51 protein-coding genes (2 of these 51 running past the window's edge) are annotated in these 57,671 nt (G+C 63.2%); 12 read left to right on the forward strand and 39 right to left on the reverse strand.

Features of this window, described 5'->3' with window-relative positions; all coding sequences use genetic code 11:
- Positions 1 to 687, forward strand: partial view of a DUF3097 domain-containing protein gene (locus PV760_RS05875; protein ID WP_018777706.1) — the 3' portion only. Its footprint begins 165 nt before the window's first position; 687 of the gene's 852 nt are visible here — the last part of the coding sequence; the start codon falls outside the window, past its left edge; it ends in the stop codon at positions 685 to 687.
- Between the two features lie 129 nt (positions 688 to 816).
- A complete protein-coding gene (locus PV760_RS05880) occupies positions 817 to 1,230 on the forward strand; it encodes a DUF4870 domain-containing protein (RefSeq protein ID WP_018777707.1) in 414 nt (137 codons plus the stop codon).
- Between the two features lie 61 nt (positions 1,231 to 1,291).
- Here PV760_RS05880 and hemW read toward each other — a convergent pair whose 3' ends face one another.
- Both hemW and lepA read right to left on the reverse strand, forming a co-directional pair.
- On the reverse strand, positions 1,292 to 2,521 hold the full coding sequence (gene hemW, locus PV760_RS05885; protein WP_079581403.1) for a radical SAM family heme chaperone HemW: 1,230 nt from the start codon (positions 2,519 to 2,521) through the stop codon (positions 1,292 to 1,294).
- Positions 2,522 to 4,375: a translation elongation factor 4 gene (gene lepA, locus PV760_RS05890; protein WP_354627345.1), complete on the reverse strand. Its 1,854-nt coding sequence runs from the start codon at positions 4,373 to 4,375 to the stop codon at positions 2,522 to 2,524.
- A 160-nt stretch (positions 4,376 to 4,535) separates the two neighbouring features.
- On the opposite strand from lepA, the gene PV760_RS05895 reads away from it, so the two are divergent.
- Together PV760_RS05895 and rpsT are read left to right on the forward strand one after the other, a co-directional pair.
- Entirely contained in the window at positions 4,536 to 5,072 is a 537-nt protein-coding gene (locus tag PV760_RS05895) for a type II toxin-antitoxin system PemK/MazF family toxin (protein WP_354627346.1), read from the forward strand.
- A 168-nt stretch (positions 5,073 to 5,240) separates the two neighbouring features.
- Positions 5,241 to 5,501: a 30S ribosomal protein S20 gene (rpsT, locus tag PV760_RS05900; protein WP_011774926.1), complete on the forward strand. Its 261-nt coding sequence runs from the start codon at positions 5,241 to 5,243 to the stop codon at positions 5,499 to 5,501.
- 106 nt (positions 5,502 to 5,607) lie between these two features.
- Here the strand turns inward: rpsT and holA are convergent, their stop codons facing one another.
- From holA to PV760_RS05915, 3 genes are all read right to left on the reverse strand, one after another.
- Complete coding sequence (holA, locus tag PV760_RS05905) at positions 5,608 to 6,624, reverse strand: DNA polymerase III subunit delta (protein ID WP_018777711.1); 1,017 nt, start codon at positions 6,622 to 6,624, stop codon at positions 5,608 to 5,610.
- Positions 6,543 to 7,988 carry a ComEC/Rec2 family competence protein gene (locus PV760_RS05910; protein ID WP_354627347.1) on the reverse strand — a complete coding sequence of 482 codons (1,446 nt, stop codon included), beginning with the start codon at positions 7,986 to 7,988 and terminating at the stop codon, positions 6,543 to 6,545. Before PV760_RS05910 ends, holA begins: the two co-directional genes overlap by 82 nt.
- A 277-nt stretch (positions 7,989 to 8,265) precedes the next feature.
- Positions 8,266 to 9,153, reverse strand: coding sequence for a helix-hairpin-helix domain-containing protein (locus PV760_RS05915; protein ID WP_354627348.1), 888 nt, complete (start codon positions 9,151 to 9,153; stop codon positions 8,266 to 8,268).
- 1,637 nt (positions 9,154 to 10,790) lie between these two features.
- Here PV760_RS05915 and PV760_RS05920 point away from each other — a divergent pair.
- Both PV760_RS05920 and PV760_RS05925 read left to right on the forward strand, forming a co-directional pair.
- Positions 10,791 to 11,228: an amidase domain-containing protein gene (locus PV760_RS05920; protein WP_354627395.1), complete on the forward strand. Its 438-nt coding sequence runs from the start codon at positions 10,791 to 10,793 to the stop codon at positions 11,226 to 11,228.
- A 10-nt stretch (positions 11,229 to 11,238) separates the two neighbouring features.
- Complete coding sequence (locus PV760_RS05925; protein ID WP_079581397.1) at positions 11,239 to 11,679, forward strand: hypothetical protein; 441 nt, start codon at positions 11,239 to 11,241, stop codon at positions 11,677 to 11,679.
- A gap of 595 nt (positions 11,680 to 12,274) precedes the next feature.
- On the opposite strand, the gene PV760_RS05930 is transcribed toward PV760_RS05925, so the two are convergent.
- The 5 genes from PV760_RS05930 to PV760_RS05950 form a co-directional block, all read right to left on the reverse strand.
- Positions 12,275 to 13,258, reverse strand: a complete 984-nt coding sequence (locus PV760_RS05930; protein WP_354627349.1) for a DegV family protein — start codon at positions 13,256 to 13,258, stop codon at positions 12,275 to 12,277.
- A gap of 59 nt (positions 13,259 to 13,317) precedes the next feature.
- Complete coding sequence (leuS, locus tag PV760_RS05935) at positions 13,318 to 15,846, reverse strand: leucine--tRNA ligase (RefSeq protein ID WP_354627350.1); 2,529 nt, start codon at positions 15,844 to 15,846, stop codon at positions 13,318 to 13,320.
- 301 nt (positions 15,847 to 16,147) lie between these two features.
- Entirely contained in the window at positions 16,148 to 17,662 is a 1,515-nt protein-coding gene (gene glpK / locus PV760_RS05940; protein ID WP_055975914.1) for a glycerol kinase GlpK, read from the reverse strand.
- A gap of 80 nt (positions 17,663 to 17,742) precedes the next feature.
- Positions 17,743 to 18,495, reverse strand: a complete 753-nt coding sequence (locus tag PV760_RS05945) for an MIP/aquaporin family protein (RefSeq protein WP_018777716.1) — start codon at positions 18,493 to 18,495, stop codon at positions 17,743 to 17,745.
- A gap of 169 nt (positions 18,496 to 18,664) precedes the next feature.
- On the reverse strand, positions 18,665 to 20,449 hold the full coding sequence (locus tag PV760_RS05950; protein ID WP_354627351.1) for a glycerol-3-phosphate dehydrogenase/oxidase: 1,785 nt from the start codon (positions 20,447 to 20,449) through the stop codon (positions 18,665 to 18,667).
- A 122-nt stretch (positions 20,450 to 20,571) separates the two neighbouring features.
- On the opposite strand from PV760_RS05950, the gene PV760_RS05955 reads away from it, so the two are divergent.
- From PV760_RS05955 to PV760_RS05970, 4 genes are read left to right on the forward strand one after another with little or no spacing between them, the layout of a single operon-like run.
- On the forward strand, positions 20,572 to 21,534 hold the full coding sequence (locus PV760_RS05955) for a sugar-binding transcriptional regulator (protein ID WP_018777718.1): 963 nt from the start codon (positions 20,572 to 20,574) through the stop codon (positions 21,532 to 21,534).
- Positions 21,535 to 21,568: 34 nt separating this feature from the next.
- Positions 21,569 to 22,450, forward strand: a complete 882-nt coding sequence (locus PV760_RS05960; protein ID WP_055975919.1) for an aldo/keto reductase — start codon at positions 21,569 to 21,571, stop codon at positions 22,448 to 22,450.
- Positions 22,451 to 22,461: 11 nt separating this feature from the next.
- Positions 22,462 to 23,406, forward strand: a complete 945-nt coding sequence (locus tag PV760_RS05965) for an alpha/beta fold hydrolase (RefSeq protein WP_055975922.1) — start codon at positions 22,462 to 22,464, stop codon at positions 23,404 to 23,406.
- Complete coding sequence (locus PV760_RS05970; RefSeq protein ID WP_055975925.1) at positions 23,403 to 24,494, forward strand: glycosyltransferase family 4 protein; 1,092 nt, start codon at positions 23,403 to 23,405, stop codon at positions 24,492 to 24,494. Before PV760_RS05965 ends, PV760_RS05970 begins: the two co-directional genes overlap by 4 nt.
- A 17-nt stretch (positions 24,495 to 24,511) precedes the next feature.
- Here PV760_RS05970 and PV760_RS05975 read toward each other — a convergent pair whose 3' ends face one another.
- The 13 genes from PV760_RS05975 to pyrR form a co-directional block, all read right to left on the reverse strand.
- Positions 24,512 to 26,611: a primosomal protein N' gene (locus tag PV760_RS05975; protein ID WP_055975926.1), complete on the reverse strand. Its 2,100-nt coding sequence runs from the start codon at positions 26,609 to 26,611 to the stop codon at positions 24,512 to 24,514.
- A 149-nt stretch (positions 26,612 to 26,760) separates the two neighbouring features.
- Positions 26,761 to 27,990, reverse strand: a complete 1,230-nt coding sequence (gene metK / locus PV760_RS05980; protein ID WP_039241670.1) for a methionine adenosyltransferase — start codon at positions 27,988 to 27,990, stop codon at positions 26,761 to 26,763.
- 76 nt (positions 27,991 to 28,066) lie between these two features.
- Positions 28,067 to 29,326, reverse strand: a complete 1,260-nt coding sequence (gene coaBC, locus PV760_RS05985; RefSeq protein WP_193590592.1) for a bifunctional phosphopantothenoylcysteine decarboxylase/phosphopantothenate--cysteine ligase CoaBC — start codon at positions 29,324 to 29,326, stop codon at positions 28,067 to 28,069.
- Positions 29,327 to 29,353: 27 nt separating this feature from the next.
- Positions 29,354 to 29,614: a DNA-directed RNA polymerase subunit omega gene (rpoZ, locus tag PV760_RS05990; RefSeq protein ID WP_017197559.1), complete on the reverse strand. Its 261-nt coding sequence runs from the start codon at positions 29,612 to 29,614 to the stop codon at positions 29,354 to 29,356.
- Between the two features lie 38 nt (positions 29,615 to 29,652).
- Positions 29,653 to 30,225 (reverse strand): guanylate kinase, encoded by a 573-nt coding sequence (gene gmk, locus PV760_RS05995; protein ID WP_018777725.1) that lies wholly within the window; start codon positions 30,223 to 30,225, stop codon positions 29,653 to 29,655.
- 21 nt (positions 30,226 to 30,246) lie between these two features.
- Positions 30,247 to 30,573: an integration host factor, actinobacterial type gene (gene mihF / locus PV760_RS06000; RefSeq protein WP_018777726.1), complete on the reverse strand. Its 327-nt coding sequence runs from the start codon at positions 30,571 to 30,573 to the stop codon at positions 30,247 to 30,249.
- Between the two features lie 157 nt (positions 30,574 to 30,730).
- A complete protein-coding gene (gene pyrF, locus PV760_RS06005) occupies positions 30,731 to 31,603 on the reverse strand; it encodes an orotidine-5'-phosphate decarboxylase (protein WP_055975933.1) in 873 nt (290 codons plus the stop codon).
- A complete protein-coding gene (gene carB / locus PV760_RS06010) occupies positions 31,596 to 34,904 on the reverse strand; it encodes a carbamoyl-phosphate synthase large subunit (RefSeq protein WP_018777728.1) in 3,309 nt (1,102 codons plus the stop codon). Before carB ends, pyrF begins: the two co-directional genes overlap by 8 nt.
- Positions 34,904 to 36,148 (reverse strand): glutamine-hydrolyzing carbamoyl-phosphate synthase small subunit, encoded by a 1,245-nt coding sequence (gene carA, locus PV760_RS06015; protein ID WP_026267162.1) that lies wholly within the window; start codon positions 36,146 to 36,148, stop codon positions 34,904 to 34,906. Before carA ends, carB begins: the two co-directional genes overlap by 1 nt.
- The gene (locus PV760_RS06020) at positions 36,129 to 36,650 is read right to left on the reverse strand and encodes a PH-like domain-containing protein (protein WP_018777730.1); all 522 of its coding nucleotides are present in this window, start codon (positions 36,648 to 36,650) and stop codon (positions 36,129 to 36,131) included. Before PV760_RS06020 ends, carA begins: the two co-directional genes overlap by 20 nt.
- Positions 36,650 to 37,972 (reverse strand): dihydroorotase, encoded by a 1,323-nt coding sequence (locus PV760_RS06025; protein ID WP_055975935.1) that lies wholly within the window; start codon positions 37,970 to 37,972, stop codon positions 36,650 to 36,652. Before PV760_RS06025 ends, PV760_RS06020 begins: the two co-directional genes overlap by 1 nt.
- Complete coding sequence (locus PV760_RS06030; protein WP_039241674.1) at positions 37,972 to 39,000, reverse strand: aspartate carbamoyltransferase catalytic subunit; 1,029 nt, start codon at positions 38,998 to 39,000, stop codon at positions 37,972 to 37,974. The genes PV760_RS06025 and PV760_RS06030 overlap by 1 nt, the downstream gene beginning before the upstream one ends.
- Positions 38,997 to 39,581, reverse strand: a complete 585-nt coding sequence (gene pyrR / locus PV760_RS06035; RefSeq protein WP_018777733.1) for a bifunctional pyr operon transcriptional regulator/uracil phosphoribosyltransferase PyrR — start codon at positions 39,579 to 39,581, stop codon at positions 38,997 to 38,999. The genes PV760_RS06030 and pyrR overlap by 4 nt, the downstream gene beginning before the upstream one ends.
- A 110-nt stretch (positions 39,582 to 39,691) precedes the next feature.
- On the opposite strand from pyrR, the gene PV760_RS06040 reads away from it, so the two are divergent.
- On the forward strand, positions 39,692 to 40,987 hold the full coding sequence (locus tag PV760_RS06040) for a PrsW family intramembrane metalloprotease (RefSeq protein WP_354627352.1): 1,296 nt from the start codon (positions 39,692 to 39,694) through the stop codon (positions 40,985 to 40,987).
- 94 nt (positions 40,988 to 41,081) lie between these two features.
- Here the strand turns inward: PV760_RS06040 and nusB are convergent, their stop codons facing one another.
- The 14 genes from nusB to PV760_RS06110 all read right to left on the reverse strand — a co-directional run bounded on the left by nusB (position 41,082) and on the right by PV760_RS06110 (position 54,699).
- Entirely contained in the window at positions 41,082 to 41,492 is a 411-nt protein-coding gene (gene nusB, locus PV760_RS06045; protein WP_018777735.1) for a transcription antitermination factor NusB, read from the reverse strand.
- Complete coding sequence (efp, locus tag PV760_RS06050; protein WP_011774957.1) at positions 41,492 to 42,055, reverse strand: elongation factor P; 564 nt, start codon at positions 42,053 to 42,055, stop codon at positions 41,492 to 41,494. The genes nusB and efp overlap by 1 nt, the downstream gene beginning before the upstream one ends.
- Positions 42,056 to 42,210: 155 nt before the next feature.
- The gene (locus tag PV760_RS06055) at positions 42,211 to 42,732 is read right to left on the reverse strand and encodes a tetratricopeptide repeat protein (RefSeq protein ID WP_018777736.1); all 522 of its coding nucleotides are present in this window, start codon (positions 42,730 to 42,732) and stop codon (positions 42,211 to 42,213) included.
- Positions 42,729 to 43,820, reverse strand: coding sequence for a 3-dehydroquinate synthase (gene aroB / locus PV760_RS06060; RefSeq protein ID WP_018777737.1), 1,092 nt, complete (start codon positions 43,818 to 43,820; stop codon positions 42,729 to 42,731). The genes PV760_RS06055 and aroB overlap by 4 nt, the downstream gene beginning before the upstream one ends.
- On the reverse strand, positions 43,817 to 44,383 hold the full coding sequence (locus PV760_RS06065; RefSeq protein ID WP_079581387.1) for a shikimate kinase: 567 nt from the start codon (positions 44,381 to 44,383) through the stop codon (positions 43,817 to 43,819). Before PV760_RS06065 ends, aroB begins: the two co-directional genes overlap by 4 nt.
- On the reverse strand, positions 44,383 to 45,582 hold the full coding sequence (aroC, locus tag PV760_RS06070) for a chorismate synthase (protein ID WP_354627353.1): 1,200 nt from the start codon (positions 45,580 to 45,582) through the stop codon (positions 44,383 to 44,385). The genes PV760_RS06065 and aroC overlap by 1 nt, the downstream gene beginning before the upstream one ends.
- A gap of 26 nt (positions 45,583 to 45,608) precedes the next feature.
- Positions 45,609 to 46,463: a shikimate dehydrogenase family protein gene (locus PV760_RS06075; RefSeq protein ID WP_354627354.1), complete on the reverse strand. Its 855-nt coding sequence runs from the start codon at positions 46,461 to 46,463 to the stop codon at positions 45,609 to 45,611.
- On the reverse strand, positions 46,460 to 48,277 hold the full coding sequence (gene mltG, locus PV760_RS06080; RefSeq protein WP_055975943.1) for an endolytic transglycosylase MltG: 1,818 nt from the start codon (positions 48,275 to 48,277) through the stop codon (positions 46,460 to 46,462). The genes PV760_RS06075 and mltG overlap by 4 nt, the downstream gene beginning before the upstream one ends.
- Complete coding sequence (gene ruvX, locus PV760_RS06085; RefSeq protein ID WP_018777742.1) at positions 48,274 to 48,864, reverse strand: Holliday junction resolvase RuvX; 591 nt, start codon at positions 48,862 to 48,864, stop codon at positions 48,274 to 48,276. Before ruvX ends, mltG begins: the two co-directional genes overlap by 4 nt.
- 2 nt (positions 48,865 to 48,866) lie before the next feature.
- Complete coding sequence (alaS, locus tag PV760_RS06090) at positions 48,867 to 51,545, reverse strand: alanine--tRNA ligase (protein ID WP_018777743.1); 2,679 nt, start codon at positions 51,543 to 51,545, stop codon at positions 48,867 to 48,869.
- 114 nt (positions 51,546 to 51,659) lie between these two features.
- Positions 51,660 to 51,890 (reverse strand): hypothetical protein, encoded by a 231-nt coding sequence (locus PV760_RS06095; protein WP_026267164.1) that lies wholly within the window; start codon positions 51,888 to 51,890, stop codon positions 51,660 to 51,662.
- 22 nt (positions 51,891 to 51,912) lie between these two features.
- Positions 51,913 to 52,287 carry a DUF948 domain-containing protein gene (locus tag PV760_RS06100; protein ID WP_018777745.1) on the reverse strand — a complete coding sequence of 125 codons (375 nt, stop codon included), beginning with the start codon at positions 52,285 to 52,287 and terminating at the stop codon, positions 51,913 to 51,915.
- Between the two features lie 158 nt (positions 52,288 to 52,445).
- Positions 52,446 to 53,066 carry a 30S ribosomal protein S4 gene (gene rpsD / locus PV760_RS06105; protein WP_018777746.1) on the reverse strand — a complete coding sequence of 207 codons (621 nt, stop codon included), beginning with the start codon at positions 53,064 to 53,066 and terminating at the stop codon, positions 52,446 to 52,448.
- A 190-nt stretch (positions 53,067 to 53,256) separates the two neighbouring features.
- The gene (locus PV760_RS06110; protein WP_018777747.1) at positions 53,257 to 54,699 is read right to left on the reverse strand and encodes a replication-associated recombination protein A; all 1,443 of its coding nucleotides are present in this window, start codon (positions 54,697 to 54,699) and stop codon (positions 53,257 to 53,259) included.
- A 41-nt stretch (positions 54,700 to 54,740) separates the two neighbouring features.
- On the opposite strand from PV760_RS06110, the gene PV760_RS06115 reads away from it, so the two are divergent.
- Entirely contained in the window at positions 54,741 to 55,385 is a 645-nt protein-coding gene (locus PV760_RS06115) for a Vms1/Ankzf1 family peptidyl-tRNA hydrolase (RefSeq protein WP_055975945.1), read from the forward strand.
- On the opposite strand, the gene PV760_RS06120 is transcribed toward PV760_RS06115, so the two are convergent.
- A complete protein-coding gene (locus tag PV760_RS06120) occupies positions 55,349 to 56,125 on the reverse strand; it encodes a GNAT family N-acetyltransferase (RefSeq protein ID WP_354627355.1) in 777 nt (258 codons plus the stop codon). The two genes, PV760_RS06115 and PV760_RS06120, sit on opposite strands and share 37 nt — an antisense overlap.
- Before the next feature lie 86 nt (positions 56,126 to 56,211).
- Positions 56,212 to 57,671: the 3' portion of an aspartate--tRNA ligase gene (gene aspS / locus PV760_RS06125; protein ID WP_018777750.1), read on the reverse strand. 334 nt of this gene lie beyond the right edge of the window; the window shows 1,460 of its 1,794 coding nt (coding positions 335–1,794); the start codon falls outside the window, past its right edge; it ends in the stop codon at positions 56,212 to 56,214.

Consider the following 57,671-nt stretch of genomic DNA (forward strand, 5'->3'; position numbering starts at 1 on the left):
GAGGACAGGCGCGGTAAAACGAAGTCGTTCCAACTCGGGTACGGATTCCTTCTCGAAGGACAAGCGATCAGGTTGATGCCTCCGGCCCCTCGCCGGCCCGCTTCAGCGGTTCAGGCGAATCGCACGGCCTCGGGTTCGGTAAAGGTCCAGGGGCAACGGGCGCAGGTCGCGAAGGCCAGCCGCATCTGGGTGGAGGGCAAGCACGACGCTGAACTCGTGGAGAAAGTCTGGGGTGACGACCTCCGTGTTGAAGGAATTGTGGTGGAACCGCTCCACGGCGTGGACGACCTCAAGTCCGCCATTGCCGACTTCCGACCCGGTCCCGGCCGCCGCCTTGGCATCCTGGTGGACCACCTCGTGGCGGGCTCAAAGGAGTCCCGGATCGCGGCCGAGGCCATGACTGTCCCCGGCGCTGCAGGCAACGTCCTGATCGTGGGCCACCCTTATGTGGACGTGTGGCAGGCCATCCGGCCGAAGGTCCTGGGCATCGAGCAATGGCCCGCCGTTGCCCGCGGCACTGATTGGAAGACCGGGATTCTCACGGCCTTCGGTTGGCCCCACGAAACAGCGGAGGACATCGGGCTGGGCTGGCAGCGCCTGCTGGGCGCAGTGCACAGCTATGCGGACCTTGAGGCATCGTTGTTGGGGCGTGTGGAAGAAGTCATCGACTTCCTCACCGTCCCGTAGTCCACGGTCCGGATCATCAGGATCCGGCATGCTTCCGGGGCGTTGGTCCCGGGAAGGACGCGCGGCCCGGTATTCTTGGACAGCAACACAGCAGCATCTTTAAAGCATTTAAAGCAAAGGGAAGACACCGTGGCAGATAACGCTCCTGAAGAACCGGGCAGCGCCGCAGGCCGGCCCCAGTACCATGGCGCCCCTGCCAACGCACTCCCGTTGACAGCCAGCGAGGACAGGCAGTGGGCCACTTTGGCGCACTTCGGCGGCATCCTTGGATGCTTGCCGGCTCTCCTGATCTACCTGATTTTCCGCGACCGCGGGCCGTTCACTGCGCAGGAATCCAAGGAGGCACTGAATTTCACTTTGCCTCCCACCATTGCCGCCGTCTTGGCCAACATCCTTGTTCTGCTGCCGGTGGTGGGAAACATTTTTGCCGTCATTGCCACGGGTATCTGGGTGGCACTGACGTGCTTCTCTGTTTCAGCGGGCATCCGGGTCAACCACGGCCAGCCGCACCGCTACCGTTTCAACCTGCGCTGGATCAAGTAGGACCCCGATCCGCCCGATGACTCCGGGGGTACCGTACCGGGCTGTCAGTCCCAGGCGAAGGTCAGTCCGGCAGGATCCTGCGGACTACGGCATCTGCGAGCAACCTTCCCTTAAGGGTAAGAACCAGTCGTCCCTTGAATGCCTGAACCGGATCAACCAGTTCGTCAGCAATGAGGCCCGCCATCGCGTGGCGCCCAATCGCATCCAGGGCATCTACGGCAAGTCCCGTTCCGAGCCGCGCCTCCAGCATGATCCGCTCGACTTCCCGGGTGCCGGCGTCGAGGGTTTCGCGCCCTGCGGCAGGTGAGGTCCCTGCCCCCAATCGTGATGCGTAGGCCGTGGGGTGTTTGACGTTCCACCACCGGACACCGCCCACGTGTGAGTGCGCGCCGGGGCCGATTCCCCACCAGTCGTCTCCGCGCCAGTACGCGAGATTGTGCTTGCACGCCTGATCCGGAGTCCTCGACCAGTTGCTGACTTCGTACCAGTTCAAGCCGGCCGAGGAGATCATCTTGTCCGCCAGTTCATACTTGGCGGCGTGGTCGTCGTCGTCGATTCCGGGCACCTGGCCACGTTTGATCTGCGCGGCAAGTTTGGTGCCGTCCTCGACTATCAATGCGTAGGCGCTGATGTGGTCCGGCCCGTACGAGAGTGCCGTCTTGAGTGAGAACTCCCAGTCCTCCATGGACTCCCCTGGTGTCCCGTAGATAAGGTCCAGGCTGACGGAGAGGCCTGCTTCGCGGGCCCATTGCACCACCAGCGGAACCCGGCTGGGAGTGTGGGTGCGGTCCAGCACTTTCAGCACGTGCGGAACCGCAGACTGCATGCCGAAGGACACGCGGGTGAAGCCCGCGTCCGCAAGCACCTTCAAGGATTCGGGTGTTACAGAGTCCGGATTGGCCTCGGTGGTCACCTCAGCGCCGGGCTCCAAGCCCCAGTAGCCGACGGCGGCGCGCAGGATCTCTGCGAGATCCTCCGCAGGCAGGAGCGTGGGCGTACCGCCGCCAAAAAATACTGTGCTTAGTGGACGATGCGGAAGGCCTGAAGCCTCAAGGGCCGTCGCCGCGAAAGCGACTTCGGAAACAGCCGTGGAAGCATAGGCATCCTGCGACGCTCCCCCGCCGAGCTCCGTGGCGGTGTACGTATTGAAATCGCAATAGCCACACCGTACGGCACAAAACGGAATGTGCACGTAGAGCCCGAATTTGCGTTGCTCGACGCCGTCCAGCACCTGCGGTGGCAATAATCCATCCGCAGGTGCCGGATCGCCCAAAGGAAGGACGCTGGGCATTTACTTCTTGGCCTTGTCCTTGGACTCGTCGGTCGTCAGTGCTGCGATGAAGGCCTCCTGGGGAACCTCAACGCGGCCCACCATCTTCATGCGCTTCTTGCCTTCTTTTTGCTTTTCGAGCAGCTTGCGCTTACGCGTGATGTCACCGCCGTAGCACTTGGCAAGAACGTCCTTGCGGATGGCACGGATGCTCTCACGGGCGATGATGCGGGAGCCAATGGCTGCCTGGATGGGCACTTCGAACTGCTGCCTGGGAATAAGCTCGCGGAGCTTTCCGGTCATCATCACACCGTAGGCGTAGGCCTTGTCGCGGTGGGTGATGGCGCTGAACGCATCCACTTGTTCACCTTGTAGCAGGATGTCGACCTTGACGAGGTCGGCGACCTGTTCGCCGTCGGCCTTCCAGTCCAGCGAGGCGTAACCGCGGGTCTTGGACTTCAGGAGGTCGAAGAAGTCGAACACGATCTCGGCCAGCGGGATCCAGTATCGGAGCTCCACGCGGTCCTCGGACAGGTAATCCATGCCCTTCATCTGGCCGCGGCGGCTCTGGCACAGTTCCATGATGGCGCCAACGAACTCGTTGGGCGCCAGGACCGTGGCAGAGACCATGGGCTCGCGGACCTCGGAGATCTTGCCTGTGGGGTACTCGCTGGGGTTGGTGACGTGGACGACGCGCTTGTCTTCCAGGGTGACCTCGTACTCCACGTTCGGAGCAGTGGAAATGAGGTCCAGGTTGTATTCACGCTCGAGGCGCTCACGCGTGATTTCAAGGTGCAGAAGCCCCAGGAAGCCCACACGGAAGCCGAAGCCCAGCGCAGCGGAGGTCTCGGGCTCGTACACCAGGGCGGCGTCGTTGAGCATGAGCTTTTCGAGCGCATCGCGAAGGACCGGATAATCCGTGCCATCCAAGGGGTACAGGCCCGAGAAGACCATCGGCTTGGCATCTGCGTAACCGCTGAGGGATTCCGACGCCGGCTTGGCCAGGTTGGTGACGGTGTCGCCGACCTTGGACTGACGGACATCTTTCACGCCGGTGATCAGGTAGCCCACCTCGCCAACGCCCAAGCCCTTCGAGGGCGTGGGCTCCGGGGAACTCACGCCGATTTCGAGAAGCTCGTGCGTTGCACGGGTAGACATCATCTGGATACGTTCGCGGGGATGCAGCATGCCATCCACAACACGGACATAAGTTACGACGCCCCGGTAGGTGTCATAGACCGAGTCGAAGATCATGGCCCGGGCGGGAGCGTCAGGATCGCCTACGGGGGAAGGCAAATCGCGGACGATCTTGTCCAGGAGCGCTTCGACGCCCACGCCCGTCTTGCCGGAAACCTTCAGAACGTCCTCCGGTTCCCCACCGATGAGGTTGGCGAGCTCAGCCGCGTATTTCTCGGGCTGGGCCGCAGGGAGGTCGATCTTGTTCAGGACCGGAATGATGGTCAGGTTGTTTTCCATCGCCAGGTACAGGTTGGCAAGGGTTTGGGCCTCGATGCCCTGTGCCGCGTCGACCAGCAGAACCGCGCCCTCGCAGGCTGCCAGGGACCGGGAAACCTCGTAGGTGAAGTCGACGTGACCCGGAGTGTCGATCATGTTCAGGGCATAGCTGGTGCCGTCCAGTTCCCAAGGCATGCGGACAGCCTGGGACTTGATGGTGATACCGCGTTCGCGCTCAATATCCATGCGATCCAGATACTGGGCCTTCATGTCGCGTTGCTGAACGACGCCGGTGAACTGCAGCATGCGGTCGGCCAGGGTGGATTTACCGTGGTCAATGTGGGCAATGATGCAGAAGTTCCGGATGATGGCCGGATCTGTTGCGGCGGGCACCGGTGCGGTGCGGGCCATGGGAGACACGCAGGATCCTTACTGTCGACACTCACACGGCAATTACCCGGACTGGGCATAAGCCAGCCCGAACATGCCGCGCATCTGATCCTCTAGTCTCCCACGAACCGGCGCTTCGCCGTACATCGCGCGCCCTGCTGTCCGGCGACGTCGGATGTAGCGTGTTCCTATGGCTTTTGATGTGCGCCCCCTGGGGAAATTTCTGTTGCGTTCACTCAAGGCGCTGCGAGGCGGCAGCTCCAAGCCGGCCGCGCCATCGGCGACGGCGGGCAAACCCACCCGGCGTACCGCCGTCGGGCAGCCACCCGGCCGCTACCCCGGCGACTTCCGCGGAGCCCTCAAGCCCAGCTACTCCCCCAAGCCGGACGGCAGGCCGGATCCTGGCGAAATTGTGTGGGGCTGGGTCCCCTATGAAGAGGACCACTCGCAAGGCAAAGACCGCCCCGTTCTTCTTATCGGGCGGGACGGAGAATGGTTGCTTGGGTTGATGTTGACCTCGAAAGACCACGACAACGGAGCACGCGCGGATAGCTACGTCGACATTGGCGCCGGCCCTTGGGACCGACAGGGCCGGCCCAGCGAGGTCAATGTACAGCGCATCATCCGCATGGACCCCCGGACCGTGCGGCGTGAAGGCGCGGTCTTGGGCAAGCGGCAATTCCAGGACGTTGCACGGAGCCTCAGGGCCTATCAAAGCGTGCGCTGAACTGCGGGTCTCCGTTATCCGTGAGTATCTGCTATCCTTTATAGCTGTGTGTCCGTGCAGGTCGACGGCCACTCATGGTTGGCTGCCATAGGCATCCCCACGCCGCTCAGTCGATGGCCAACCTGAAAACCCTCTAGACCATTTCCGCATTAAAAAGAGAGTTCATACGTGGCTAATATCAAGTCCCAGAAGAAGCGCATCCTCACCAACGAGAAGGCTCGCCTGCGTAACAACGCTGTCAAGTCCGAGCTGAAGACGGCCATCCGCGCCGTCAACACCGCCGTTGAGTCTGCTGACAAGGATGCTGCTGGAACTGCACTTGTTGCTGCCAGCCGCAAGCTGGACAAGGCTGTCAGCAAGGGCGTTATTCACAAGAACAACGCTGCAAACCGCAAGTCGGCGATCTCCAAGAAGGTCAACGCACTCTAAGGTTTTTCCAGTTCGACTGAGCTGATCAAAAGGCCGGCACCCATTGGGTGCCGGCCTTTGGGTTTAACGGCCGGTATTTCTCCGGCGGGTACTTCTTAGGCCGACTTCAGCGACGACTGGCTGACGTGGCGATTACCGTTACCGCATGCTCCACCGCGTACACGGGATCACGCGATTCGCCCTTCACCTGGGCATCCGCCTCGGCAATGACCTGGATGGAACGGATGAGGCCTTCGGGGGTCCACCGGCGAACGTCACGTTGGGCCTGTTCCACCAGCCATGGCTGCATTCCCAGATTCCTGGCGATGGTGGCTGAAGACCCGTTGGCCCCGGCTACTTTGGCGAGGGTCCGAAGTTTGGCTGCCAGGGCAGCTACGAGAGGAACGGGATCGACGCCGGTGGCCAGGGCGTGCCGGAGAGTGGAAAGTGCTACTGGCCCGTTGCCTGCCATGGCAGCATCTGCCACCTTGAAGGCTGTGGCTTCAACCCGCCCTCCGTAGTAACGTTCCACGGTCTCTGCCGTCACGGCAGTAGTAGCATCAGCGATGAGCTGGCCGCACGCTGATGCGAGCTCTGAAAGATTGGCACCGACCGCGTTTACCAGGGCCTGGACGGCTTCGCCTTCAATGCGTCGTCCGCCCGCCTTGAACTCCGAGACAACGAAGGCGGTCTTGTCCGAGTCCTTCTTCAGGGGCTGGCAGTCGATGACGGGCCATCCCCCGGCCTTCACGGTATCAAGCAGCTTCTTACCGCGTACTCCACCGCCGTGGCGAAGAACAAGGACGACGTCCTGGTCAGGGTGCTGGAGATAGGCCAGACCATCCGCCAGGAACGCGTCATTCATGGCTTCGAGGCCCTCGACCTCAATCAGCTTGCCTTCCCCGAAGAGGGACGGAGTCACTGTCATCGCCAGCGTCCCTGCCTCGTAGGAGCCGGCGTTGAGACGGCTGAGTTCCACGTCCGGCGTGGCAGTCCGCACCTGCGTGCGGATCCGATCCATGGCACGGATACCAAGGTATTCTTCCGGCCCGGTGATCAGTACTACGGCGGCCGGGCTTGCGTCCCGCCAGCTGACGGTGTTCGCCGCGGCGTTCTTGGCCCGGGTGTTTTGGGCAGCAGCCACTGGTGTTTCCTTCCGGATGATTCCTTGCAGATATCAAGTCTGCCATGCCTGCGCCCTGACATGCGGTCCAGGAACAGCTCCACCCCGGCATGCAAAGCCACAACCCGCACCAGAACCCGTTCCGATTGCAGGACCATCCAGACCAGCGTAATGCTGACGCCCGAGCACAGCACCATGGCGGCGACACCGGCCTGGCCTTCGGCCCAAGGCATTGTTGCGCCGGGCATACCCGCGAAGAACCTGGCAACTCCCGCAACAGTGGCCGCACATCCGCCAGCCACCGCGACGGGCACCACTGCCAACCAAGGCGCCATCACCGCCAACGGCACGGCGAGCGTTCCCATGATGGTCACTGGGGCAACCAAAGGACCGGCCACGACATTGGCGATGAGGGCATACGGAGTAAATTGTGGCTGAAGTGCCACAATGACGGGCCCGCACAGCAGCTGGGCGGAGAACGGAACGGCCACTCCGGCAGCCATCCATCGGGGAACGCGCGAGGGTATCCAGGATGCAAGGCGGCTGGCCAGGAGTACTATCCCGAGCGTTGCCAGTACGGACAGGAGAAATCCCGCGTTCGCGGCCATGGTCGGGTCAAGAAGCAACAGAATCGCTGTGGCGACGCAAAGGAACGTCAGGGAACGCCCCTGAAGGCCGCCCACCATGGCGGCCAACCCTACAGCTCCCATGACGGCGGCACGCACGACGCTCGGGTCAGGACCGACCATGAGGACGAACCCAGCCAGGCCACATGCAGCAATGGCGGCCGCCAACGGGCGAGAGAGCCGAAGTGACCGGGCCAGCAGAATGAATGCTCCCAGAACGAGGCTGCAATTGGCACCGCTGACAGCTGTCAGATGGGTCATCCCTGTCGTTTTCATGTCTTTTTCGAGACTCTCCGGCAAGGCACTTGTGTCTCCCGTGACCATGCCTGGCAACAGCCCGGCTGCATCGGGAGGCAACCACCTTGTCGCGGCACTGAAGCCATGCTTAAGCTCGCTGGCGGATTGCCGGACATCGGGTTGGGAGTCGAGCACCACCGGCCACGAGGATGCCGACAGGAGCGCATCCTGGCCCTGGCCGTCGCGGGCTTCCTTGAGGGTCCCGGTGGTTCTGACCACTTGGCCCGCTTGTACCTTGTCCCAACCATCGCCGCCGGCGATCAGTACATCCGCCGTCCCCCGCGCAACAGTGCTCTTCGCCGTTACGGCCAACAATTCGGCTGTCACAGTCCACCTGTTCCCCCCGGACTGGCCAGGTGCCATCGATGCGGCCGGGCTTCCCGTAATCCGTATCTCGATGGCGACTCCTTCATGGTCCACAGCCGCCTGCGCCAGCGGTCCCTCCTCCCGTTGGACTGCCATGGCTGCACAATGGACCGCAACTGTGGCCCCGAAGAAACATGCCAAAGCAAAAGTGGCGGGCATTGTCCGGGCCCGCACCCCGGCGCACCGCCGCTGCCGCTGCCGCTGCCGCCCGCTGAACAGCAAGACCGCGCCTGCGATCAACAGGAAACCTGCCGCAGCCCAGGACCAAATAGCCTCATTGAAGGTGCCTGCGAACGCCGCTCCCCACGCAGTGGCTGCAGTAGGAACCAACCTGAGGTCAGTACGTCCGGCCGACCCCGCCCCGGCGCCGGCGTCAGCCACCTTGCACCGTCACAAGATCCTTCAGTGACTCCATAAGCTTGGGCCCGATGCCGTCCACAGCGTCAAGTTCATCCACGGACGTGAATGCTCCGTGCTCTTTCCGCCAGTCCAGGATGCGTTGGGCTGTTACCGGTCCGACCCTGGGCAATGTCCCGAGTTCCTCCAGCGAGGCTGTGTTGATGTTGACCTTGGCACCTGCCGCGGCAGGACCGGCTGTTCCACTGGCCGCTCCGGAAACTGCGCCAGCACCCGCAACCGGCGAGCTCTGAGGGGGTGTCTCTCCGACAACGGGTATGTACACCTTGATTCCGTCGGTGAGGACTTCCGCCAGATTGAGGGCGGTAAGGTCGGCGCCGGGCGCCGCCCCGCCAGCCGCATCGATGGCTTGGAAGACGCGACTCCCCTGAGGCAATGAGACGACACCGGGCTTGCCCACCGCACCGGCAACGTGCACCATGACCACTCCTGGCCCACCTTGCGCAGGCGGAGCAGCAACTTCTGCGGGCTGCACGCCTTCGGCCGGAGGATCTAAGGCATCAGGACCATCTGAGCGGCCGGCGGATACGGAAGGACCCAGGGGCTCAGACGTTGCCCGACCGTCCGCGAGTCGCCAGAGAAACCACGCCATGAGCACGGCCGCCACCACGGCAACCAGCGCAGCTACCCTCCACGATGTCCGCCAACGCAGCCGGGCGACAGCCGGAACCGAATTTGCCTCACCTGCGAAGAGTGACGCCAGATCATCTGTTTCTGCGCCTGAATCACCGGATAGATCCAGCAGCGGCCGACTGCTGTGGTCTGGGATCATCCGTGCGGCGAACCGTTCCCGCGCGGCCTGCGCTGCGGCATCTGGGGACAGGTCCCGGCTCCGGCGTGGCATGAATCGAGCCTACGGTCGGGTACAAACATTTGGTGCGCGCATACAGTCACATGTGGAAAACCTTGCGCAATTTTCGTTGGGCTTTCATAGGAAACTGCCTGTTAGCCATATAAAGGGAACGGATCCTGGCAGCCCGCGCGACGGTCCACCCGTGCTCCGAAACATGATCTTATCGATGTCACGAAAGTCGACAGGTTCCCCCCTCAGCGGCGACCGCCGGGTAGAGCCGAATCAATCGGCTCGCAAGCGTGCGCTCCTTAGCCCAACCCTTGACCAGCCTGGTAGGTGGCCAGTTCAGGGGTGGCACGTTGTCTGACTCGGGTCTTCACTTGGTTGTTCGTGACCTCGCCCCGACCCTCTTTGGCTGCCAGTCCACTGGGCGGTCTGCCATAAGGAAGATCAGGAACACTTGAGCCGAGTTCAATAGTAATTTCGGAAGCTGCAGGCCATGCCCCCCCATCACTTGCCGCGCGCCTCAACGGTCTATGCCCTGCAGATCTCAAAGGAATTTGGCGATAAGACCCCCCCCTTTATAGTGAGGCTTTCATAGCAAACGTGACGCCATAAACAAGAGAAATTTTTATTTTCGGGGAATATTTCTTAGAGGACAAACACCTCTAAAAAACATTCCCCTCCAAGCCTGTACACGGCGCGGATTTTCGGCGTAGATTTACCATGCTGCAGCAAATCAAGGTGGTTGCGCAAAATTGAGTATCGGCATATTGGGGAGGAAATTTGATAAATAACCAACGGTCGGCTCTAGGGGCCGGAATACTATTGTTGGCTTTCGCGGCCATTACGACAGTGGCAGGCGCGGACTCTGTCCCATCCAGAGCAACAAGGGCCACTCCGGACTTTGGGGCCGTCCGGGTTACTACTGCCTCCAACACAGAAACCCCGAATATGTCGTTACCGGACACAGATGCACGGTTCAGCGCAGAGGGCCTCATAAAGGATGCCATTCAACTACGCAACAGCCAGATCGTAACCTCCGCCAGTGTAGGTATGCCCGCGCGATCATCCGCACAAATCTTCGGGCGTGGCGCGGCCGCAGCCGAAGAAGAATACTCAAGACTGCAAGAAAAGAAACGCCTACTGGCCACCCATGAGCTGGTATACAACGGGGTCGCCTCACAAGTGAATCTTTTGTCTTTTACTCAGAATGGAGACACAGCGACAGCCGAAGTCTCTGAGATAACCGAGCTAACGTACGCCAACTATGAAGATGGAACGACGCCGCCACCAACAGGGTACTCCTATCCTCAGATCGTGGAGCTTTCCTTGCGCCCCTCGGGCTGGGAGATCACATCCATGGAAGCCAAGACACCCGGCGGGATCCCGCCGACCACGGTCCAAAGAACGGCAGTCAGGACTGGCCCAGACACCGAAGTGGATTCTCCGGCACTCCTTGATCCAGCTGAGACCCTAGCTGTCCCTAATGCAGCGCAGAAGCCCGCCTTACCCTCTCCGACTGGGGTCGGAACATTCACCAACAAGACACTTGGTAATCCCGGCCCTGCGAAGGACTTTAAGGGAGCAGCGCAGGATCTCCCTTCCACTGTCGTCAGAACCGCCGCTTTCACTCCCCGTCTTGCGAGCAGCACGTCCTACAACTACCAAGCGATGATGAATTACGCCTGGACCGGGCCTATGGAAGGAACGGGGTTTATCCAAGCTACGACTCGGACTGCACAAATTTCGTCTCCCAAGCCGTGGAGGCCGGGGGATGGAGCCAAGTTGGCGGTTGGTACCAGTACGACACGTCCTGGTGGCACAACTGGTACGTCAATGCCTCATGGCCCTGGGCTGGGGCTCAGAACTTTGCTAACTTTGCGTATGGGTCGGGAAGAATCTCATACCTTCCTTACCTGAGCTGGATGGGCGCCGCAGACATCATGCAAATCGCGGAAGAAGCGCCGAACAATCAGAATGTCACGCACGCAACAATAGTTACATATGTCAACGGGACCGACATTCGAGTCTCTTATCACTCCAGGGACACACGCGATATGTCAATCTGGGACATCTATTATGGCAATTCCGCCAATTGGCGCTACTACGCTCTACGAACCTAAGGAGAGTTGCATGGGCCCGCAGCGTGTGTACCCGGGTAATGCGGTTGCGGTGGCAGCTTTCTGCACTTGCCTGCTCGTAAGCGGGTGCACTCCTCAGAAGGGTCCGGATGTCAGCAAACGCGGCGATGCAGTCGACGCGACTATGAGTGCGCTTCATGACGGTGACGCGGAGAGACTTGCTGCCCTGGCAGGCCCCGGCCCGGCCGACCCAGCTGACGCCGGCCCACTCTTAGCCAAGTGGGCCGGGGTCAACAACCAAGCCTATGCGGTGCAGTACAACGACGGCATGGGTCCAAGTCATGTCACGGCCACGGTCGACACCGAGGATCGCAGAGGCCACCCAGTAAAAGTCGAGTTCAATATGAGCTGGCACGACGGACGCTGGATGCTCGGGATCGGACACGCCCCTGTTCCTTCAAGCCCATCGTCTCCGGCCCAGGCTGACAAGTAATTGCCGGTCGAATCGCGTCATCCAAATATCTGTGAACGGCTGCTTCCAGACGGGATTTCCCCGGCAATAGAAACAATGGCCGCCAGTCCAAATACTGGCGGCCATTGGCGTAATATCGGTCGGACAGATGACGGATCAATTGAATGGCAAACCCACAAATTTATATGCCATCCAACCCATGCGACCTTGCACCGTAACAAGGTCTTTGAATGACTCCATGAGCCTGGCCCCAATCCCATCGACGGCATCAAGTTCGTTGACGGCACTGAACGCGCCGCGTTCTTTGCGCCGATCCAGTATTCGTTGCCCTGTACCGGCCGTACCCGCAGCAAAGTCCCAAGCTCCTCCAATGACACTGTGTTGACACAAGGCACCAGCCCGCAGCGGATTCGCGCGTTTTCTCCGCATCAGCCAAGTCCAACAGCGGCGCACCGGCAAGGTCAGAGATCATTCACGAGGCAATTCGGCTCCCGCGCGGCCCGCTCTGCGGCATCTGGGGATGCTCCCGGTTCCAGCATGGGATAACTAGGCCTTGACCGCCGTCGAACCCCTGAAGTAACAATTTAACGCTATGTGGCCAACTCGCCCAGGGACGTCACCCCGTCGGAGTACTGCTCTCCCCCACGATGACCGCAAGAACTCCGAGACCGGCATGGGCGGCCAAGACAGCCGGCAAAGCACTGATTTGGGGTGCCGGGCAGTCCGGGCAGGTCTCGTTCAGACGGGCTGCCAAGGCTTCGGCCTCGATCTGGTTTCCGAAGTGGTGGACCGCCAAACGTTGCTGCCCCTTGGGTCGGGAGGCTACGTCGGCAGCAACGATCTCCTCGAGGCGGGCTATGGCGCGAACGGCGGAACGTACTTTTTCGAGCGGCACGATCTTGCCGCCGTCGACCGCCAGGATGGGTTTGATGGCCAGAACTGTCCCCAAGAGGGACGCTGCCGCCCCTATACGACCACCCCGCCGCAGCTGTTCCAGGCTTGGAACGTAGAAGTACACCTTGGTGCGTTCCATGCGCTGTTCCGCGAAGCCGCGCACTTCGGCCGGTCCGCGCCCGTCCGCTGCGGCAACGACCGCGCTTTGGACGCCCATTCCCTGTGCCATGCCGACAGTGCGGGAGTCCACGATTTCGACCGGTATCGAGACACGTTCAGCGGCCAGCTTGGCGGCGTCCACCGTACCCGAGAGTTCGGACGAAATGTGAATGGAGACCACAGCCTCAAAACCGCGCCGCTGGGCTGCCAGGTACGCCTGCTCGAACTGGCCCGGTGATGGTCGGGAGGTTTTGACGGAAGCTCCCGAAGCAAGTGCCAGTGACAATGTCCGGGTGATGTCGTCTTCGCCCTCGCCATAGATTTCATTCCCCACCATCACTGGCATGGGAACAACCGCCAGGCGTCCATCCGCTGTAAAGGCAGAAATCCAGTCAGCCGGCAGCGCGGCCGCGGAATCGGTGACGACAGCAGTCCTGACGACGGCGGCAAGCGGCTGATCGGCGGCGGTAACCGGCGCCGCCGGTTGCCGAAGACGCGCCACTCTTTCCTTGAGCCATATCCAGGCCGGTGGTTCTCGCTCAGGCACGCAACCTCCATAGATGATGGCCGGCCGCCGGCACAGTGCCGGCGGCCTCACAGTCCCTGCTAGGCAGGAACGATGTTCACCAGTTTAGGTGCACGCACAATCACAGTACGGATGCCGCGGCCGTCCAATGCCCGCTGAACATTCTCCGAAGCCAAGGCCAGTTCACGCAACTCGTCTTCGGCAATGTCCGGGGAGACTTCCAAGCGGTCCCGGACCTTGCCCTGGACCTGGACCACGGCGGTGACGGTGTCCTGCACCAACAGTGCTTCGTCGTGTGCCGGCCAACCCGCGTTCGCCACTGAAGCCGGGTGTCCCAGGGTGTTCCAGAGATCTTCGGCCGTGTACGGAGCGAACAGGCTCAGGATGACAGCGACAGCTTCCACCGCCTCGCGAACAGCAGGATCGGCTGCACCGGCACCTGAGTCGATGGTCTTGCGGGTGGCATTGACCAGCTCCATCAGACGGGCCACAACGACGTTGAACTTGTTGTTGTCCAGAAGTTCGGCGGCGTCGGCAATGGTCTTGTGGGTCACCGTGCGCAGGGCGCGGTCACCGGTGGCCGGATCAACGCCGGGCTCGCTGCTGACGTCCTGCCCGAGGCGCCAGGCACGCGCCAGGAACTTGGCCGAGCCCGACGGCGAAACGTCCGCCCAGTCGACGTCGTCTTCCGGCGGGGAAGCAAAGACCATGGTGAGGCGGACGGCATCGACACCGTACTTGTCCAGCTGCTCGCCGAGGTCCACGCCATTGCCGAGGGACTTGCTCATGGCCTTGCCGCCGTTGAGCACCTGCCCTTGGTTCAGGAGCGCCGAGAAAGGCTCGTTTGCCTCGATCAGCCCGATGTCCTTGATGACCTTGGTGAAGAAGCGCGCGTACAGCAGGTGCAGGATGGCGTGTTCCACGCCGCCCACGTACTGACCCACCGGCATCCAGTCATTGATCTTCTCAGGATCGAAAGGGCCCTCGGTGTAGTCGGGCGAGACGAAACGCAGGAAGTACCACGAGGAATCCACGAAGGTGTCCATGGTGTCGGTGTCGCGCTGGGCGGCACGGCCACAGTTGGGGCACTCGACGTTGACCCATTCCACGGCGGCGGCCAGCGGGGAGGTTCCCTTGGGGGCCAATGCTTCGCCACGCAGGTTGTCGGGCAGCCTGACCGGCAGCTGGTCGTCGGGGACCGGCACTTCGCCGCATTCGCCGCAGTGGATGATGGGGATGGGCGTGCCCCAGAAGCGCTGGCGGCTCAGCAGCCAGTCACGCAGCCGGAAATTGACGAACTTCTCGCCGGTTCCCAGCTTTTCGAGGATCCCGATGGCAGCCGGAATACCTTCGGCCTTGGACAGCCCGTCCAGTTCACCGGAGTTCTTGAGCGTTCCTTCGCCCGAGGTGGCCACACCGGTAGCAGCGGGGTCTTCGTCGCCGGTATCCAGGACGGCCCGGACCGGGAGGTCGAAGGCCTTGGCGAAGTCGAGGTCGCGCTGGTCGTGCGCGGGCACGGCCATGATGGCGCCCGTACCGTAGTCGGCCAGTACGTAGTCAGCAGCCCAGACCGGCAGCTTTTCGCCGTTCAACGGGTTGATTGCGTAACGGCCGGTAAAGACGCCGGTCTTCTCACGCTCGGTGGACTGGCGCTCGATTTCGGACAGGGCCTTGACCTTCTCGCGGTAGGCCATGAGTTCGTCGTGCTGTTCAGGCGTGACCAGGTCCAACGCCAGATGCGCGTCAGCTGCAACGACGAAGAACGTTGCGCCGTAGAGGGTATCGGGACGGGTGGTAAAGACGGTGACTTCGCGCTCGGCCCGGTCTTCGGTGGCCTCAATGACGAAGCGGACATGCGCACCTTCGGACCGGCCGATCCAGTTGCGCTGCATGGCCAGCACGCGCTCGGGCCAATGGCCCTGCAACTGGTCCATGTCTTCCAGCAGGCGGTCGGCGTAGTCGGTGATCTTGAAGTACCACTGGTTCAGGGACTTCTTGGTCACCGGTGTGCCACAACGCTCACAGGCGCCGTTGACGACCTGCTCGTTTGCCAGGACAGTGAGGTCCTTGGGGCACCAGTTGACCGGCGAGTCCTTGCGGTAGGCCAATCCCCGCTCGTAGAAGCGCTTGAACAGCCACTGGGTCCACCGGTAGTACTCAGGGTCGGAGGTGTGGATGCGCCGCGACCAGTCAGCCGAGATGGCGTATCGCTTGAACGACGCCGCCTGGGTCTCAATGTTCGCGTACGTCCACTCGCTGGGGTGCGCGTTGCGCTTGATGGCCGCATTCTCGGCGGGCAGGCCGAAGGAGTCCCAACCGATCGGGTGCAGGACGTCGAAGCCCTTCTGGCGCAGGTAACGGGCGACGACGTCGCCCATGGCGAACGCTTCGGCGTGGCCCATGTGAAGGTCGCCCGAGGGGTAGGGGAACATGTCCAGAACGTAGCGGCGTTCACGCGAGCCGTCGTCGGCAGGCGTGAAGACTTTGAGGTCTTCCCAGACCTGCGGCCACTTGGCTTCCATCGCAGCGAAGCTGTAGACGCCTTCTTCAGGCGCTTCGGCTGCGGCTGTCTGTGCTGTTCCGGTCTCTGTCTCCGGCTGAACGCTCACTGCTGCCCTCTTCTGTTCTTCGATGGCGGTATTACCTCCTGCTGCGGTCCCGGATACCCCCGGACACACAAAAGCCCCTCAACAATGGAGGGGCGGCCGCACGGCTGTTGAAAGCCGGGCGGCTAGCTAAGCAGAAGGATCGCACGCATAGATCTACAATAGCGCACGATCAAACTCCCAAGTCGCATCGAGCGGCTTACAGGACTGATGGTTGAGTTGACGGCAGCCGCACCTCGCCCGGGTGTGGTGGGCACCGCGAAGCGGGCGGGGCAGGCGCGGCTGCCGTCAACGTCAGGTCAGGCTACTTAACGTCCTCGTCGACCCAGTCCATGGACTTGGTGACTGCCTTCTTCCAGAGACGCAGCTGGCGCTCCTGCTCCTCTGCCGGCAACTGCGGCTCCCAGCGCTTGTCTTCGTTCCAGTTGGCGCTCAGTTCGCCCAGGTCCTTCCAGAAGCCGACAGCCAGACCGGCCGCATAGGCAGCACCGAGAGCCGTGGTTTCGACGACCTTCGGGCGAACCACAGGCACGCCGAGAATGTCCGCCTGGAACTGCATGAGTGCCTCGTTGGCGACCATGCCGCCGTCGACCTTAAGCTCGGTGAGCGGAACGCCCGAGTCGGCGTTGACGGCGTCGAGCACCTCACGGGTCTGGAACGCGGTGGCTTCCAGCGCCGCACGGGCGATGTGGCCCTTGTTGGCGAAACGTGTCAGGCCAACGATGGCGCCACGTGCATCCGCACGCCAGTAGGGGGCGAAGAGGCCGGAGAACGCAGGAACGATGTAGACGCCTCCGTTGTCCTTCACTGCGGCGGCGAGTTCCTCAACTTCCGGGGCGGAGCTGATCATGCCCAGGTTGTCGCGAAGCCACTGGATCAGTGAACCGGTGACGGCGATGGAACCCTCGAGGGCGTAGTGCGGCTTGGCGTCACCCAGCTTGTAGCCGAGAGTGGTGAGAAGACCGTTCTTGGAGTGGACAATGTCCTCGCCGGTGTTGAAGATCAGGAAGCAGCCCGTGCCGTACGTGTTCTTCGCTTCACCGGCCTGGAATGCCGCCTGACCGAAGGTAGCTGCCTGCTGGTCGCCCAGGATTCCGGCCACGGGGGTCTCGCGGAGCAACTGCGAGGTGTGGACATGGCCGTAGACCTCGGAGGAGGACTTGATGGTGGGCATCATGGAAGCCGGAACACCGAAGACGTCCAGGATCTCCTGGTCCCACTGCAATGTTTCAAGGTCCATGAACAGGGTCCGGGAAGCGTTGGTGACGTCCGTGACGTGCACGCCGCCGTCGACACCGCCGGTCAGGTTCCAGAGGACCCACGCGTCGGTGTTCCCGAAGAGAAGATCGCCTGCCTCGGCTTTTTCACGGGCACCGTCGACGTTGTCCAGGATCCACTTGATCTTGGTTCCGGAGAAGTATGTGGCCAGGGGAAGGCCAACCTTCTGCTTGAACCGCTCAAGCCCGCCGTCCTGTGCCAGCTCGTCAACGATCGGCTGGGTGCGGGTGTCCTGCCAGACAATCGCATTGTAGACGGCCTCACCGGTGTTTTTGTCCCAGACAACCGCGGTTTCACGCTGGTTGGTAATGCCGACGGCGGCAATGTCGTGCCGCGTCAGGTTCGCCTTTGACAGTGCTGAGGCGATGACCTCGCGCGTGTTGTTCCAGATCTCTGCGGGGTTGTGCTCAACCCAGCCCGCCTGCGGGAAGATCTGCTCGTGTTCCATTTGGCCGGTGGACACAATGTTGCCCGAGTGGTCGAAGACGATGGCGCGCGAGCTGGTGGTGCCCTGATCAATGGCGATGACGTATTGATTCATGGTGACGTCCTTGTCTGGTGTTGTTGGTTAATCAGTGATGGTCAGCAGTGTGCGGATAAGGGAGATTGTTGTGGACAGGGTCAGCCGGCAAGCGCAGGCATGATGCCAGGTACCAGCAGCCCAACGAGCCCGGCCAAGGTACCGCCAACCAACGGTCCAACCACCGGAATCCAGGAGTACGCCCAGTCGCTGGAGCCCTTGCCCTTGATGGGAAGGACGGCGTGTGCGATGCGGGGGCCGAGGTCACGTGCGGGGTTGATGGCGTAACCGGTGGGACCGCCGAGGGACACGCCGATACCAACAACGAGCAGCGCTACGGCCAGCGGGCCGAGGCCGGAGGGGGTTCCTCCGAAGGTCAGGATGACAAAGACCAGGACGAACGTGCCGATGATTTCGGTGATGAGGTTCCAGGGGGTGGAGCGGATGGCCGGGCCGGTGGAGAAAGTGCCCAACTTGTTTGCCGCCAGGGGCTCTTCATCGAAGTGCTGCTTGTAGGCGAGCCAGCAGACTACCGCGCCAAGGAAAGCACCAAGCAGTTCACCGCCGAAATAGGTCAGGGTCGAGCCGAACGTTACGGCCACGTCGGGCGCGTACTCCGCCTTTCCATTGACCAACAGGCCCAAGGTGACTGCCGGGTTCAGGTGCGCACCGGACTTGGCGGCCACGAAAACGCCCGCGAAGACCGCAATACCCCAGCCCCACGTCACCATCAAGAATCCAGCGTTGTTGCCCTTGGTGCCTTTGAGCGCAACGTTGGCCACGACGCCACAACCCAGCAGGGTGAGCATCATGGTTCCGAATACTTCGGAAAGGAAAACAATTCCAAGAGACATCTTTGACTCCTCTATTTTCTGTTGTCAGCCTCATCGCGGGTGAAGAGGCTGTTGGGACGGTTCCGTTGTCTCCGGAACCGCCCCGGTGTGGTGGGCCCCTGTCGGGCCCACCTACCCCATTCCGTCCCTGCCGCGCTCCGGGACGGTCAAGCTGTTTCCGCTGCCGGCCTCAGGCCACCAGGCTGTGGACGTCAACCTTGTGGAAGCGTTGCAGGACATCCTGCGCGTGCTGGATTTCGGCTTCACGGGTTGCTGCATCCCAGCCAAGCGGCTCGGCAAGGGCCGCGGCGATCTCATTGAGAAGCTCCCCGGTCACCAGGCCACGGAAGGCAAGTGACGTCCGGCGGATCAGGACATCGACCAGGTGCCCGATCTGCTCGTGCTCGGCCATGAAGGCCAGTTCGCGAACGCTGAGTTCGCGGGTTGACCGCAGCGGCTGATCCTGGCCGGCGTTGAGGTACTCAATGACCTCTTCCGCGCGAGTCCCGTAACGGGTCAGCAGGACGGCAACCCGGTCGGCATCCAGGCCCGGGCCCATGTGATTCTTGATCCATTCCTGTTCGCCCTGTTCCGTATCCGGGAAGCCGGCACCTCCGCCGATGGCGAGTTTCGCCGTCGAGACTTTGCGCTCCATGCCCAGTTCGCGCAGGACATCATTGGTCATGTGTTCAGCCAGCGCACGGAAGGTTGTCCACTTGCCGCCTACCAGGCTGAGTACGATGGCGGCCTTGCCGCCTGGTGTTGTCACGGCGTCGTCACCGGTGCGGACGTTACGTTCGATGCGGTAGTCCCGGGAAACGAAACCCGGCTGGGTTTCATCGTGGCGGGGCAAGGGACGAACGCCGGCGAAGCTGTAGACGATCTGGTCACGCTCCACCTTGATGGTGGGGAACACATGGCCAACGAGGTCGAAGAAGTAGTCAATCTCTTCTTCCGTGCAGACGGCGTCTTCGGACATGTCGGCGTCGACATCCGTGGTACCGACCAGCACGCGGTCTCCCATCGGGTAGATCAGCACAATGCGGCCGTCGGTGTGCTCGAAGAAGATCTCCCGGCCGTTGCACGCGGCAAGGAGTTCGGGGTGGTCCAGGACAATGTGGGAACCCTTGGTGCCGCCCATGAACTTGCTCACAGCGCCCATGGCCTGGTTGGTGAGGTCAACCCATGCGCCGGTGGTGTTGACGATGACGTCTGCCTGGAAGTCGAATTCCTTGCCGGTCAGCTCGTCACGGAGCCGGACCCCGTTGGTACCCATGGATACGAGCGAGACGTAGTTGCTGGCGCGGGCACTTCCTCCGGGAAGCCCACCCCCGCGGCCGGCCTTCTCGCCGTCCTGCAGGACGTCCAGGGTCAGACGCTCGGGGTTGTGGACTGAGGCATCAAAGTAGGTCGCTGCGTACTTGATTCCGGAGTGCAGCTTGGGAAGTTCAGCCAAGGCTTTTGTCCGGCCGCGGAACTGGTGGCGCGGAACGCTGCCACCGTCGCGGGAGAAGAAGTCGTACATGCTCAGGCCCACCTTGATGAGGAACGCGCCGCGCTCCTTGGGCTTGCCCTGCTTGTGGGTAAGGAAACGCGTGGGCGCGGAAAGGATGCCGGAGAAAGTGCTGAAGATCGGGATGGTGGTCTGCAACGGCTTGACGTAGTGCGGGGCGATGCGCAGGAGTCGGTTGCGTTCGACCACGGATTCCTGGACCAGGCGGAATTCGCCGTTCTCGAGATAGCGGATGCCGCCGTGGATCATGTGGGAGGAAGCGCCGCTGGCGCCCTGGCAGAAATCACCGCGTTCAACAAGGGCGACGTCGACGCCCTGGAGCGCGAGGTCGCGGAACGTTCCGACACCATTGATGCCACCGCCGATAATGAGGACCTTCGCCGTGGGCCGCTCCTGCAGTGCAACGACGGAGTCACGCTGCTGTGCGTGCTGTGAAGTACCGGAATTCCTGTTGTGTCCCAAAACTGCTCCCTTGGGCTTGGTTCGTGCGCCGCGCCACTCGCTGCTGCACCGTTCACCACTAATCTTGCGAAGGTGGAAAATGGAGTCAAGCTATTTGCACAAACGTGCAGTAAGGAAATGAGATGGCACGATCACGTCACTCGGATGCGCTCCGGGCTGCACAGATGTACTACCTGCAGGATCTGACCATGGATGCGATCGCCCGCGAGTTGCGGACGTCCCGGTCCACAGTGTCCCGGCTGTTGTCCTCAGCCCGGGAAACAGGCCTGGTGCAGGTCCAGATTCGAAGTCCGTTCGATACCGGTCCTGAGCTTGAGAGCCAGATCAGGAACCAGTACGGCGTGGACGTCCACGTCGTTCCGGTCCTGGACACCCTCAACGAAGCTGAGACCTTGGACCGCGTCGCCATGCAGGCTGCCAGGACCATAGGGCCCTTGGTGGATTCGAATGCAATCATCGGCGTTGCTTGGGGTGCCACGCTCAGCGCCGTCAGCCGTCACCTCACCCGCAAAGTGACCCATGACAGCATCGTGGTCCAGCTCAACGGTGCCGGAAACATGCAAACGACAGGCATTACCTACGCCAGCGACATCATGCGGCGCTTCGGCAGTGCCTACGGAGCGAGGGTTGAACAGTTCCCGGTTCCCGCCTTTTTCGACCACGCCGCCACGAAGACCGCCATGTGGAATGAGCGCAGCGTTCAAAGAATCCTTGATCTGCAGGCACGCATGAGCATAGCTATTTTCGGAGTCGGATCCGTTGATTCGGACTACCCGAGCCACGTGTATGCCGGCGGCTACCTGGATGAACGCGACCTCTCCATGCTGGCAGCGGACGACGTGGTGGGGGACGTGGCGACTGTGTTCTTCCGGAGTGACGGCTCCTCGGACGGCATCACGCTGAACGAGCGCTCCACAGGACCCAGCCACGAACAGTTGCGGCAGGTCCGGCGCAGGATCTGCGTGGTGTCGGGCGCCTCCAAGATCAACGGATTGCAGGGAGCCCTGGCTGCGGGGTTGGCCACCGACCTCATCCTGGACGAAGCTTCCGCGCGACGCCTGGTCAGTTTCAATGGCCACTCCTGAAGCATTCGTGCAGGAAATGGGTAGAGTCGTTGCTATGAGATTCCCGGCCCGGCTGACATTGAACAACGGCGTACAAATGGAACGCTTGGGATACGGGCTCTACAAGGTACCGCCCAAAGACGCCGAAGCTTTGGTTGCGACCGCCCTGGGCGAGGGCTACCGGCGTTTCGACACAGCATCGATGTACGGCAATGAGGTGGGCGTCGGCCGAGCGCTCGGCGGTGCCATTGGCGATGCTGCCCGGGCGAACGGCGGCACGGGTGGTTCAGGGGAATCCGTGCACGCCCTTTCCCGTGAGGACCTGTTCGTGACCACCAAGGTCTGGAACGACGACCAAGGCTATGAGTCCACACTCCGGGCCTTCGACACCTCGATTGCGAACCTCGGGCTTGACTACGTGGATCTTTACCTCATCCACTGGCCGTGCGCCGGACGCGGACTTTTTACGGAGACATACAAGGCGCTGGAAACCCTCTATCGCGAGGGCAAAGTAAGGGCGATCGGGGTATCGAACTTCCAGCCCGGCCATCTCGACGAACTGATGCAGAAAGCCGAAGTCGTCCCGGCAGTAAACCAGATCGAGCTGCACCCCTGGCTGCAGCAAAGCAGATTACGGACACTCCACCAGCAGCTGGGAATAGCCACTGAGGCGTGGAGTCCCCTCGGCCGCGGGCAGGTCCTGGCCGACCCTGCCATCATCTCGCTCGCCGAAAAGCATGGAAAAACTCCTGCCCAGGTCATCATCCGGTGGCATCTCCAACTGGGAAACCTCGTCATCCCCAAAGCGAGCTCTGCGGGACGGATCAAGGAAAACTTCAACGTATTCGATTTTGAGCTGGATCCCTCCGACATGGACGGCATGGCAGGACTCGAACGACACCATCGAACCGGCTCACACCCGGACAACGTGAAATAGGGAATACCTCCATGGAAAAAGTGGACACCGCGCACTCCCCCGAGGGCTCGCAGGCCCCCAATGGATTCTTCAGTGAAGCCCTCGCCGGACGGACTACCGCCTCGGATATCGAAATCGACGGCAGCACGGTCGCCTACTGGACGTACGAACCAGCCAAGGCCACGTCCACGACCCGCACCATCCTGGTCATCCATGGCTTCAGGGGAGACCATCACGGTCTATTGCGCGTTGTGGACCAGCTTCCGGAAATGCGCATCATCATGCCCGACCTGCCGGCGTTCGGAAGCTCGGAGCCGTTCGTGGATGATGAACACACCGTTGAGCGCTACGGGCAATTCATCTCCAGCTTCATGACCGCACTCGGCTTGGGCCCCAGGACCGTCCTGCTGGGCCACTCTTTCGGTTCGATCGTGGCCAGCCACTTCGCTGCTGCGCATCCCTATGCCATCTACCCGTTGATCCTGATCAACCCCATTGCCGCTCCGGCTCTGGAAGGTCCCAAGGGCATCATGACCAAGCTTGCGGTGCTGTACTATCAGGCATCCGCCAGGCTTCCCCGCCGAGTGGGAATCGCTGTCCTCCGGAACCGCTTGATCGTCCGCGTCATGAGCATCACCATGGCAAAGACCAAGGACAAAGCACTCCGCCGTTTCATCCACGGCCAGCACGATGCCTACTTCAGCGCCTTCGCGGACAGGAAAAGCCTGCTCGAATCCTTCAAGGCGTCGGTCTCGGGCAACGTAGCAGAAGTAGCCGAACAACTGAAGCTCCCGGTCCTTCTCGTCGCCGGGGAAAAGGATGAGATCGCCACCCTTCCGAACCAGCACAAGCTGATGGAGCGGCTGCCGGACGCTACGCTGGAAGTGATTCCCGACGTCGGGCATTTGATCCACTACGAAACCCCGGCCCCCGCAGCAGCAGCGATCCGCACCTTCCTGGAGGAACACCCCGCGTGAAAATTGTCATCGACGCCCGCTTTACCAGAACGGACCACCACGATGGCATCAGCCGGTACGGTTCCAGCCTCATAGCCGCCACGTCAAAACTCGCGGACGTCACCATGCTGGTCAGCGACAAGCGCCAACTCGCCCTGCTGCCTGACGTTCCGTATGTGATGGTCAACAGCCCCCTTTCCCCACTGGAGCTGTTCGTTGCCCGGAAGGTCAACCCCCTGGGCGCCGATGTGGTGGTCTGCCCGATGCAGACCATGGGCACGTTGGGGCGCAAGTACGGACTGGTTCTCACCCTCCACGACCTCATCTACTACGAACACCCCGCTCCCCCGGGTTTCCTTCCCGCCCCGGTCCGCCTCCTGTGGCGGCTGTACCACAAGGCTTTCTGGCCCCAACGGTTGCTCTTGAACCGGGCCGATATCGTCGCCACCATCAGCCACACCACCGAAGCCCTGATGGCCAAATACAGGCTGACCAAGCGGCCGGTCCGGATTGTGGGTAATGCTCCGCAGCCAGGACAAACACCACGGGATCCGGCAGCAGGTGCCGACAAGACCCTGCTGTACATGGGCTCGTTCATGCCCTACAAGAACGTGGAAACCATGATCCGGGGAATGGCCGGGTTGCCGGAATTTACGTTGCACCTGTTGAGCCGCATCACTGCGGACCGCCGGGCAGAACTGGAAGCCATCGTTCCCGCCGGCGCCAAGGTCATCTTCCACAACGGTGTAACCGACGCCGAATACGACGACCTCCTGCTCCGGGCAACCGCACTGATCAGCCTTTCGCGCGCTGAAGGATACGGGCTGCCGCTGGTGGAGGCCATGGCACTCGGTACCCCGGTGATTGCCAGCGATATCCCGATCTTCAGGGAGGTCGGTGGCGATGCCGTCAGTTACGTTGATCCTGAATCGCCCACTGACTTCTCTGCTGCAGTAACCGCCCTCGGTGACGGGGAATTGTGGCAGCAGCGGTCCCGCAATTCGGTGGAACGGGCATCGAAGTTCAACTGGGACGAGTCGGCACGGCAACTTCTCGCCGCGGCTGAAGAAGTCGTCAACCTGCGCCGGCGCAAGTCTCGGTTGTACTGAGTCCGGCACCTTGGCGCCTAGAGGACGTCGACCCCGTCCAGGCGCAGCTGCACCGGCCCGGCCGTGCGCTTGGCAGCGTTCGCGGCTTTGACAGCACGCATGGCGCGAGTCGTTTCTGCGGCTTCGGCATACGGAATGAAGTACAGCGTCCTGACATCAGCATCGGCTTCTTCGGCCGCAGAGGGGGAGGTGCCGGTGAACAATTGCACCGGGGCCGGTCCGGCGCTGCGGAGTTTGGCGCCGGAGGCCAGCGGAGCGCTGGCCTCGAAAGCCTCGGAGAAATGCCCGACGTCGGCCCTTGAGCCGGTGACGGAAGCCACTCGGACCGCGGGCGGCAGCTGGAGCTCTCTGCGCAACGCGAGCTCCCTGGAGGCATATCCTGCAGCGTCCCAGCGCAAAAGTGCGCCCGTGGCCGCGGTGTCATCCGCGGTGATCACTACCAGTCCACCTTGGCCGGAAGGCTTCACGAGGGAAGCGGCATTGAACCAGCGGCGAACGGTGTCCTCCCCCGCACGCAGGTTTTCCCGTCGAAGCAAGGAATTGCCGTCGAGCAACAGGGCTGCGGCATATCCGGCGGGAGCAACCGGCTCTGCGCCGACCGTGGCCACCACCAAGGCAGGAGTATCGGGGACCGTGGCTTTGATGTTCTCGCCGGACGAGGTGACCACCGGCTTGCCGGGGAACGCCCGGCCCAGCTCCTCCGCGGTCCTCATGACACCTGCGGCTCCCCGGCGCAGCCTGGTTCCGCTGCAGTGCGTGCAGCGCCACTGAGGAGCCGGTGTGGAGCACCAGCGGCACGCCGGCATGGCCGAACTGCTGGAGACCGCCAACGGCCCCTGGCAGGCGTTGCAGCGGGCCAGCTCACGGCATGTCTCACACACCAAGGACGGCGCGTATCCCGCGCGGGCCACCTGCACCAGGACGGGGCCGCGCTCCAGGCCTTCTTTGGCCGCCCGCCATGCCGCACCCGGCAAACGGGCGATCCGGGCCAGGGGGTCGCGTTCCTGCTCAAAGCTGTCAGCGGTGTTGAGGACGCGCGGCACCGTGGAGCGGACTGTGGTGCGGGGCGCTTCGATCGGCGCCGCCCACCGCATTTCCACCAGTCGCTGCAACTCTGTGCTGCGGCTGTGGGAGGCCATGAGGCAAGCCGCGCCCTCCTGCTCGGCCCGGAGCAACAACACCTCACGGGAATGGGCGTAGGGAGCGCGTTGCTCGATGTGGAGGTCGTCGCCGTCATCCCAGCACACCACCAGGCCCAGATCCTTGACCGGTGCGTAGGCAGCAGAGCGGGTGCCGATAGCCACCCCGGCCGCCCCGCTCAGGAGCCGCAGGAAATTCCGGTAACGGGGCGTTTGCCCATCGTCCGCGGTGAGCCTGGCTACGTCAGACGACGGCAGGACCTTGGCCAGGGCGGACTCCAACTGCTCAAGGTCGCGGTAGTCCGGAACCACCACCACCGCGCCCCGTCCGGAGGAGCGGACTGTGGCTACAGCTGATGCGATCAGGGCCGCCCAGCCAGCCGCTCCGAAAGCCTGGAGGGCCGTCAGGACAGCCTTGGGCGAACCGCCACTGGCGAGGTGCTGCAGATAGGACTTGCCGTTGGAGTACACCGCCCAGGCGTGAGCGTCCGTGAACGGCTTCAGCTCCGCGACATCGGCGTCCAAATCCCCGGCCAAAAGTTCCTTCTCCACCTTGGCCACACGGGGAGGCACAGCCGTCCGGAGAACGTCGCTCAGGGTACCTGCGTAGCGTGCAGCCACGGTGGCCGCCAACTCGGAGACGGCTGGGGTCAGGACCGCCACCGGGGACACGACTTTATGCAAGGCTATGAGCGGGTGGGCCGCATCCGAGGACCCCCGGCGCTCGATGATGTAGCCGTTGAGTTCCTGGCCGTTGAACTTCACCTTCACCCGAACGCCGGGAGAAGCCGCATCGGCGAGTTCGGCGGGAACGCTGTAGTCAAAGGGCCTGTCCAAATGGGGCAGGGATGACTCCAGGATGACGCGCGCTACCGGATTCGACGCAGCCAGCGGAGGTCCATTGGCCGGCATCCGGTCGGGGAAACCCTGCAACAGCGAGGGTTGGAGCAACGATGGCTGGACATCGTGTGCTGCCATGCCCGTCACCTCCAACTCATCACACGGAAGACCGCTTCACTGTCAACGAGAGATGCCCGCAGCGGGATTGACCCGCTGCGGGCATCTCTCTGGCTAAAGCCAATCACGAACCACCGACAAAACAACATCGAGGCAGTCCGCGGGACACATCAGGCGTTGAAGTATTCCTTCAGGTCCGCAACGCGGTCCAGCCGCTCCCAGGTGAAGTCGGGCTCATCCCGTCCGAAGTGGCCGTGTGCAGCAGTCTTGGCGTAGATGGGCCGCTTGAGGTCCAGGGCATCGATGATGGCGCGGGGACGGAGATCAAAGAGTTCGTCGATCGCTTCGCTGATGCGGGCAGGGTCCACAGTCTCCGTGCCGAAGGTCTCAACGTAGGTTCCCACAGGCCGGGCCTGGCCAATGGCGTAGGCGATCTGGATCTCGGCGCGCTTGGCGAGACCGGCAGCCACGACGTTCTTGGCGACCCAACGCATGGCGTAGGCAGCAGAACGGTCCACCTTCGACGGATCCTTGCCGGAGAACGCACCGCCGCCGTGGCGGGAGAATCCGCCATAGGTGTCCACGATGATCTTGCGCCCGGTCAGACCGGCATCCCCGACGGGGCCGCCGATGACGAAAGCGCCTGCAGGGTTCAGGATGTTGGCCGTGCGGGAGAGGTCAAGGTTTGACGCTGCCAGCACGGGTTCGATGACGTAGCTTGCGAGGTCCGCGCGGAGCTGATCTAGGCTTGCTTCCTCAGCGTGCTGGCTGGAGATCACAACGGTTTCAACGGAAACCGGCCGGTCGCCGTCGTACCCTACCGTCACCTGGGTCTTGCCGTCGGGCCGCAGGTAGGCAAGTTCGCCGTTCTTGCGGACTTCGGTCAGACGCTCCGAAAGGCGGTGCGCCAACCAGATGGGAGTCGGCATGTAGGACGCCGTTTCATCGCTGGCGTAACCGAACATGATGCCTTGGTCGCCGGCACCCTGGAGGTCGTAGTCGTCCTCCTGGCGTCCTTCACGGGCCTCAAGCGAGTTGAAGACCCCGCCCGCGATGTCGTTGGACTGCTGGCCGATCGAGACCGAAACGCCACAGCGGGCGCCGTCGAAACCGTTGGCCGAGGAGTCATAGCCGATTCCGAGTATGGTCTCACGGACGATCTGCGGAATTTCGACGTAAGCATCAGTGGTGACCTCGCCGGCCACATGCACCAAGCCGGTTGTGGCCATGGTCTCAACGGCCACGCGGGATTCAGGATCCGCGGCCAGCAACGCGTCAAGAATGGAGTCGCTGATCTGGTCGCAGATCTTGTCCGGGTGCCCTTCAGTAACCGACTCGGAAGTGAAGAGGCGGAGCTTGGACGGGGTGCCATGGTGTTCATGGTGCAGCGGTAAAGTCACTCGACCACCTTACTGGGTTGCGGGATCACGTGATCTGCCGTGTGTCCCTTTGCGAAGAATTCAGGCGTGGGCTCAGTCACATGGCCGGGAAGACCTGTGCGAGTTCGGCGCCAACCCGGTCAATCACTGCGGCGGCGACGTCTGTCTTGGACCCGGCAGCGGACTGCGGCTCAGCGCCATGGCCGGAAAGGATGACCACAGAGTTGTCGTCCTGCCCGAAGACCCGGCCAACACCCACCTGATTGACAACGAGGAGGTCGCAGCCCTTGCGTTTGAGTTTGGCTGCCGCATGCTCCAGTACATCGCCCTGCGCGTCCCCGGTTTCCGCCGCAAAGCCGACAATCAACTGCCGGCCGCCTTCAGCGGTCCGCCTCTGGACAAGCTCGCGCAGGATGTCAGGATTCCGGACCAGGCGCACAACAGGTGCGTCCTCGCCGTCGACCTTCTTGATTTTTGTGTCCGAAACCTCAGCCGGACGGAAATCCGCAACCGCCGCAGCCATGATGACGACGTCGGAATCCACTGCTGCTTTCAGCGCGGCCTCGCGCAGTTCCAGGGCTGACTCAACGCGGACAAGCTCGACGCCGGCCGGCGGCTCTACATCCATGTGCGCGGCCAGGAAACGGACTTTGGCGCCGGCGGCCAAGGCAGCGGCGGCCAACGCAGCGCCCTGCTTGCCCGAGGAACGGTTGCCCAGGAACCTGACCGGGTCCAGGGCTTCCCTGGTTCCACCGGCGGAAATCGTAACTGTCCTGCCCACGAGTGATGCGTGCGTCGCCGACGTCGGTGGGGCACTATCCGACGTACCGGAGGCCTCTGCCAAGGCAATGGCCGCAGCAAAGATGGCGTCCGGCTCCGGGAGCCTGCCCGGACCCGAATCGGCACCCGTGAGTCGCCCGGAAGCAGGTTCCAGAACCGTTGCTCCCCGGCTGCGCAACGTTTCCACATTGGCTTGGGTCGCCGCGTGCTGCCACATTTCGGTGTGCATCGCGGGCGCGAAGAGCACCGGGCCATGGGCCATCAGCAGGGTGTTGGTGAGGAGGTCGTTTGCTTGCCCGGTGGCCGCCCGGGCCAGGAGATCGGCGGTGGCGGGAGCAATGACGATCAGGTCGGCCTGGTGCCCCAGGCGCACATGGTTGACCTTGTCGACGTCGTCGAAGACGCTGTTGCTCACCGGGTTGCCGGAGAGGGCCTCCCACGTGGCAACCCCGACAAAACGGGTGGCTGCTTCCGTGGGAATGACCGTCACCTGATGGCCGGCTTCAGTAAAAAGCCGGAGGAGCGATGCAACCTTGTAGGCTGCAATCCCTCCCCCGACTCCGAGGACTATGCGCACGTGACCTCCGTCAACAGGCAGTCTGCTTTATTCTGCGGGCTCGATCGGCGTGGAAACCAGAAGGCCTTCGTTGATCTCGCGGAGGGCGATCGAGAGCGACTTCTCGTTCAGCTTGGTGTCAACCAAGGGACCGACGTACTCGAACAGGCCCTCGTGCAGCTGGGCGTAGTAAGCGTTGATCTGGCGGGCACGCTTGGCGCCGAAGATCACCAGGCCGTACTTGGAATCGGCAGCCTCAAGCAGCGAATCGATCGGCGGGTTGATGATGCCTTCAAGGTTCGTGGACACGAATTCTCCAAATTCTAACGGGCCAACAAACAGGCGCTTTAGCGCCCGTGCGGGGTAAGCCCCATGAGTGAAACAAGCTCGTCCGCTGCCCGGCGAACGTCGTCATTAATGACGGTGTGGTCAAACTCCGGTTCAGCAGCAAGTTCCAGTTTAGCGGTTTCCAGCCTCCGCTGCTGTTCCTCCGCGGTTTCCGTGCCGCGGCCAACCAGCCGGCGGACCATTTCGTCCCAGCTGGGCGGGGCCAGGAAGACGAAGTTGGCGTCGGGCACAGCCGCCTTGACCTGCCGCGCCCCCTGGAGGTCGATCTCGAGGAGGACGGACTTACCTTCGGCGATCGCAGCGTTGACGGTGCTGCGAAGGGTGCCGTAGCGGTTCTGGCCGTGAACTACGGCCCACTCCAGCAGTTCGCCGTCGGCTACCAGGGCATCGAACTCTTCGGCTGACTTGAAGAAGTAATGGACACCATCCTTTTCACCCGGACGGGCGGCCCTGGTGGTGGCTGAAACCGAAAGCCAAACCTCTGGATAGTTGTCCCTGATGTACGTGGATACGGTTCCTTTGCCAACGGCAGTGGGGCCTGCAAGGACGGTCAGTCCAGGATTCTTGCTCACGGATTCCTTCGGGGAGATGCGTCAAACGCTTTGTTGGGTATCCATAAAATCTACCAGCGCCCGGGCCTGGTGGATTCCCAACCCCCTGATACGCCGGGATCCGGCAATGCCGATATCCGCCATGATCCCGGCCGCCCGGACGGGACCAATCCCCGGCAGGGCTTCCAGCAACTCCACCACACGCATGCGCGCGATCGCTTCGTCAGTGGCGCCTGAGGAGATCAACTCCGCGATGCTCACTTCTCCACGCTTCAGCCGCTCCTTGGCCGCGGCCCGCACGGCCCGGGCCTTGGCAGCCTTTTCCAACGCAGCGGCACGCTCTTGCGGTGTCAGCTCTTTCAGGCCCACTGCCGAACCCCTGTCAGATCGAGTTTGTGATCCAGATCACGCGACTGATCCTGAACCTACCGCCAGGGGCGCAGTTGCGCAATGCGTTGGACCAACGCGGGGTCACTTATGGCCGGTAGTCAGGCCCATCATGGGCCAAAAGTGACCCCGCGTTGCCTCAGGAACGAAGCCCGGCCAGGGTCTCCCCGGCTGCGGCGCGCAAAGCCGGAATGGACGGACCTGCTGCCAGGATTCCCCGGCTGGAGGTGGCCAGGACCTGCGGATACGCGTCAGCGAAGGTCGCACGGAGGTCGGCAGGCGTCGCGCCCTGGGCTCCGAGTCCCGGCGCAAGGATAGCTCCGCGGACCGGGCCAAGCTCGATGCCCAGATCTGTCAGGGCCGAGCCGATAGTGGCACCGACCACCAGGCCCACCGATCCCAGTGCACCCTCATAACGCTGGTTCTCCGCAGCGGCTGCGGCCACGATCCTGCGGGCCACGGAGTGTTCGCCTCCGACGTGCTGAACCGACTTTCCCTCGGGGTTCGATGTCAGCGCAAGCACGAACACACCCCGGCCGTTCCGGGCTGCGAGATCCAGGGCGGGACGCAGCGACTCAAATCCCAGGTACGGACTCAACGTCACCGAATCCGCAGCCAACGACGACCCATCCCGCAGCCAGGCATCCGCATAGGCCGCCATGGTGGAACCGATATCGCCACGCTTGGCATCAGCAATGCTGAGCACCCCGGCGTCCGCTGAGGCCGCAAGCGTTCGTTCCAGGACAGCCATGCCGGCCGAACCGTGGCGTTCGTACAGCGCCACCTGCGGCTTCACCGCGGCAGCGAGGGAAGCCACCGCCTCAACCACCGAGAGCGAGAAGCGCTCCAGCCCCGCGACGTCGTCGTTCAAACCCCAGTCCGCCAGGAGCTGCGGGTGCGGATCAATCCCGACGCACAGCGGACCGCGGGAGGCCATGGCGGCAGCCAGCCGGGAGCCGAAAGACTCCCGGACCGGCTGCTGTGCCTGCTGTGATGCTGCAGTCTCAGGCATGTGCGGCTTCCATGGCTGCCGACAGGTTGGCTGCGTGCTCCTGCAGGCTGGTCACCGACCATTCATAGGTCCGCAGGGCCTCGATCGCCTGAACTGCCGCGTTGAACTCAGCAACGGTGGTGATGCATGGAATGCCGATGGAGGTCGCTGCGGCGCGGAGTTCGTATCCATCGCTGCGGGCTTCGCCACCGGAAGGCGTGTTGAAGACCATGTCGATCTCACCGGCGATGACGAGGTCCGCGATGGTTCCCTCACCTTCGGCGCTGCTTCCCTCGGCAACCTTGCGGACCGGAGTCGCCTGGATGCCGTTGCGGCGCAGGACGTCGGCGGTGCCACCGGTGGAGACGATCTCGAAGCCAAGGTCCGAGAGCCGCTTGACGCCCATGATCACCGAACGCTTGTCCCGGTTGGCCACGGAAACGAAGATCTTGCCTTCGGTAGGCAGCGCGTTGTTGGCTGCTGCCTGGCTCTTGGCGAAGGCGGTATCGAAGTGCTTGTCGATACCCATGACTTCACCGGTGGAGCGCATTTCCGGGCCGAGCAAGGAGTCGACGACCTTGCCTTCCGGCGTACGGAAGCGGCTGAACGGCAGCACGGCTTCCTTCACGGCAACCGGAGCATCCAGCGGCAGCGTTGAGCCGTCGCCGCTTTCCGGCAGCATCTTGTACGCGCTGCGGAGCTGGTTGATGGTGACGCCGGTACCGATCAAGGCAGCGGCCTTGGCCATCTGCACGCCCGTTGCCTTGGAGACGAACGGAACGGTACGGGAGGCGCGGGGGTTTGCTTCCAGGACGTACAGGACGTCGGAGGCAAGGGCGAACTGGATGTTGATGAGGCCACGTACGCCCACGCCTTCGGCGATCGCACGGGTTGCCGTCCGGACGCGCTCGATCACGTTGTTGCCAAGGGTGATCGGAGGCAGGACACACGCGGAGTCACCGGAGTGGATACCGGCCTCTTCGATGTGCTCCATGATGCCGCCGAGGTACATGTCGGTGCCGTCGAAGAGGGCATCGACATCGATCTCCACCGCGTCTTCAAGGAAGCGGTCGATCAAGACCGGGTGATCCGGGGTGATCTCGGTGGCGTTCGCGATGTAGCGGGAAAGGTTTGCTTCGTCGTAGACGATCTCCATGCCGCGGCCGCCCAGCACGTAGGACGGGCGGACCAGCACGGGGTAGCCGATTTCGTCGGCGATCTTCTTGGCGTCCTCGAAGGAAACGGCGGTGCCGTTCTTCGGGGAGGTCAGGCCGGCCTCGTCCAGGACCCGGGCGAAGGCGCCACGGTGTTCGGCGAGGTCGATCGCTTCCGGCGAGGTGCCCAGGATGGGAACACCTGCGTCGGCAAGCTGCTGTGCCAGCTTCAAGGGGGTTTGGCCGCCAAGCTGCACGAAGACGCCCATGACGCCGCCCGTGCGCTCCTCCGCAGCGATGACCTCGAGGACGTCCTCAAGGGTCAGCGGTTCGAAGTACAGACGCGTGGAAACGTCGTAGTCCGTGGACACAGTCTCCGGGTTGCAGTTGACCATGACGGTCTCGTAGCCGGCCTTGCGCAAGGCCATGGAAGCGTGGACGCAGGAGTAGTCGAACTCGATGCCCTGGCCGATGCGGTTGGGGCCGGAGCCGAGGATGATGACGGAGGGCTTGGAGTGCAGGCCTACTTCGTCCTCCTCATCGTAGGAGGAGTAGTGGTACGGGGTGTAGGCGGCGAATTCGGCGGCGCAGGTGTCCACCGTCTTGTAGACCGGGCGGATGCCCAGGGCCTGGCGAACACCGCGGACCACGGCCTCGTTGTTGTGCGTCAAGGCACCGATCTGCTCGTCGGAGAAGCCGTGGCGCTTGGCGTTGCGCAGCATTTCCTCGGTGAGAACGCCGGCCTTGCGGATTTCCTGGGCAGTCTCATTGAGCAGCTGGAGCTGGTCCAGGAACCAGGGGTCGATCTTGGTGGCTTCGAAAAGGTCCTCAACGGTGGCACCGCCAAGGAGGGCCCGCTGTACCTGGTGCAGACGCTCCGTGGTAGGCCGCTTGGCCTTCTCGATGAGCTCTGCCACTTCGTATTCCGGGACCGAGCTGAAGTCCAGCTGGGAGCCCTTCTGCTCCAATGAACGCAGGGCCTTCTGCAGGGCCTCGGTGAAGTTGCGTCCCATGGCCATCGCTTCGCCCACCGACTTCATGGTGGTGGTCAGCGTGTTGTCTGCTGCCGGGAACTTCTCGAAAGCGAAGCGCGGAACCTTGACAACCACGTAGTCAAGGGTCGGCTCGAAGGAAGCCGGGGTCTTCTGGGTGATGTCGTTCGGAATCTCGTCCAGGGTGTATCCCAGGGAGAGCTTCGTGGCGATCTTGGCGATGGCAAAACCGGTTGCCTTCGAGGCCAGCGCCGAAGAGCGGGAAACGCGCGGGTTCATTTCGATGACCACCACACGGCCCGTGGCGGGGTCGATGGCGAACTGGATGTTGCAGCCACCGGTGTCGACGCCGACTTCGCGGATAACCGCGATGGAGACGTCGCGCAGCTTCTGGTACTCGCGGTCCGTCAGGGTCAGGGCAGGAGCAACCGTGATGGAGTCGCCGGTGTGAACACCGACGGGGTCGAAGTTCTCGATGGAACAGACGACAACGACGTTGTCGTTCTTGTCGCGCATCATCTCGAGTTCGTATTCTTTCCAGCCAAGGATGCTCTCCTCAAGCAGGACCTCGGTGGTGGGGCTGTACTGGAGGCCCTGGCCGACGATGCGGCGGAGGTCGTCCTCGTTGTACGCGAGGCCGGAACCCAGCCCGCCCATGGTGAAGGACGGCCGGACCACCATGGGGTAGCCCAGGTCTTCGGCTGCCTTGAAGGCTTCATCCATGGTGTGGATGATGTGGCTGCGTGCCGACTCGGCACCGCAACGCTCCACGACGCCCTTGAACTTCTCGCGGTCCTCGCCGAGTTCGATGGCGGCGATGTTGGCACCGATGAGTTCGACGTTGTACTTCTCCAGTACGCCGTTCTTATCCAGGGCGATGGCCGTGTTCAGGGCCGTCTGGCCACCAAGGGTGGGCAGGATGGCGTCCGGGCGCTCCTTGGCGATGATCTTCTCCACCACCTCAGGGGTGATGGGTTCAACGTAGGTGGCATCGGCGAACTCGGGGTCCGTCATGATGGTGGCCGGGTTCGAGTTGACCAGGATGACCCGGAGGCCCTCCTCCTTCAGGACCCGGAGGGCCTGGGTGCCGGAGTAGTCGAACTCGGCCGCCTGGCCAATGACGATGGGACCGGAACCGATGACAAGGACGCTCTTGAGATCTGTACGCTTGGGCATTACTTCTTGTCCTCAGTCTTGGAGTCGTTGTTCTTTGCGGGAGCGGCGGCTTTGGTATCGGCCATGAGGTCGATGAAGCGGTCGAAGAGGTACGCGGCGTCGTGCGGGCCGGCGGCTGCCTCCGGGTGGTACTGGACCGAGAAGGCCGGGATGTCGAGGCAGGCGAGGCCTTCGACGACGTCGTCGTTCAGCGAGACGTGGCTGACCTCCACACGGCCGTAACGCTCCTCCGGCGCCACCGTGGATCCGTTCAGCGGCGCGTCCACTGCGAAGCCGTGGTTCTGGGAGGTGATTTCCACCTTCCCGGTACGGCGGTCCATCACGGGCTGGTTGATGCCGCGGTGGCCGTAGCGGAGCTTGTAGGTGCCAAAGCCCAGGGCGCGGCCCAGGATCTGGTTGCCGAAGCAGATTCCGAAGTACGGCAGCTTCTCGTCCAGCACCGAACGCAGCAGGGAAACCTGGTGGTCGGCAGTGGCGGGGTCGCCGGGTCCGTTGGACATGAAGAAGCCATCGGGCTTGACCGCGTTCACGTCCTCAAGCGTGGACGTGGCAGGCAGGACGTGCACGCGCACGCCGCGCTCGGCGAAACGCACGGGAGTCATGGCCTTGATGCCGAGGTCCACAGCGGCGATGGAGAAGCGGGGTTCGCCTTCCCAGCCGTGGTCCTTGGGTTCGACCACGTAGGCCTCGTCGATGGAGACTTCCTCGGCCAGGGCTGCGCCCTCCATGGGCGCGCTGGCCAGGACGGCGTCCAACAATTCCTTGTCGGTGGCCCGGGCGGCCTCGCCGGAGAAGATGCCAGCCCGCATGGTCTTGTGCTCGCGGAGGTGGCGCGTGATGGCACGGGTGTCCACGCCCTGGATGCCCACGATGCCCTGTTCGACGAGTTCCTCGTCCAGGCTTCGCTCCGAGCGCCAGTTGGAAGGCCGGCGCGCGGCATCACGGACAATGTACCCGGCCACCCAGATGCGGCGGGATTCAGCGTCTTCGCTGTTGACCCCGGTGTTGCCGATGTGCGGTGCAGTCTGGACGACCAGCTGGCGGGCGTACGAGGGGTCGGTGATGGTCTCCTGGTAGCCGGTCATGCCGGTGGCGAAGACGGCCTCTCCCAGTGCGGTTCCCTGGGCGCCGTAGCTGCGGCCGCGGAACATGCGGCCGTCTTCGAGCACCAGTACTGCTGCGGAGGGGGTGGTTTTGGTGGCTGCGTTACTTTCCGTCACTTTATTACTTTCCACTATCGGCATCTGCCTGAGGGGCTGCGGAGATCAATTCCTGGAGGGCTTCAAGGAGGAGCTTCTTGTCGGCTGAGTGCCGGGACCGGAATCCGGTGTCGAGTTCCCGGGCGCCAAGCCTCCAGCTGATGACAAGGAGGCCGTCTTTTTCGACGAACTTCCCGGCCATGCCGTTGGCTTCGCGGCTGTCCACGAGGGACCGCCGCGGGATGAAGACGGGGGCGGCACCGGAGCGGTCGAACAACACGCCTTCGGCGTGGATGCTCAGTTCCGCGTTGGTCCGGATGCCCAGGCCCTGGGCCGCTATGCGGTCGAGCCAGTCGCCCGCCGTCGTGGTGGTCACGTACTGGCCATCAGCGACGACGCTCGCCGGCGTCAGCTGTTCCGGCACCGCAGGCAGACGTTCGACGTCGGCTTGTCGCCTCAGCCGGTTCCGCCACCCGAGCCAGATCATCACCAGTACGGCAACGATCAGCGGCACCGTGGTGAGCACAGTCAATGTCTGGTTGCTCATCAGTTGCTGACTGCCGGGTGCTGGTAGGGCGTGTTGAGCCGGCCGTCGAGGACCGTGGGGTGGCCCTTGAAGAAGGTAGCCACCACGGATCCGGGCAGCTCTTTGCCCTTGAACGGTGAATTGCGGCCCATGGTTGCCATCTTATGGGGGTCGACCGTCCAACGCGCAGCCGGGTCCACCAGGATGACGTTGGCCGGCTCGCCAACTTCCAGCGGACGGCCTTGGTCGGCCACGCGGCCGATGACGGCGGGAGTGAACGAGGTGACCCTGGCGAAGTCGGCCCAGGTCATGAGGCCGGTTTCGATCATGGTTTCCTGAACCACCGAGAGCGCCGTTTCAAGGCCCGTCATGCCCATGGCCGCCTGCGCCCACTCGCACTCCTTGTGCTCGCTGGGGTGCGGGGCGTGGTCGGTTCCGACGACGTCGATGGTGCCGTCGGCCAGTCCTTCCCGCAAGGCCTGCACATCGGCATCCGTGCGAAGCGGCGGGTTGACCTTGTAGACCGGGTCGTAGCTGCGGACCAATTCGTCCGTCAGGAGCAAGTGGTGCGGGGTCACTTCGGCAGTGACGTTGATGCCACGGGCCTTCGCCCAGCGCACGATCTCAACAGACCCGGCAGTGGAAACGTGGCACACATGCAGCCGGGACCCGACGTGCTGGGTAAGCAGGACGTCACGGGCAATGATGCTTTCCTCGGCAACGGCGGGCCAGCCGGTCAGTCCCAGGACTGCGGAGACTGTGCCCTCGTTCATCTGTGCCCCGGCGGTAAGGCGGGGTTCCTGCGCGTGCTGGGCCACGACGCCGTCGAACGCTTTGACGTACTCAAGCGCGCGGCGCATGAGTACCGGGTCGTGAACGCAGATGCCGTCGTCGGAGAACATCCGCACCTGCGCGCGGGAGTCGGCCATGGCGCCAAGCTCGGCGAGCTGCTCGCCGGCCAAACCCACGGTGACCGCGCCGACAGGACGCACATCGACCCAGCCGGACGCACGGCCCAGGCTGTGGACCTGCTCGACGACACCGGCGGTGTCAGCCACGGGGTTGCTGTTGGCCATGGCGTGGACGGCCGTAAAGCCACCGAGGGCAGCAGCCCGGGTGCCGGTCTCCACTGTTTCGGCGTCCTCGCGACCGGGTTCACGCAGGTGCGTGTGGACGTCCACCATGCCCGGCAGGGCCACCAGGCCCTTGCCGTCGATCACGGTGGCGCCCTCATCGGAAAGGTCCGCACCCCGGGCGGCAATTACGCCGTCGCGGATCAGCAGGTCCTGGGCCTCGCCACCGAGGACGGCGGCCCCGCGGATCAAGTAAGTGTTCTCGGCCATCAGTTGCTCTCCTTGCTGGACGGGCTTGCGAAAGCCGGTGTGACAATGTTCAGTGGGGCTGCTTCGCGGGTATCCCCGGACAGCAGCAGGTACAGGGCCGCCATGCGGACCGAAACGCCGTTTCGTACCTGCGCAAGCACAGTGGAACGGGGCGAGTCGGCGGCGGCGGATGAAATCTCCAGGCCACGGTTCATGGGGCCGGGGTGCATGATGATGGTGTCCTTCATGCCCAGGTCATCCAAAGCGCGGAGGCGGGCGTCGTCGAAGCCCCAGCGGCGCGAATATTCACGGGTGGACGGGAAGAACGAGGCGTTCATCCGCTCACCCTGGACGCGCAGCATCATCATGGCGTCAATACCGGACTCGAGCGTTTCGTCCAGGTTGTAGCTGACCTTGCAGGGCCAGTGCTCGACGCCGATGGGCAGCAGGGTGGGTGGCGCCACCAAGGTGACCTCGGCACCCAGGGTCTTCAGCAGCCAGACGTTGGAGCGGGCCACGCGCGAGTGCAGCACGTCCCCCGCAATGGCGACCCGCATGCCTGCCAGGTCCGCTCCCGTCGATGCGACTCCGTTGAGCTTCGACCAGTGCCTGCGCATGGTGAAGGCGTCCAAAAGTGCCTGCGTCGGGTGCTCGTGAGTACCGTCGCCGGCGTTGATCACCGCGGCATCGATCCAGTCCGTAGCGGCCAGGCGGTGCGGCGCGCCCGAAGCCCAGTGGCGGATGACGACGGCGTCCGCGCCCATGGCCGCGAGGGTCTGCGCGGTGTCCTTGAGGGACTCGCCCTTGGATACGGAGGATCCCTTGGCTGCGAAGTTGATGACATCGGCGGACAAGCGCTTGGCCGCCGCTTCAAAGGAGATCCGGGTTCGCGTGGAGTCCTCGAAGAATAGGTTCACTACGGTGCGGCCCCGGAGCGCGGGGAGCTTCTTGACCTCGCGGTCCCCCACTGCGGACATCTCTTCCGCGGTGTCCAGGATGCGGATGGCGTCGGATGCGACCAGGTTTTCCGTGGAAAGAAGGTGCTTCACTTGCCCGCCTCGATTACTACCTCGTTGACGGGTGTGCCATCTACGGAATCAGTTTCCTCAAGGTGTACCCGGACTTTTTCCGCAGAGGAGGTCGGCAGGTTCTTACCCACGTGGTCGGCGCGGATGGGAAGTTCGCGGTGGCCCCTGTCCACCAGGACCGCAAGGCGGACGATGCGTGGACGGCCGAGATCGACAAGGGCGTCCAAGGCTGCACGGATGGTGCGTCCCGAGTAGAGGACGTCGTCAATGAGCACAACAACCTTGTTGTCGATGCCGGACAGCGGAAGCCGGGTATGGTGCGGAGGCCGGGTGGGCTGGTGGGAGAGGTCGTCACGGAACATGGTGACGTCCAGCTGGCCGACAATGGCCCCGGCGTTAACCGTGGGGTCGGCTGCGGCGATCTTATTGGCGAGCCGCACGGCCAGCGGATAACCGCGGCTGGGAATGCCCAACAGAACCAGGTCCTGCGAGCCTTTGTTGGCTTCGAGGATCTCGTGGGCGATACGAGTAAGCGCACGATCGATATCCGCCTGGTTGAGGACAACCCGCGACGGCACGTGCGCAGAAGTGACTTCAGTCATCGCTCGTCTCCCCTTTCCCCGCCTCACGGGACGGAATTAAAAAAGGAATATTTGCTCTCCAAAAGTATCACAGCGGCCATGGGACGACCGCGCGGGTCCTTGGCAGGTGGGTGAGTTTAAGCTCACATTTCCGAGCGTGGAATAGGCTCTTTCCCATGAGCATGAACCAGCCCGGTCAGCACGGCGGACATCCTTATCCAAGGCCTTACCTGGAGCCAGGTGCCAACCCCACGTGGATCGGTCGCGTTCAGCCGCGAAACTACCAGGCAGCCCCGGGAAACCCGGCGTCCCTGCCACGGCAAAACTGGGCCACGCCACCGGCACGGCCTGCACGCCGGAGCTGGGGCACCCTTCCCTTGCTGATCGTCGGCACCGTCCTGGTCCTGGGTAGTCTTCTGTTGGTGGTGCCGTTCCTCTTGGGAAATACGGGGATCGCAGGGTTCATCATCGGCTTCCTGGTCTCATTGATCCCACTGTCCATCGTCCTGTTGACGGTGCGCGTCATAGACCGGTGGGAGCCCGAACCGCCGCGGCTGCTCTGGTTCGCCTTTACGTGGGGTGCGGCCGTTTCCATAGCCGGCACGCTGTTGATCCAACCGCTTTTCGCGCTTGCCGCTCCCACCGGGAGCGAAGAGGCCTTCGCCTATTTCATGGCGACGGTCCAGGCCCCGATCGTGGAGGAATTCACGAAGTCACTGGGACTCCTGGTCCTGATCCTGGCAGCCCGCAAGTACTTCGACGGTCCCGTGGATGGCGTGGTGTTCGCGTTCACCATTGCGGCGGGGTTCGCTTTCACTGAGAACATCCTCTACTTCGGGCGCGAAATCGCTTCTTCCACTGATCCCGGGACCGATTTGGTACGCATTTTCATCCTTCGTGGCGTCATGTCTCCCTTTGCCCACGCAGTATTCACGGGCACGACCGGTTTGATCATGGGATTCGCTGCCAGGAAATGGCACTCAGGATATGCGGTCCTGGCCTTCTTCATCGGCCTGCTGCCGGCAATGTTCCTGCACAACCGCTGGAACAGCATGGGGCAGAACTTCCTGGTGGAGTACTTCGCAGTGCAGGTACCAATCTTCCTGGTTGCCGTCGTCGGCGTGATCCTGCTTCGCGTCGCCGAGGGAAAGCTGACCCGTCAACGGCTTCTGGAATACGCCCGCGCAGGCTGGTTCACGCCGGCAGAGGTGGAGATGCTGGCTACCTCCCGGGGCAGGCGCCAAGCACTTCGCTGGGCTGCATCGAGGGGCCGGGGCGGGCAGATGAAGGCATTCATCAAGGGGGCAACCGCGTTGGCTTTCACACGCCAACGGATACTCAGTGGCCGCGACGTCCCCGTGCACCAACACGACGAAATCGAACACCTCCGGCTCATCCCCGCACTGAGGGCCGCTGTCCTCCATTAGGTCCCGGGGCAGTTCCGGTATTTGCCCGAAAAAATGGACCCTCCTCTCCGGTTTTCCGGGGAGGAGGGTCCATTTTCGAATACTGCCCTACCGGCTAGGCCAGCAGCGACGGCTTGAGCTTCTGCAGACGGCCCAGCAAGCCATTGATGAAGGCCGGGGACTCATCAGTGGACATCGTCTTGGCGAGGGCCACGGCTTCGCTTACGGCCACTCCGTCCGGAACTTCATCATTGTAGAGAAGTTCCCACGCACCGATACGAAGAATGATGCGGTCAACGGAGGGCATGCGCTCCAAGGTCCAGCCTTGTGCGTAGGTCTCCAGGAACTCATCAATGGTTGCCTGCATGGAGACAACACCCTCCACTATTTCCACCGTGTAGGGGTTGATGACGAGGTCTGTCTTCTCCCGACGCGCTGTCATTGCGTCGAAAGCCGAAACTGAGCGCTGCTCCGCTTCGAAAAGTACTTCCAAGGCCCTGCTACGGGCTTTACCGCGTGCGCTCACTAGTCGTTGACCCGGCCCAGGTAGCTGCCATCGCGGGTGTCGACCTTGACCTTGGTTCCCTGCTCAACGAACAGCGGCACCTGGATCTCGTAGCCGGTTTCCACCGTAGCCGGCTTGGTTCCGGCGGAGGAGCGGTCGCCCTGCAGGCCGGGCTCGGTGTAGGTGATTTCGAGAACGACACTCGGGGGCAGCTCGATGTACAGCGGAGTGCCTTCGTGGATGGCGATGTTCACCATCTGGTTCTCGAGCATGAAGTTGGTGGCGTCGCCGACTGTTGCACCGGAAACGGTGATCTGGTCGTAGTCCTGGGTGTCCATGAAGACGAAGTCTTCGCCATCCTGGTACAGGTACTGGTAGTCACGGCGGTCAACCGTTGCGGTTTCAATCTTCAGGCCGGCGTTGAAGGTCTTGTCGACCACCTTGCCGGACATGACGTTGCGCATTTTGGTGCGGACAAAGGCACCGCCCTTGCCCGGCTTGACGTGCTGGAACTCGATGATGTTCCAGAGCTGGCCCTCGAGCTTCAGTACGGTCCCGTTCTTGATGTCGTTTGTGGTTGCCACTCGTATCCTCTGGTTAATCGCACTGGTTCTAGCTGCCAGCTATCTATGCCAAGCAGGCGTGCCTTTCGGCGCGCCAGCGCGTATTTATCAAAAATCCAAAAACCATTCTACCGGCAAATGCGGCATGACCTTGCGGGCAGCGTTACAGGCAGCTCTCAGGAAGCAACTTCCAGGACATCCCGGGCCCGTTGCAGGGCCACAGCGGACGAGTAGATCAGTGCCGCATCGGCGGCCATGGCCACCCTCAGGTCAAGTGCCCTGGAGAACTCCTCGGCTGCGGCCAACGCGTTGCCGCCCACGAAGTAGGCGCGGCCAAGATACTGGCGTACTACTGCTTCCTTGGACGTTCCCTGGACCTCGTGCAGCAGGTGGCGGAACAGTTGGACGGCACGGTCATGGCGGTTGGTGGCACGGTGGACTTCGGCCTCAAAGATCCTGAGCCGGAAGGACTCAGGATCCTTATAGCGGGCCTCTGCCAGAAGTTCAGCTGCCTCTTTTGGCTGGTTTTCAAGCAGGAGGGCCATGATCCGGTCCGCGGGATCATCCGAAGCCGCGAGAGCAGTCTCCATGACTTCCTCATTGACCACCACGGGCAGGAGTGTGTCCGGGTTCATCCGGACACCGGGGAACCCGGCTGTTGGCCAGTCACTGACCCCTTCGCGCAAGGCAATCGTCATGATGCGATCTCCTGATAGGCAGCAAAGAGAAGGGAAGTATCGGGGACATCCAGGATGCCGGGCTTGGCCACTCCGTCGAGGACGACAAAGCGGAGGAGGTCACCACGGGACTTTTTATCCCGGCGCATACCGTCCAGCAAACCCTGCCAGCGGTCCCTTCGGTAGGTAATGGGCAGGCCAAGGCTTTCGAGGATGGTGCGGTGCCGGTCAGCATCGGCATCCGACAGTCGGCCGACACTTCGGGACAACTCGGCAGCGAACATCATGCCCACGGCAACGGCAGCACCGTGGCGCCAGGAATACCGCTCCACCAGTTCGATGGCATGGCCAAGGGTGTGGCCGTAGTTCAGGATTTCGCGCAGGCCGGATTCCTTGAGGTCCTGGGATACGACATTGGCCTTGACAGCGATGGCGCGTTCAATGAGTTCGCGGACGACATCGGAACCGGGATCCATCACGGCGTCCGTGTTCTTCTCGATCAGTTCGAGGATCGCGGGATCGGCGATGAATCCGCATTTGATGACTTCCGCCATGCCGGAGATGAGCTCGTTCTTCGGCAAAGTCTGGAGAGTATCCAGATCGGCCAGGACGGCAGCCGGCGGGTGGAATGACCCCACGAGGTTCTTGCCCTCGGCGGTGTTGATGCCCGTCTTGCCTCCAACCGAGGCGTCCACCATTCCCAGGAGGCTCGTGGGCATGTGGATGACCTTGACACCGCGCAGCCAGGTGGCTGCCACGAAGCCCGCGAGATCGGTGACAGCACCGCCGCCGACAGCCACAATGGCGTCCGAACGGGTGAAGTCATTCTGGCCCAGCACTTGCCAGCAGAACGCGGCAACCTGGATGTGCTTGCCTTCCTCCGCGTCCGGGATTTCGGCCGTCAGCGCGGTGAATCCGGCGCTCTCCAGCTCGTCGCGAACGGTGTCGCCCGTCAGCCGAAGGGCTCGCGGGTGGATGACCAGGACCCGCCGGACGCGTTCACCGAGTTTTTCGGGAAGGGTCTGCAACAGGCCACGGCCCACCACGACGTCGTAGTTTTCGTTGACTGACTGGCCGGTCACCTTGATGACAGTTGCTTCGTTGCTCACTTTTCAACTTCCTCTTTCAAGGCTGCATGCTGGCGCAGCCGTTCCTCCAAATGGAGGCCGATTTCCGCCACGGATCCTGAACGCACATCCATGACGATGTCTGCGAGCCGTTCGTAGACGGGACGCCTGGTGGCAAAGAGTGCTTCCCACCGGGCCATTGCGTCACCCTGCAGCAGGGGCCTTCCCGTGTTTCGCGCGATCCGGTCCGCCACGGTTTCCGCGTCGCATTCCAGGTAAACCACGGTGCACTCCCCCAGCAGTTGCTGGGTTCCGGAATCAAGGACTGCTCCGCCGCCCAGGGAAATGATCGCTGGCTGTGCTTTGGCGGACTCGATCGATTTCGCCACTGCCCTGGCTTCGATTTCCCGGAAGGCGTGCTCGCCGCGTCCTGCGAAGATGTCCGCAATGCTCCCATGGGCAGCAACCACCACTGCGTCGGTGTCCACGAACGGAAGACCAAGCTGCTGGGCCAACTGCTGGCCTATGGCCGACTTGCCAACAGCCATTGGCCCCACCAAAACAACGGGACGGGCGGAGCAGCCATCCAGGACAGAGCGGACCACTACCGGCCGACCGAGTCCAAGGTGGCCGGAATGCTGTCAAGATAGCTTTGCAGGTTCCGCTGGGTCTCCGCCACGGAATCGCCACCGAACTTCTCGGCAACAGCCTCCGCTAGAACCAGGGCAACCATGGCTTCGGCAACGACACCGGCGGCGGGAACAGCACAAACATCGGAACGCTGGTGGTGCGCCTTGGCAGGCTCGCCCGTGCTCACGTCGATGGTGCGCAGTGCGCGCGGAACAGTAGCGATCGGTTTCATGGCTGCACGAACACGCAGCACTTCCCCGATACTCATGCCGCCTTCGATGCCACCGGCACGGTTGGTCTGGCGGACAATCCGGCCGTCGTCGTCCTTGACGATTTCATCGTGGGCTGCCGAGCCGCGGCGGGCAGCCGTAAGGAACCCGTCGCCGACTTCAACGCCCTTGATGGCCTGGATGCCCATAAGCGCAGCAGCAAGCCGCGAGTCAAGACGGCGGTCCCAGTGGACGTAGCTGCCCAGTCCGGGCGGCAGGCCGTACGCAAGTACTTCAACCACGCCACCGAGGGTTTCGCCTTCCTTGTGGGCTGCATCCACCTCGGCGACCATCGCGTTGGATGTCTCGCGGTCAAAACAACGAAGGGGGTCGGCGTCGAGGGCCAGCACGTCCCGGGGTCCGGGCAACGGCTTGCCTTCAGGAACGGTGACGCTGGCAATGGACACAGTGTGGCTCACCAGTTCCACGCCCAGCTGCTTCAGGAACTGCGCAGCGACGGTGCCGAGGGCAACGCGGGTGGCAGTCTCCCGTGCACTGGCGCGTTCAAGCACCGGACGGGCTTCGTCGAAGCCGTACTTCTGCATACCCGTGAAGTCCGCGTGCCCGGGGCGGGGACGGGTCAAAGGGGCGTTACGGGCCTGGTCGGCGAGGACCTCCGGGTCCACCGGATCGGCAGACATGATCTGCTCCCACTTGGGCCATTCGGTGTTTCCAACCTGGATGGCTACCGGCCCACCCTGGGTGAACCCGTGCCGGACGCCACCCATGATGGTGACCTCGTCCTGTTCAAACTTCATGCGGGCGCCACGTCCGTAGCCGAGGCGGCGACGCGCCAGCGCGTCACGAATTTGCCCGCTGGTGAGTTCAACACCGGCAGGCACGCCTTCAACAATTCCGATCAGAGCCGGACCGTGGGATTCACCGGCAGTCAACCAACGCAACATATAACCAATCCTGCCATGTAGGGCCTCTAGAACACCCGCCGGGGAAGCCCGACTGAGTCGCACATCACATCTATGACGGCGGTATCAACGTCACAGCCGCTGAAGAGCCGTATCTGCTCAGCCGCCTGGTACATCAGCATCTCCAGCCCCGGGACTACCGCTCCCCCGTGGCCGCGCCAGGCTTCCGCAATGCGGCTTGGCCAAGGATCGTAGGCGACATCCAGCAGGACACCGGCCCCGGTTCCCGGCAGTGCCGCCAGTTCCTCGGCCAAATCGTCAGCTGCGCGGGGCGGGAAGGTCGATATCACCAGGTCCGTGCCCGCTACAGCCGTGGCGGCCTCCGTCAGCGGCCTGACGGAGAGGGAGATCCCGACGGCGGCCGCGGCGGCTTCGGCGTCACCGGCACGACCGGCGTCGCGGACGAAGACGTCCACGTGGTCCGCGCCAAGTTCATGGACGGCGGCGACCGCAGCAGCGGAAGTACCGCCACCACCGAGGATGGCGGCGTGCGGGGTGGTGGCTACGCCGGCATACCTGACCGACTCCACGATGCCCGCGACGTCTGTGTTGTATCCCGCCCGACGCACCGCGCCGCCGTCGTACTCGAAAACGACTGTGTTGATGACGCCCAACAGGGCGCCGGCGCCCCGGACCTCATCGACTTCACGGACCATGGCCGACTTCAGCGGCATGGTTACGGACAGGCCACACCAGGAGTCTTGTGCACGGAGCGATTCCATGAAGGCCGGAAGGCCGGCAACGGTGACATCGATGGCAGAGTACCCGATGTCCACACCCAGCTTGGCGTAGGCAGCAGTATGCAGCGCCGGAGACTTCGAGTGGGAGATCGGATGGCCAAGGACCGCAGCCCGACGACTCACACACACCGTCCCGCGTTGGCCTGGCACCATGCGTTGTATTGCTCAACATAGGTGTTGTGCTCAGCCAGCGTCTTGGAGAACTTGGTCTCCTTGGTATCCAGGTTGATCGTTACCCAGTACATGTAGTCGTTGGGCGTCGGCTTGGCCGCGGCATCGATCGCGGTCTTGCCCGGAGAACCGATGGGACCCACCGGCAGACCCACATTTGCGTACGTGTTGTACGGGTTGGACTTGTCAGCCTTTTCTTCTTCCGTGACATGGAAGGACTTCCTGCCCAGCCCGTAGGTTACCGTGGCGTCGGATTGGATGAGCCCGCTGGTTTCGACGTTGTTGGGCTTGAGCCTGTTGTAGATGGCGCCCGCGACGTTTCCGTAGTCCGCCTGTCCGCCCTCCGCCTGCACGATGCTGGCGATGGTCACGGTGTCGTACTGCTTGGCGGGATCGGTGATTCCTTGGGCTTTGAGTTCATCCAAAGTGGTGGTGACAAGCTTTTGGATGATGTCCTTGGCGGAAGTGCCGAGTTCAAAGCGATACTCCCCCGGTGCCAGGAAGCCTTCGAGGTTCTTGGCCTTGGCCGGAACGCCGAACTGTCCAGGAGCCTGGTTGAGGGCGTTGAGCTGCTCCATCGGAATGCCTGAGCCCTTGGAAATGGCTTCCAGGGACTCGGTGATACGCAATCCAGCGCTCAACGCGAAGTACATGACTTTGGAGGTGTCCTTGTTCACCAGGACCGCAACGGCGTCCGAGTTCTTCATCTCGGTCCGGAACGTAAAGTCACCGGGCGACAACTCACCGCCCTGGCTCGCGAACTCCTTGACGAACGAATCGGCGTCCGCCACAACATGTTTCTGCACGAGGTCGTTGGCTACAGCTTTGGGTCCAGAGCCTTGGGGCACCGTGACGACGACGGAACCCGTGCCGGGTCCCGGGTAGTCGGTAACCTTGTCCATTCCCAGCAACGGCTTCAGGAACTGCGCGCCAACGGCGATGGCAGCGACGAACACTCCCAGCGTCAGGAGGAGGGCAAGGACACGACGACGGCGGCGCGCCTTCTTCGCGGCGGCTTTGGCCGCCGCGGTGGTCACTGCAGGCGCCAACAACTCGTGGGGATGATCGTCGTGGTGGAGTTCATCGTGGTGGAGCTCGTCGTGGTGGAGTTCGTCGTGATGGAGCTCATCCGGGTGAAGCCCGTCGTGAAAGCCATCATGGGCCGCTACGCCGTAGTGCGCGTCATGCTCGGCGTACTCATGGGCCTCAAGGGGTAACGCGGAATGCTCAGCGTGGACCAGTTCCCCTTCACCATGCCCGGCATGGGGGTGGTCGAACCCGTCATGGTCGATCGACCCAGGCTCATGGTGCGGCGCAGGCTCATGGTCCGGCGCAGGCTCATGGTCCGGTGCGTGTTCTTGGGGCGCAGGGGCTGCTTCGGGGGTGACCGGCGCGTGCACCACGTCATCATGCTCGACAGTCCCGCGCTCATTCTGAAGCTCGGCTACCGGCTTCTGGGCGGGTACCGGCGGGGCAGCAGGCGCTGCCGGCGGGGCGGCTGCAGCCGGAGGGTTGGCGGCAGGCGGGGCTGCAGATGCCGGCGGCGCTTCGGGGACGCGTGGAGCTGGAACAGCAGGAACGGGACGTGGAAGTTCCGCCTCTGTTTCGACCGACAAGGAATCTTCGCCGGGGGTCGCTTCGGGAACGGGTACGACGTTGTGGTTCTGCGTGGCGAGGAATCGTTCCCGCGCCCGCAGCTCTTTGCGGGTCAGCGGCATGCCGCCGCCGGCGGTACCGCTGGAGGGGTCGTTGTTGACCGGGCTCACAGTTGCAGTCCCCTCGTTGAAGTATCGGGTTCACTGCCTGAGGCAGCCTGCAGCGTTGGGGCACTGCTGGGCTTTTCGGACTCCGCCGGTGCCTGCACTCGGCGGCCGATGTCCGTTCCTCTGGCTTTTTGCATGTCGATCGCGTGCTGGAGTATTCCAGCAGCAGCAACCTGATCAACCACTTTACGGTGATTCCTGCTGCTCATGCCAGCTTCGTGCAGGTTGCGGTGTGCCGTAACAGTGGAAAGCCGCTCATCGACGAGGTTCACGGGAATGTCCAGACCGGCGCGGGCCAGCTCTTCCACAAGGAGCAATGCGTACTCGGCAGCCATGGCCGCGGAGCCGCGCTCCTCCCCCTTCATGGTGCGGGGAAGGCCGACAAATATTTGCACCGCAGGCAGCTCAGCGGCGTGTTTGACCACCAAACGGACATCGGAGTTCTTTTTGGCATCGCGCCCTACCGTCTTGAACGGCGTGGCGAGAATGCCGTCAGGATCGCACTGGGCAAGGCCGACCCTGACGGTACCGACGTCTACCCCCAGCTTGATACCCCGGGGGTAGACGTCATCGTTAGTACGGGCGGACACCGTCAGCGCTTGGCAATCGCGTCCACCACCGCTGTGAGGGCCTCAGAGACCTTCGCAGCGTCGGTGCCACCGCCTTGAGCGACGTCGTCCTTGCCGCCACCACCGCCACCGAGGATGCCTGCAGCCAGGCGGACCAGCGCACCGGCCTTCACTCCGGCCTCGCGGGCGGCTTCGTTGGTGGCGATGAGGATGACCGGGCGATCGTTGCTGACCCCGGCAACGGCCACTGCAGCGGCGTCCGAACCGAGACGGCTGCGCAGGTCCAGGGCAAGGTTCCGCAGGTCATCTGCGCCGCCCACCTGGCCGGCGTCGTGGGCAACTACGCGCACGCCGGCTGCGTCCTTTGCCGTTCCGACGAGGTTGGCGGCTGCTGCCGTGAGCTGTTCCTTGCGGAGGCGGTCGAGTTCCTTCTCCGTGGCCTTGAGCTTGTTCAGCGTGCTCGAGATGCGATCGGCAAGCTGGCCGGACGGGACCTTCAAAAGCTCGGTCAGTTCAGTCACCAGTGCGCGCTCCGCGGCAAGGTGACGGAACGCGTCCAGGCCCACGAAGGCCTCGACGCGCCGGTTTCCCGAACCAACGGACTGCTCGCCCAGCAACGAGAGGCTGCCGATGAGGGAGGTGTTGGATACGTGGGTGCCACCGCACAACTCACGTGACCAGGCGCCGTCGATCTCGACGACCCGTACCTCGCTGCCGTAGTTCTCGCCGAAGAGGGCCATGGCGCCCAGCGCCTTGGCCTCTGCCAGGCCCATCACCTTGGTGTCAACGCGGTAGTTGTTCCGGATGGCGATGTTGGAGACTTCTTCAATCTCGGAACGCGTGGCGGGGCTGAGGCCCTCACCCCAGGCGAAGTCGAAGCGCAGGTAGCCGGCCTTGTTGTAGGAGCCGCGCTGGGTAGCTTCGGGCCCAAGGATCTGGTGGAGGGCGGCATGGACAATATGCGTTCCGGTGTGGGCCTGCTCTGCGGCGTGGCGGCGTTCACGGTCGACGGCGGCCCGCACCAGTGCGTCGGAGGCAATCTCACCCTCGCGGACGATGGCCTTGTGGACGCTCAGGCCCTTGATGGGACGCTGGACGTCAAGGACCTCCACCACGAAGCCGTCACCGGTGATGAGGCCGGTGTCTGCTGACTGGCCGCCTGCTTCGGCGTAGAACGGGGTTTCGTTGAGGACAAGCTCAATTTCGTCACCCGTGGAGGCATGTGCGACAGCACGGCCTGCGCTGACGATGCCCCGGACCTTTGCTTCGCCCTCAAGTTCGTCGTAGCCCGTAAAGACGGTCTCACCCTTGCCGAGAAGCTCCTGATAGGCGCTGAGGTCGGCGTGGCCGCCCTTCTTGCCCTTGGCATCAGCCTGTGCGCGCTGGCGCTGTTCAAGCATGAGCGCGCGGAAGCCTGCCTCATCAACCTTGAGGCCGGCTTCTTCGGCCATTTCCAGGGTCAGGTCGATCGGGAAGCCGTAGGTGTCGTGCAGCGCGAAGGCATCGGCACCGGACAACGGAACTCCTGCAGCTTTCGATTCGGCCACAGCGTCTTCCAGGCGGGCCGTTCCCGAAGCAATGGTGCGGAGGAAGGCCTTCTCCTCGGCGTAAGCAATGCGGCTGATGCGCGCGAAGTCGGTTTCCACCACCGGGTAAACGCCCTTCATGGCGTCGCGGGAGGCGGGAAGAAGGTCAGGAAGGCATGCCTTCTCGACACCGAGGAGGCGCATGGCGCGCACAGCCCGGCGGATGAGGCGGCGCAGCACGTAGCCACGGCCTTCGTTGGACGGCGCCACACCATCGGCAATGAGCATCAGGGCGGAGCGGATGTGGTCCGCGACGACGCGCATGCGGACGTCATCGGTGTGGTGCGGGTCCTCCGGCGACTCGGCCGAAGTGTACTCGCGGCCGGACAGTTCGGCAGCTTTGTCGATGACCGGGCGGACCTGGTCGGTCTCGTACATGTTCTCGACGCCCTGGAGGATCATCGCCAGGCGCTCCATGCCCAGGCCGGTGTCGATGTTCTTCTTCGGCAGCTCGCCGACGATATCGAAGTCCACCTTTGAACGGACGTTTTCGATCTGGTACTGCATGAACACAAGGTTCCAGATTTCGATGTACCGGGTTTCGTCGGCCAGCGGGCCGCCTTCGATGCCGTACGCCGGGCCGCGGTCGTAGTAGATTTCCGAGCATGGGCCGGCGGGGCCGGGCTGCCCGGTGGACCAGTAGTTGTCAGCCTTGCCCATGCGCTGGATACGCTCAGCCGGGATGCCGGTGTTCTTGAGCCACAGTTCCTTGGCTTCGTCGTCCTCTTCGTAGACCGTCACCCAGAGGCGCTCGGCAGGCAGTCCGTAACCGCCGTCGTCCACGCTGGTGGTGAGCAGTTCGAAGGCGAACTTGATGGCATCTTCCTTGAAGTAATCACCAAAGGAGAAGTTGCCGCACATCTGGAAGAACGTTCCGTGGCGGGCAGTCTTGCCTACCTCCTCGATGTCACCGGTGCGGATGCACTTCTGGACGCTCGTGGCACGGCTGTAGGGCGGCTCTTCGCGGGCGGTCAGGTAGGGAATGAACGGCACCATTCCGGCCACAGTGAAGAGAAGTGACGGGTCGCTGGAAACGAGCGACGCGGAGGGAACGGCGGTGTGGCCCTTGCTGACAAAAAAGTCCACCCAGCGCTTGGTGATCTCCTGCGACTTCATTAGCTGATTACTTACCCTTCTCAATTCACTGCACACGATGTGCGCGGTACCGGCTGGTGCCGTTCCGCAGCTTTCCATTCTGCCCTGTTGAGGGCCTGGGAGCGAACCGCTCCGCTACCGTCCGCCTGCTACGGCGTCGTCAATTCCAAGCGCTGCGCGGAGATCCTCTTCCCGCTGGTGCATGCCGGACCGCACTGCGTCGGCGAAGTCGAACAGCCCGTCAGCCATCCGGCCAACCGCACGGTTCAAACCTTCGGGGCCCAGGTTTGCCTGTGCCTCGGTGATCTTACGGAAGGCGATGACGCCGATTGCGACGCCAATGCCCATCCAAACAATTCTCTTCATCGGTTTATGGTCTCCCGTTGATTCAGCGGCTGCGACGGCCGGAGGAAGGGGTCCGGCGTGCGGCGAAAGCCGAGCGGACTCCGTAGCTGAAAGCAGCCACCTTGATCAGCGGCGACCCAACCGTGGCGGCCACGAGCGAGGACAGCGCGGAGATGTTGGCTGACGCGTCCGAGACGTTGGAGGCGATGCCATCGACCTTCTTCAGCTGCTGGTTGGTGGTAGTGACCGTGGCAGTCACTTCGTCCATCAAAGGCGTGGCGCCGTCGCTGATGGAACGGATGGAGGTGCGGACCTCATCGAAAACGCCGCCCAACTTCAGAATGGGCACAGCCAACAGCAGAACCAGGAGCGCGAAGACTCCTGCTGCGATGAGGCCGGCAATGTCGCCACCAGACATAGAACACTTCTCCTAGGATCGTTGCGCTGCCTTGCACCAGCCGCATCGCGGCTTTGGCCAAGGCCTCCCCCAGTACCTTACCTATAGTGGCCCGGTACCTTATAGACAAAGAAGCCCGCGGCGGTTGCCACGGGCTTCTTTGTCTGTGCTGCTTGAATTTAGCGAGCGTAGAATTCGACGACGAGCTGCTCTTCGCAGATCACGGGGACCTCAGAGCGCTTCGGGCGACGAACCAGGCGTGCCTGCAGGGCGTCGATCTTGACGTCCAGGTATGCGGGCACGTTGTTCAGGACGTGTGCACCGGCAGCGGCGACCTGGAACGGTGCCATGACCTCGGAGCGGCTGTGAACGTGGATGAGCTGGCCTTCGCCAACGCGGAAGGACGGGCGGTCCACGCGGACGCCGTCAACCATGATGTGGCGGTGCACGACGAGCTGGCGTGCCTGTGCGATGGTGCGGGCAAAGCCTGCACGGAGCACGAGGGCGTCCAGACGCATTTCGAGCAGCTCGACCAGGTTTTCACCGGTCAGGCCCTTGGTGCGGCGTGCTTCTTCGAAGGCACGGGTCATCTGGGCTTCGCGGATGCCGTACTGGGCGCGCAGACGCTGCTTTTCGCGCAGACGTACGGCGTAGTCGGAGTCCTGCTTCTTGCGGGCACGGCCGTGCTCACCGGGGCCGTACGGGCGGCGCTCCATGTACTTGGCGGCCTTGGGGGTCAGAGCAATGCCGAGTGCACGCGAAAGGCGTGCGGTACGGCGAGCACGAGTGTTGTTAGCCACTTGTGTCCTTCCAATTACTGCGGTGTATCTGTGTTACTGGCCTCCATCAGGGAGAGCATCGGCCAACCGCTGCCTCTTGCTACTGGCCCGGGCGCGCAGCACCGTTGAAGAAATCTTCAAGGGATTTGGCGTCGGGTCATGCCAGACAAGGATCAATCCTACCACGGGCGTTGGAACCGCCCTGCCTCCGCTACTCGCCGCGGACGATCTTGCGGAGCCGCTCCAACCTGGCCGCAATATCCCGCTCCGCGCCGTTGTTGGTGGGCTGGTAGTAGTCCTTGCCGACGAGGTCGTCCGGCGGGTACTGCTGGGTGGCTATCCCGTGCGGCTCATCGTGGGCGTATTTGTAGCTGGTGCCGTGGCCCAGTTGCTTGGCACCGGGATAGTGGGCATCCCGCAAATGCATCGGAATGCCGCCGCCATAGCCTGCACGCACATCCGCCACCGCTTTGTTCAAGCCCATGTAGGCGGCGTTGGATTTAGGCGCCGTTGCAAGGTGCACCACGGCCTCGGCCAGCACAATGCGGCCCTCAGGCATGCCGATCAACTGCACTGCCTGCGCCGCTGCCACGGCGGTCTGCAATGCGGTGGGGTCGGCCATGCCGATGTCCTCGGCGGCGGAGATCACGATCCGTCGGGCCACGAAGCGCGGGTCCTCCCCGGCTTCGAGCATCCGGGCCAGATAGTGCAGTGCCGCATCCACATCCGAGCCGCGGATGGACTTGATGAACGCGCTGGCGACGTCATAATGCTGGTCCCCCGCGCGGTCATAGCGCACCGCCGCAGCGTCCAAGGCCCGTTCCGTGTGGCGGAGTTCCACCAGCACCGCGGCGTCCGGCGCTTCGCCTTCGACGGCGGCCGGGTCGTCGACGGCGGTTGAGTCACCGAAAGCTACCCCGGCAGCGGCTTCCAATGCCGTCAACGCACGCCGGGCGTCGCCTCCGGACAGCCGCACGAGATGATCCAGCGCTTCCGGGCTGAGCTCAACGCGGCCCGCGAGTCCGCGGGCGTCGGACACTGCCCTCTGCAGCAGTCCCGAGATGTCATCGTCAGTCAGCGGCTTCAGCGTCAGCAGCAGCGAACGCGACAACAGGGGCGAGACCACCGAGAAGGACGGGTTTTCCGTGGTTGCTGCCACCAGCACGACCCAGCGGTTCTCAACCCCCGGCAGGAGGGCATCCTGTTGGGCCTTGTTGAAGCGGTGGATCTCGTCCAGGAACAGGACAGTGGTCTTCTTGTACAGGTCACGGGCAGTCAGGGCCTCGTCCATGACCCGGCGTACGTCTTTGACGCCGGCGGTGATCGCAGACAACTCAACAAACTTCCGGCCGGGACCGCGGGCGATCACATGCGCCAGGGTGGTCTTTCCTGTTCCAGGCGGCCCCCAAAGGATCACCGAGCTGGGGCCGGCCGGGCCGGCAGCCTCCGCGCCGGCCGCCAGTTGCCGGAGCGGGGAACCATGCCCGAGCAGGTGCTGCTGTCCCACAACGTCGTCCAAGGTCCGTGGCCGCATCCGCACCGCCAGCGGACTGCGTTGGGACGCCATCCAGTTGGCGTCCGAGGGTCCCCCTGCGGCAGGCTGCTCCTCCGACTCGTCGTCGTCCACTGCGCCGGCACCAAAGAGATCTTCCACATGGATAGGCTACTCATAGTTCCAGCAAAGGAGACATCGACGTGCACCGCCCAGCATCAGCCCCGCAACGCAGGGGCGGCAGCAGGACCGCCTTAGTGCCCGGGGAAAGGCTGCAAGGGTGGGTGGCCCGGTTCGCCTCAAGCCACGGCCCGGTTGAGGAGGACCTGGACGACGGCGGCTTGCTGCTGCGGGCGGCCGACGGAGGTGAGGCCCTGCTGCGACCGCCGTGGCCGGCTGACGGCAGGCCGGGGCGCGGGGCGACAGAGCTGGACCGGCTCGCCTCACTCGCCACCCAGGAGCGCGGTCTCGGGCTGCTGCTGGTCCGGAGGGGTGGCTACGCTCTGGCTGCTGCCAGCGGTTCCACCATCTTGGCCTCGAAAAGCGGTTCGCGCTTTATCGACGCCAAAACCACGGCGGAACACGCCGCACGGATCTTCTCCGGCCACAGGATTGAGTACATCGTTCCCGGTGGTGACCGGACCTTGGTGGACCAGGTCCTCGCCCACGCATCCCTCAAGGCAGTTGCCGGCCGGACAAGGCTCGCCTTCCTGGATGTCCAGGAACCGAAGTCAGCCGTCCTGCCAAAAGCTGCAGCTGACGCCTGCTCCGTCCGGATTACGGTGTCGGATGCACCTGTTCAGCAACCGCCTCAGCAGCCGCCGGGCGCTCGTTTCAGCGGCGCCTGACGATAAAGATAGCCACCCTGGTCAGTAAAACCCGCCTGCAAGTAGAGGTCCCGGGCTCCTTGATTAGCCGCGGTAACCAGCAGCCAGAACCCTTCGAGTCGCCGTTGGCTTCCGGCGCGCAACAACGCGTCCAGAATCCTTGTAGCGTATCCACGCCTGCGGTGCGCCGGCGAGGTCGCCATGCTGTAGATACCGCCCCAGCCGTCCACCAAGGCGAGACGCCCGACGGCGGCGGGAACGCCGTCGTCGTCCCTCAGCAGGGCGTAGAGCGAGGGGCAGGCGGCAAGAATTCTGTGGGCGACCGACAGCTCTGCCTCGCCGCCGCGGCCATCCACCGACCACCACAGGTCCAACCATTCCCGGGTGGGATGGTCGTTGAGTTCTACGCCAGGCCCGGGGGCAGCCGCGGATGTCCCGGCAGCGTCCCTGACCATGATCCTGGTTTCTGACTGCCGGGTGAAGCGCTGCTCGTCCAGGACGGTATTGAGGGCTTCGCTGCGGGGATCGTTGAAGACCTGGAAGATCAGGGGAAGCCGCCGGTCCCGGTACCAGCGCGCGGCGGCCTGGACCGACCGGCTAATGCCGTCGTGTCCGGTCTGGACGGACACCCTGGGCCACACTGAGTTTGCCCGTTGCGTCACTCCCTCCGAAGCGCGCAGCACCCACTCCCCCGTCTCCTCCCGGTCAAGGGCGGGCCAGGCCTTATCCATGAGGTCTTCAAGGAGTGCTTGCTCCATCATCTGCGGCACCTCTCATATGCGGGAAATTATGTGGCACGAACACCAAAAGGCCCCCCACCATGGTGGAGAGCCTTTTGGCCAGGACTTTACTCGGACGCGGTTGCCGGCTTGGCCGCAGGTTTGGCCTCCGGCTTGAAGTCGACGCCTGCCTCCTTGCGCTGCTGCGCCGTGATCGGAGCAGGTGCAGCAGTCAGCGGGTCATAGCCGTTGCCCGACTTCGGGAAGGCGATGACGTCGCGGATGGACTCCACACCGGCGAGCAACGCGACGACGCGGTCCCAGCCGAGCGCCATTCCGCCGTGGGGAGGTGCGCCGTACTTGAAGCCCTCCAGGAGGAAGCCGAACTTCGTCTCAGCGTCTTCCTTGTCCAGGCCCATGAGCTGGAACACCCGTTCCTGCACGGCCCGGTCGTGGATACGGATGGAACCGCCGCCGATTTCGTTGCCATTGCAGACGATGTCGTAGGCGTAGGACAGGGCCGACTCCGGGTCCTTGTCGAACGTGTCCAGGAATTCGGGCTTGGGCGAGGTGAAGGCGTGGTGCACTGCTGTCCACTGGCCACCGCCAACTGCCACGTCACCGGAAGCGACGGCAGCGGCGGCCGGCTCGAACATCGGGGCGTCCACGATCCATACGAAGGCCCAGTCGTTGGGATCGATGAGGCCGGTACGGTGCCCGATCTCAACGCGCGCGGCACCGAGCAGTGCCCGGGCGGCAGACTTCTCGCCGGCTGCGAAGAAGATGCAGTCTCCCGGTTTCGCACCAACAGCGTCCGCCAGGCCTGCACGCTCGGTTTCGGTGAGGTTCTTGGCGACCGGACCGGCCAGTTCGCCGTCTTCCTTGTAGAGCACGTAGGCCAAGCCCTTGTGACCGCGCTGCTTGGCAAATTCCTGCCAGCCGTCCAGGGTACGGCGTGGCTGGGACGCGCCGCCCGGCATCACGACAGCACCAACGTAAGGGGCCTTGAAGACGCCGAAGTTGGTGTCCTTGAAGAAGTCGGTCAGTTCAGTCAGCTCAACACCGAAACGCAGGTCCGGCTTGTCGGAGCCGTACTTGGCCATGGCGTCCAGGTACGTCATGCGGCGGATCGGCGTAGGGATTTCGACGTCGATCAGCTGCCACAGTGCTTTGACGATTGCCTCGCCGAGTTCAATGACGTCGTCCTGATCCACGAAGCTGGCTTCGATGTCCAGCTGGGTGAACTCCGGCTGGCGGTCTGCGCGGAAGTCCTCATCGCGGTAACAGCGGGCGATTTGGTAGTACTTCTCGAAGCCACCCACCTGGAGAAGCTGCTTGAAAAGCTGCGGCGACTGCGGGAGGGCGTACCAGGAACCCGGGGCCAAGCGGGCCGGAACAACGAAGTCACGGGCGCCTTCCGGCGTCGAACGCGTCAGCGTGGGTGTTTCGATCTCAACGTAACCACGCTGGTGGAGGAGCTCACGCGCTACGCGGTTGGCTTCCGAACGGAGGCGCATGTTGCGTGCGGGGCCGGGGCGGCGGAGGTCGAGGTAGCGGTGCTTGAGACGTGCTTCCTCGCCAACCTCAA

Origin of the sequence: Paenarthrobacter sp. CC6 (assembly GCF_040560085.1) — a bacterium.
GTDB lineage: Bacteria > Actinomycetota > Actinomycetes > Actinomycetales > Micrococcaceae > Arthrobacter > Arthrobacter nicotinovorans.

Coding starts and splice junctions, on each gene's coding strand:
- hemW (WP_079581403.1), bottom strand. CDS start 2,521: ATGCCCAGCGTCCTTCCTTTGGGCGATCCGGCACCTGCGGATGGATTA.
- PV760_RS05895 (WP_354627346.1), top strand. CDS start 4,536: ATGGCTTTTGATGTGCGCCCCCTGGGGAAATTTCTGTTGCGTTCACTC.
- PV760_RS05910 (WP_354627347.1), bottom strand. CDS start 7,988: ATGGCAGTCCAACGGGAGGAGGGACCGCTGGCGCAGGCGGCTGTGGAC.
- PV760_RS05915 (WP_354627348.1), bottom strand. CDS start 9,153: ATGCCACGCCGGAGCCGGGACCTGTCCCCAGATGCCGCAGCGCAGGCC.
- PV760_RS05925 (WP_079581397.1), top strand. CDS start 11,239: ATGGGCCCGCAGCGTGTGTACCCGGGTAATGCGGTTGCGGTGGCAGCT.
- glpK (WP_055975914.1), bottom strand. CDS start 17,662: ATGAATCAATACGTCATCGCCATTGATCAGGGCACCACCAGCTCGCGC.
- PV760_RS05945 (WP_018777716.1), bottom strand. CDS start 18,495: ATGTCTCTTGGAATTGTTTTCCTTTCCGAAGTATTCGGAACCATGATG.
- PV760_RS05955 (WP_018777718.1), top strand. CDS start 20,572: ATGGCACGATCACGTCACTCGGATGCGCTCCGGGCTGCACAGATGTAC.
- PV760_RS05960 (WP_055975919.1), top strand. CDS start 21,569: ATGAGATTCCCGGCCCGGCTGACATTGAACAACGGCGTACAAATGGAA.
- PV760_RS05965 (WP_055975922.1), top strand. CDS start 22,462: ATGGAAAAAGTGGACACCGCGCACTCCCCCGAGGGCTCGCAGGCCCCC.
- PV760_RS05975 (WP_055975926.1), bottom strand. CDS start 26,611: ATGGCAGCACACGATGTCCAGCCATCGTTGCTCCAACCCTCGCTGTTG.
- pyrF (WP_055975933.1), bottom strand. CDS start 31,603: ATGCCTGAGACTGCAGCATCACAGCAGGCACAGCAGCCGGTCCGGGAG.
- carB (WP_018777728.1), bottom strand. CDS start 34,904: ATGCCCAAGCGTACAGATCTCAAGAGCGTCCTTGTCATCGGTTCCGGT.
- carA (WP_026267162.1), bottom strand. CDS start 36,148: ATGCCGATAGTGGAAAGTAATAAAGTGACGGAAAGTAACGCAGCCACC.
- PV760_RS06020 (WP_018777730.1), bottom strand. CDS start 36,650: ATGAGCAACCAGACATTGACTGTGCTCACCACGGTGCCGCTGATCGTT.
- PV760_RS06025 (WP_055975935.1), bottom strand. CDS start 37,972: ATGGCCGAGAACACTTACTTGATCCGCGGGGCCGCCGTCCTCGGTGGC.
- pyrR (WP_018777733.1), bottom strand. CDS start 39,581: ATGACTGAAGTCACTTCTGCGCACGTGCCGTCGCGGGTTGTCCTCAAC.
- PV760_RS06055 (WP_018777736.1), bottom strand. CDS start 42,732: ATGACGATTGCCTTGCGCGAAGGGGTCAGTGACTGGCCAACAGCCGGG.
- aroC (WP_354627353.1), bottom strand. CDS start 45,582: ATGTTGCGTTGGTTGACTGCCGGTGAATCCCACGGTCCGGCTCTGATC.
- alaS (WP_018777743.1), bottom strand. CDS start 51,545: ATGAAGTCGCAGGAGATCACCAAGCGCTGGGTGGACTTTTTTGTCAGC.
- PV760_RS06095 (WP_026267164.1), bottom strand. CDS start 51,890: ATGAAGAGAATTGTTTGGATGGGCATTGGCGTCGCAATCGGCGTCATC.
- PV760_RS06100 (WP_018777745.1), bottom strand. CDS start 52,287: ATGTCTGGTGGCGACATTGCCGGCCTCATCGCAGCAGGAGTCTTCGCG.
- PV760_RS06120 (WP_354627355.1), bottom strand. CDS start 56,125: ATGATGGAGCAAGCACTCCTTGAAGACCTCATGGATAAGGCCTGGCCC.